This window comes from Acetobacterium fimetarium, assembly GCF_014284475.1.
Classification (GTDB): Bacteria; Bacillota; Clostridia; order Eubacteriales; family Eubacteriaceae; genus Acetobacterium; species Acetobacterium fimetarium.
In genome coordinates this window covers 1-57671 of the sequence record NZ_WJBC01000006.1, presented here as the reverse complement: position 1 = coordinate 57671, position 57671 = coordinate 1, and the positions used below count along the sequence as shown (strand labels likewise).

At 48.1% G+C, this 57671-nt stretch carries 56 protein-coding genes and 1 riboswitch (1 of these 57 running past the window's edge); of the genes, 45 read left to right on the top strand and 11 right to left on the bottom strand.

The genetic code is table 11. The features are described from left to right. Positions 1–63 carry the 5' end (the start) of an ArnT family glycosyltransferase gene (locus GH808_RS05920; RefSeq protein WP_186841860.1) on the bottom strand. The gene continues 1605 nt to the left of window position 1, outside the view, so the window shows 63 of its 1668 coding nt (coding positions 1–63); it begins with the start codon at positions 61–63; its stop codon lies off the left edge, out of view. A gap of 220 nt (positions 64–283) precedes the next feature. On the opposite strand from GH808_RS05920, the gene GH808_RS05915 reads away from it, so the two are divergent. From GH808_RS05915 to GH808_RS05825, 19 genes are all read left to right on the top strand, one after another. Next, on the top strand, positions 284–1213 hold the full coding sequence (locus GH808_RS05915; RefSeq protein WP_186841859.1) for a rhodanese-like domain-containing protein: 930 nt from the start codon (positions 284–286) through the stop codon (positions 1211–1213). 77 nt (positions 1214–1290) lie between these two features. Next, a complete protein-coding gene (locus GH808_RS05910; RefSeq protein WP_186841858.1) occupies positions 1291–2544 on the top strand; it encodes a YeeE/YedE family protein in 1254 nt (417 codons plus the stop codon). 80 nt (positions 2545–2624) lie between these two features. After that, the gene (locus GH808_RS05905) at positions 2625–4322 is read left to right on the top strand and encodes an FAD-dependent oxidoreductase (protein WP_186841857.1); all 1698 of its coding nucleotides are present in this window, start codon (positions 2625–2627) and stop codon (positions 4320–4322) included. An 82-nt stretch (positions 4323–4404) separates the two neighbouring features. Beyond that, positions 4405–5190 (top strand): ABC transporter permease, encoded by a 786-nt coding sequence (locus GH808_RS05900; protein ID WP_186841856.1) that lies wholly within the window; start codon positions 4405–4407, stop codon positions 5188–5190. A 187-nt stretch (positions 5191–5377) separates the two neighbouring features. Then, complete coding sequence (locus tag GH808_RS05895) at positions 5378–6421, top strand: taurine ABC transporter substrate-binding protein (protein WP_186841855.1); 1044 nt, start codon at positions 5378–5380, stop codon at positions 6419–6421. A 12-nt stretch (positions 6422–6433) separates the two neighbouring features. Further along, positions 6434–7207 carry an ABC transporter ATP-binding protein gene (locus tag GH808_RS05890; RefSeq protein WP_186841854.1) on the top strand — a complete coding sequence of 258 codons (774 nt, stop codon included), beginning with the start codon at positions 6434–6436 and terminating at the stop codon, positions 7205–7207. 51 nt (positions 7208–7258) lie between these two features. After that, complete coding sequence (rffA, locus tag GH808_RS05885) at positions 7259–8392, top strand: dTDP-4-amino-4,6-dideoxygalactose transaminase (RefSeq protein WP_186841853.1); 1134 nt, start codon at positions 7259–7261, stop codon at positions 8390–8392. Positions 8393–8558: 166 nt separating this feature from the next. Further along, on the top strand, positions 8559–9440 hold the full coding sequence (locus GH808_RS05880) for a hypothetical protein (protein WP_186841852.1): 882 nt from the start codon (positions 8559–8561) through the stop codon (positions 9438–9440). Positions 9441–9524: 84 nt separating this feature from the next. Continuing rightward, positions 9525–10541 (top strand): DUF2804 domain-containing protein, encoded by a 1017-nt coding sequence (locus GH808_RS05875; protein ID WP_186841851.1) that lies wholly within the window; start codon positions 9525–9527, stop codon positions 10539–10541. Positions 10542–10612: 71 nt separating this feature from the next. Next, positions 10613–11548, top strand: coding sequence for an alpha/beta fold hydrolase (locus tag GH808_RS05870; RefSeq protein ID WP_338000866.1), 936 nt, complete (start codon positions 10613–10615; stop codon positions 11546–11548). A 333-nt stretch (positions 11549–11881) separates the two neighbouring features. After that, positions 11882–12739 carry a proline iminopeptidase-family hydrolase gene (locus tag GH808_RS05865; protein WP_207722269.1) on the top strand — a complete coding sequence of 286 codons (858 nt, stop codon included), beginning with the start codon at positions 11882–11884 and terminating at the stop codon, positions 12737–12739. Positions 12740–12857: 118 nt separating this feature from the next. Further along, a complete protein-coding gene (locus GH808_RS15335; protein WP_243166128.1) occupies positions 12858–14183 on the top strand; it encodes a hypothetical protein in 1326 nt (441 codons plus the stop codon). 188 nt (positions 14184–14371) lie between these two features. Then, positions 14372–18445, top strand: coding sequence for a PEGA domain-containing protein (locus tag GH808_RS05855; RefSeq protein WP_186841849.1), 4074 nt, complete (start codon positions 14372–14374; stop codon positions 18443–18445). Between the two features lie 328 nt (positions 18446–18773). Further along, positions 18774–19691 carry a serine/threonine protein kinase gene (locus GH808_RS05850; RefSeq protein ID WP_186841848.1) on the top strand — a complete coding sequence of 306 codons (918 nt, stop codon included), beginning with the start codon at positions 18774–18776 and terminating at the stop codon, positions 19689–19691. Positions 19692–19719: 28 nt separating this feature from the next. Next, positions 19720–20733: an FHA domain-containing protein gene (locus GH808_RS05845; protein WP_186841847.1), complete on the top strand. Its 1014-nt coding sequence runs from the start codon at positions 19720–19722 to the stop codon at positions 20731–20733. Positions 20734–20762: 29 nt separating this feature from the next. Then, positions 20763–22244, top strand: a complete 1482-nt coding sequence (locus tag GH808_RS05840; protein WP_186841846.1) for a chitobiase/beta-hexosaminidase C-terminal domain-containing protein — start codon at positions 20763–20765, stop codon at positions 22242–22244. Positions 22245–22269: 25 nt separating this feature from the next. Further along, positions 22270–23079 (top strand): M15 family metallopeptidase, encoded by an 810-nt coding sequence (locus tag GH808_RS05835; protein ID WP_186841845.1) that lies wholly within the window; start codon positions 22270–22272, stop codon positions 23077–23079. 89 nt (positions 23080–23168) lie between these two features. Continuing rightward, on the top strand, positions 23169–24188 hold the full coding sequence (locus GH808_RS05830; RefSeq protein ID WP_186841844.1) for a GGDEF domain-containing protein: 1020 nt from the start codon (positions 23169–23171) through the stop codon (positions 24186–24188). Between the two features lie 109 nt (positions 24189–24297). Continuing rightward, entirely contained in the window at positions 24298–25257 is a 960-nt protein-coding gene (locus GH808_RS05825) for an NYN domain-containing protein (protein WP_186841843.1), read from the top strand. Here the strand turns inward: GH808_RS05825 and GH808_RS05820 are convergent. Beyond that, entirely contained in the window at positions 25228–25530 is a 303-nt protein-coding gene (locus tag GH808_RS05820) for a hypothetical protein (RefSeq protein WP_186841842.1), read from the bottom strand. The genes GH808_RS05825 and GH808_RS05820 overlap by 30 nt on opposite strands. A gap of 401 nt (positions 25531–25931) precedes the next feature. On the opposite strand from GH808_RS05820, the gene GH808_RS05815 reads away from it, so the two are divergent. From GH808_RS05815 to GH808_RS05760, 12 genes are all read left to right on the top strand, one after another. Next, a complete protein-coding gene (locus GH808_RS05815) occupies positions 25932–26174 on the top strand; it encodes a hypothetical protein (RefSeq protein WP_186841841.1) in 243 nt (80 codons plus the stop codon). A 29-nt stretch (positions 26175–26203) separates the two neighbouring features. Further along, on the top strand, positions 26204–26524 hold the full coding sequence (locus GH808_RS05810; protein ID WP_186841840.1) for a hypothetical protein: 321 nt from the start codon (positions 26204–26206) through the stop codon (positions 26522–26524). A gap of 17 nt (positions 26525–26541) precedes the next feature. After that, positions 26542–27162 (top strand): SEC-C metal-binding domain-containing protein, encoded by a 621-nt coding sequence (locus GH808_RS05805; RefSeq protein ID WP_186841839.1) that lies wholly within the window; start codon positions 26542–26544, stop codon positions 27160–27162. A 52-nt stretch (positions 27163–27214) separates the two neighbouring features. Further along, positions 27215–27517 carry a nitrous oxide-stimulated promoter family protein gene (locus GH808_RS05800; RefSeq protein ID WP_186841838.1) on the top strand — a complete coding sequence of 101 codons (303 nt, stop codon included), beginning with the start codon at positions 27215–27217 and terminating at the stop codon, positions 27515–27517. A gap of 212 nt (positions 27518–27729) precedes the next feature. After that, complete coding sequence (locus GH808_RS05795; protein ID WP_186841837.1) at positions 27730–29664, top strand: FUSC family protein; 1935 nt, start codon at positions 27730–27732, stop codon at positions 29662–29664. Between the two features lie 18 nt (positions 29665–29682). Further along, positions 29683–30510 (top strand): 4Fe-4S binding protein, encoded by an 828-nt coding sequence (locus tag GH808_RS05790; protein WP_186841836.1) that lies wholly within the window; start codon positions 29683–29685, stop codon positions 30508–30510. Between the two features lie 159 nt (positions 30511–30669). Beyond that, positions 30670–31230, top strand: coding sequence for a TetR/AcrR family transcriptional regulator (locus tag GH808_RS05785; protein ID WP_186841835.1), 561 nt, complete (start codon positions 30670–30672; stop codon positions 31228–31230). A gap of 193 nt (positions 31231–31423) precedes the next feature. After that, on the top strand, positions 31424–32587 hold the full coding sequence (locus GH808_RS05780) for an aldo/keto reductase (protein WP_186841834.1): 1164 nt from the start codon (positions 31424–31426) through the stop codon (positions 32585–32587). A 123-nt stretch (positions 32588–32710) separates the two neighbouring features. Further along, a complete protein-coding gene (locus tag GH808_RS05775) occupies positions 32711–33286 on the top strand; it encodes a flavin reductase family protein (protein WP_243166127.1) in 576 nt (191 codons plus the stop codon). A gap of 172 nt (positions 33287–33458) precedes the next feature. After that, positions 33459–34220: a flavodoxin family protein gene (locus GH808_RS05770; protein ID WP_186841833.1), complete on the top strand. Its 762-nt coding sequence runs from the start codon at positions 33459–33461 to the stop codon at positions 34218–34220. Positions 34221–34314: 94 nt separating this feature from the next. Further along, entirely contained in the window at positions 34315–34884 is a 570-nt protein-coding gene (locus GH808_RS05765; RefSeq protein ID WP_186841832.1) for a Crp/Fnr family transcriptional regulator, read from the top strand. 116 nt (positions 34885–35000) lie between these two features. Then, positions 35001–35801, top strand: a complete 801-nt coding sequence (locus GH808_RS05760) for an SDR family oxidoreductase (protein WP_186841831.1) — start codon at positions 35001–35003, stop codon at positions 35799–35801. Between the two features lie 5 nt (positions 35802–35806). Here the strand turns inward: GH808_RS05760 and GH808_RS05755 are convergent, their stop codons facing one another. The 3 genes from GH808_RS05755 to GH808_RS05745 form a co-directional block, all read right to left on the bottom strand. Further along, positions 35807–36004, bottom strand: a complete 198-nt coding sequence (locus GH808_RS05755; RefSeq protein WP_243166126.1) for a flavoprotein — start codon at positions 36002–36004, stop codon at positions 35807–35809. A 93-nt stretch (positions 36005–36097) separates the two neighbouring features. Further along, on the bottom strand, positions 36098–36355 hold the full coding sequence (locus GH808_RS05750; protein ID WP_186841830.1) for a hypothetical protein: 258 nt from the start codon (positions 36353–36355) through the stop codon (positions 36098–36100). 9 nt (positions 36356–36364) lie between these two features. Continuing rightward, positions 36365–37555, bottom strand: a complete 1191-nt coding sequence (locus GH808_RS05745) for a cysteine desulfurase family protein (protein ID WP_186841829.1) — start codon at positions 37553–37555, stop codon at positions 36365–36367. A 276-nt stretch (positions 37556–37831) separates the two neighbouring features. On the opposite strand from GH808_RS05745, the gene GH808_RS05740 reads away from it, so the two are divergent. The 5 genes from GH808_RS05740 to GH808_RS05720 all read left to right on the top strand — a co-directional run bounded on the left by GH808_RS05740 (position 37832) and on the right by GH808_RS05720 (position 43322). Further along, positions 37832–38224, top strand: coding sequence for a hypothetical protein (locus tag GH808_RS05740; RefSeq protein ID WP_186841828.1), 393 nt, complete (start codon positions 37832–37834; stop codon positions 38222–38224). Between the two features lie 151 nt (positions 38225–38375). Continuing rightward, positions 38376–38759, top strand: coding sequence for a hypothetical protein (locus GH808_RS05735; RefSeq protein ID WP_186841827.1), 384 nt, complete (start codon positions 38376–38378; stop codon positions 38757–38759). Positions 38760–38909: 150 nt separating this feature from the next. Continuing rightward, positions 38910–39986, top strand: a complete 1077-nt coding sequence (gene rsgA / locus GH808_RS05730; protein WP_186841826.1) for a ribosome small subunit-dependent GTPase A — start codon at positions 38910–38912, stop codon at positions 39984–39986. A gap of 430 nt (positions 39987–40416) precedes the next feature. Continuing rightward, a riboswitch (cyclic di-GMP riboswitch) is annotated at positions 40417–40499 on the top strand. An 89-nt stretch (positions 40500–40588) separates the two neighbouring features. Next, complete coding sequence (locus GH808_RS05725) at positions 40589–42388, top strand: hypothetical protein (protein ID WP_186841825.1); 1800 nt, start codon at positions 40589–40591, stop codon at positions 42386–42388. Positions 42389–42443: 55 nt separating this feature from the next. Further along, positions 42444–43322: an NADase-type glycan-binding domain-containing protein gene (locus GH808_RS05720; RefSeq protein ID WP_186841824.1), complete on the top strand. Its 879-nt coding sequence runs from the start codon at positions 42444–42446 to the stop codon at positions 43320–43322. Between the two features lie 266 nt (positions 43323–43588). Here the strand turns inward: GH808_RS05720 and GH808_RS05715 are convergent, their stop codons facing one another. The 5 genes from GH808_RS05715 to GH808_RS05695 form a co-directional block, all read right to left on the bottom strand. After that, positions 43589–43759: a hypothetical protein gene (locus GH808_RS05715; protein WP_186841823.1), complete on the bottom strand. Its 171-nt coding sequence runs from the start codon at positions 43757–43759 to the stop codon at positions 43589–43591. A gap of 19 nt (positions 43760–43778) precedes the next feature. Further along, a complete protein-coding gene (locus GH808_RS05710) occupies positions 43779–44987 on the bottom strand; it encodes an ATP-binding protein (RefSeq protein WP_186841822.1) in 1209 nt (402 codons plus the stop codon). A 339-nt stretch (positions 44988–45326) separates the two neighbouring features. Beyond that, positions 45327–46220: an EFR1 family ferrodoxin gene (locus GH808_RS05705; RefSeq protein ID WP_186841821.1), complete on the bottom strand. Its 894-nt coding sequence runs from the start codon at positions 46218–46220 to the stop codon at positions 45327–45329. 49 nt (positions 46221–46269) lie between these two features. After that, positions 46270–46860, bottom strand: a complete 591-nt coding sequence (locus GH808_RS05700; RefSeq protein ID WP_186841820.1) for a TetR/AcrR family transcriptional regulator — start codon at positions 46858–46860, stop codon at positions 46270–46272. A 100-nt stretch (positions 46861–46960) separates the two neighbouring features. Continuing rightward, positions 46961–47338 carry a hypothetical protein gene (locus GH808_RS05695; protein WP_186841819.1) on the bottom strand — a complete coding sequence of 126 codons (378 nt, stop codon included), beginning with the start codon at positions 47336–47338 and terminating at the stop codon, positions 46961–46963. Positions 47339–47815: 477 nt separating this feature from the next. Between GH808_RS05695 and GH808_RS05690 the strand changes: the two genes are divergently transcribed. From GH808_RS05690 to GH808_RS05660, 7 genes are all read left to right on the top strand, one after another. Then, positions 47816–48163, top strand: a complete 348-nt coding sequence (locus GH808_RS05690) for a helix-turn-helix transcriptional regulator (RefSeq protein ID WP_186841818.1) — start codon at positions 47816–47818, stop codon at positions 48161–48163. A gap of 16 nt (positions 48164–48179) precedes the next feature. Then, positions 48180–48896, top strand: coding sequence for a hypothetical protein (locus GH808_RS05685; protein WP_186841817.1), 717 nt, complete (start codon positions 48180–48182; stop codon positions 48894–48896). An 18-nt stretch (positions 48897–48914) separates the two neighbouring features. Further along, positions 48915–49229 carry a hypothetical protein gene (locus tag GH808_RS05680; protein ID WP_186841816.1) on the top strand — a complete coding sequence of 105 codons (315 nt, stop codon included), beginning with the start codon at positions 48915–48917 and terminating at the stop codon, positions 49227–49229. Positions 49230–49377: 148 nt separating this feature from the next. Then, the gene (locus tag GH808_RS05675) at positions 49378–49605 is read left to right on the top strand and encodes a DUF1659 domain-containing protein (RefSeq protein ID WP_186841815.1); all 228 of its coding nucleotides are present in this window, start codon (positions 49378–49380) and stop codon (positions 49603–49605) included. Between the two features lie 192 nt (positions 49606–49797). Further along, complete coding sequence (locus GH808_RS05670; RefSeq protein WP_186841814.1) at positions 49798–50022, top strand: DUF2922 domain-containing protein; 225 nt, start codon at positions 49798–49800, stop codon at positions 50020–50022. A gap of 39 nt (positions 50023–50061) precedes the next feature. After that, entirely contained in the window at positions 50062–50481 is a 420-nt protein-coding gene (locus tag GH808_RS05665) for a phage holin family protein (RefSeq protein WP_186841813.1), read from the top strand. A 2-nt stretch (positions 50482–50483) separates the two neighbouring features. Beyond that, entirely contained in the window at positions 50484–51053 is a 570-nt protein-coding gene (locus GH808_RS05660; protein WP_186841812.1) for a peptidoglycan-binding protein, read from the top strand. A 128-nt stretch (positions 51054–51181) separates the two neighbouring features. Here GH808_RS05660 and GH808_RS05655 read toward each other — a convergent pair whose 3' ends face one another. Further along, on the bottom strand, positions 51182–51556 hold the full coding sequence (locus tag GH808_RS05655; protein WP_186841811.1) for a hypothetical protein: 375 nt from the start codon (positions 51554–51556) through the stop codon (positions 51182–51184). A 715-nt stretch (positions 51557–52271) separates the two neighbouring features. Between GH808_RS05655 and GH808_RS05650 the strand changes: the two genes are divergently transcribed. Both GH808_RS05650 and GH808_RS05645 read left to right on the top strand, forming a co-directional pair. Then, the gene (locus GH808_RS05650; RefSeq protein WP_186841810.1) at positions 52272–55454 is read left to right on the top strand and encodes a helicase-related protein; all 3183 of its coding nucleotides are present in this window, start codon (positions 52272–52274) and stop codon (positions 55452–55454) included. Beyond that, positions 55454–57671, top strand: a 2218-nt coding sequence (locus GH808_RS05645) for an Eco57I restriction-modification methylase domain-containing protein (RefSeq protein WP_420797521.1), incomplete at its 3' end; no start/stop codon positions are given. The genes GH808_RS05650 and GH808_RS05645, both read left to right, overlap by 1 nt.

Genomic DNA, 57671 nt, shown 5'->3' with positions numbered 1-57671 from the left:
AACGGCGAGGCCTTTATTTGGCGCCGCTTTTTTGCGGCTTGAATTGGTTTTGTAATCATTCATGGATGCCACCTCAAATTAATTCCAAACGGATTGATTGATACCAGTCGGATTTGTTTTTTTATTGAGTATAACACAAAGCCGGACCGGGATCACGGAAATATCATTTTGGTAGGTGCCATTAATAACATTAATACAGCATTACAATGTCTGTGAACCAAATCGCTTGACGATCGGTTACAATGTTGTTAAATAAATAATTAACGAACTGGAGGAAAAGAAAATGTTAAAAAGAAGTCGCGTTTTAGTTTTATTGGTATTACTCAGCACAATGCTGCTTGTCAGTGCTTGCAGTAATGGAACCTCACAATCAGGTAGCAAGGCCGAGGCCGATCCGGTTGTTACCGCAGTCAATGAGTATTTTGCCAGCATGCCGGAAGACATCTACAAGATTGATCAGGTTGCTTTCGTGGACAAGGTAAAAGCCGGCGAAGCGATGACCATTATCGATATCCGCAGTGCTGATGCTTATGCCCAGGGACACATCAAAGGTGCCTTGAGTATGCCTTGGGGTCCCAACCTGGCCGATAACCTGAATAAGATTCCAGCTGACAAACCGGTGATGATTTACTGTGTTACCGGTCAAACCGCCGGACAGACGGTGGCGTTGCTGAATATGGCCGGATTTGACACAAAATCCGTCAATTTGGGCTGGAACCTGGGGATTTCCAAGGTTGAAGGCGTTGACGCCGTTATTGAAACGACACCAAATGCTTTTGATGATGCCGTCAAAACAGAAATTGATCCGGATATTCAAAAAGCAATCGTCGACTATTATGCCGGTCTGACAGATGTGAAAGATACTAAATTTGCCAGCTACAAAATTACCGAAGACGATGCCAAAGCGGCACTGGATGCGAAAGACACCACCATTACCTTCCTGGATGTCAGAAAAGCAGAAGATTTCAACAAAGGCCACATTGAAGGGGCCATCAATATTCCTTTCGGCAAGGGCATGGAAACACAGTTCAGCACCCTGCCAACCGACAAAACCATTATCGTTTACTGTTACACCGGACAAACCGCGGGACAGACTGTGGCCGGCTTACGATTACTGGGTTATGATGCGGTATCCCTCAACGCTGGAGCTGGAACGGCTGCCACCGGAACTGCCGGATGGATCAACAAAGGCTATCCACTGGTCACCAATTAATTTACTGTCTGAACATCTTACATGAAGTGGCATCTTGCCACTTCATGTTTATTTAAACCTGATCGGAGGGAGACACAATGGAATCAACACGAAAAAAAACAATTCAGCCGTATATCGGCCTGGCCTTATTATTAATTGTCGTCGGGTTCGGCGTCATCAAAGGAAATGTGGATCAGAAACTGCCCCTGTTTCTGATGACCGGTTTGGCCCTGGGATACATTTTAACCCGTTCCCGCTATGGCTTTGCCGGCGGCTTCAAACGGATCTATGTGACCGGTGAAGGCAGCCTCAGTACTGCACTGCTGGTAATGTTTGCGATTGCGATGGTCCTGGCCGCCGGGATTCAATGGTCCGCGACGTTGTCTGGGGCTGATGTGCCAGGGTTAAGCTCAGTCAAATTTTTAAACATCTCCATTTTACTGGGTGGTTTTATCTTTGGCATCGGGATGATGCTGGCCGGGGGCTGTGCTTCCGGAACCCTCAGTGATTTGGGTGAAGGAACCGGTCGGTCGCTGATTGCCTTGTCAACCTTTGTGCTGGGATCGTTGCCGGGCTTGATGGCTCAGGATGCCCTGAACAATTCCGCCATCGGACAGATTGGAATTAAGCTTTATCTGCCGGATGTCCTTGGTTATGTGGGCGCCGTGGTGGTCTCGATACTGATGCTGGGCGGTCTTTATCTGGTGGTTCGCAAATATGAAAACTTCCGTAAAAAGGAAGGGTACTATGAAGAAACTGTCTATGAAGACCAGGAATTGCCGATCCCCAATAAGGAGCCATTTAAACTTTTCAGCTATGCGACCTTCCATAAGGTTTTTGTCCAACGCTGGAGTTTTATGACCGGCGGGATTCTGCTGGCACTGATGTTTGCTTTTATTCTGGTATCCACCGGACACAGCTGGGGCGTAACCGGCCCATTTGTATACTGGGGCGTGGCCTTTCTGCAGCTGTTCGGCGTTCAGTTTACGGCGCCGGTTTTTGCTGACGCGGTAGCAACCGCCAATGGGGGCATTTTAAATGATCCCGGATCGCTGCGAAACATCGGTATAATTCTTGGAGCCGCAATCGCCTTTTTATTGGCTGGTCGGTTTGCCTTTGACTGGAAATTCAAATTAAAAGACGTTATTTACTATCTGATCGGCGGTTTTTTAATGGGCTTCGGAGCCAGACTGGCCGGCGGTTGTAATATCGGGGCGTTGTTCTCCGGGATTGCCAATTTCTCACTTTCCGGCTGGGGATTCTTCCTGACCCTGTGGTTAGGCGGTATATTGGCGCTGAAAGTTTTTGCCGGAAAGGTCAACATTATTCCACCTGACCGACATCAGAAATAACAATGGTTTCGTGAGAAACTGAGCACAAAGTTCACGGCATTTTAGCAAATATAAAAATTCTAAATATAAGGAGAAGACAAATGGGAAAAAAAGTAGTCATTATCGGCGGCGTTGCTGGAGGAGCTTCAGTGGCGGCACGAACAAGAAGACTGGATGAAGCGGCTGAAATTATCATGTTTGAAAAAGGGCCAAACGTATCCTTTTCAAATTGCTGTCTGCCCAATCACCTCAGCGGCATGATCAAAAACAGCGAGGATCTGGTGTTGATGACACCGGATGTCTTTAAAAAACAATATAACATTACCGCCCGGGTCAACCAGGAAGTGGTGGGGATTAATCCCGAACAACAAACCGTCCAGATCAAAGACCTGCAGACCGGAAAAGAATATGAAGAAAGTTATGATGCCCTGTTTATGGCACCGGGAGCCAATCCCATCGTACCTAAAATATCCGGTTATGACAAAGCCCATGTTTTTTCCGTCAAAAATGTGGTAGATATTGATAAGATCAATAAATTTGTCCAGAATGGCGTCAAAGACGTGGTTGTAGTTGGCGGCGGCTTTATCGGCGTCGAAGTGGCCGAAAATCTGAAACTGTCGACAGCCGGCTTTAATGTCACCTTGGTTGAAAAAGCTGACCAGATTATGGCGACACTGGATTATGACATGGTTCAACTTTTGCATAAAGAATTAATGGACAACGATATTCAGCTGATTGTCGGCGATGGTATTGCCACCATCAGCGATGAGGCAGTGCAACTGGAATCCGGAAAAACCATCAAAGCTCAGGCGGTGGTTATGGCCATCGGGGTCACGCCGGATACCAAACTGGCGCACCAGGCCGGTCTGGAAATTGGCGAAACTGGTGCCATTCTGGTTAATCATCATTATCAGACCAGCAATCCGCACATTTATGCCGTCGGGGATGCGGTGGAAGTATACCATCAGCTGAGCCACAAAAAAACCAAACTGGCGCTGGCCGGACCGGCGCAAAAACAGGCCCGGGCAGCAGCAGATCACCTGTATGGAATTCCCGCCCGCAATAACGGCGTGATTGGTTCATCCTGTATTAAAATTTTTAACATGAACGTCGCTTCCACCGGTTTGACCGAGGCCAATGCCACCCGTTGCGGAATACCCCATGATATGGTCTACATTATTCCCGGTGATATTGTCGGGATCATGCCGGACTCCCATCCTTTCTTTTTCAAACTGGTTTATGAAGTGCCTACCGGAAAAATTATCGGTGCCCAAGCTGTCAGTAAAGGAAATGCCACCAAGCGGGTGGATGTGATCGCCGCGATGATTTCGATGGGAGCCACCCTGGAAGACCTCAAGGAATTGGAACTCTGTTATGCACCGGCCTTCAGTACCGCCAAAGACCCAGTTAATTTCGCCGCCATGGTAGCCCTGAATATTCTTAATGGCGAATTCAAGCAGGTACCGGTGACCACCGTGCGTGGCCTGGTGGAAAGCAATGCTATGATCATTGACGCCCGGGAGCCTCACGAATATCAGAAAAGCCATCTGATCAATGCGATAAATATTCCCTTAAGTCAATTCCGTCAGCGACTGGATGAGATTCCCAAGGACCAACCGGTATACATCCACTGCCGCAGTGCTCAGCGCAGCTATAACATGACCAGAGCACTGGGACAATTGGGTTATGACAATATTTTCAATATATCTGGTTCTTTTCTGGGGATCTGCAGCTACGAATATTTCAACGACCAGACAAAGAACCGCAAACCTATTGTAACGGACTATAATTTTTGTTAAGATAGAAAGAATTAAACGATTTATGATCGGTTTGTGAATGATCATATAACAACAGGCTAAAGGCCCAGAATCAGGAGGAAGTATGCAGAACAAGAAGGATTTTAACAAAAACCATCGGATGCTGACGCTCTTGACCTGGGCCTTTATTTTCCTGGTCTGGTTTATCATTACCCGCTTCAATCTGGTTTCCCACCTGATTGTGCCATCCCCGGGAGAAGTGATCCAGACCTTTATTGCGATTGTCAAAGATGGTTATAATGGCATCAGCCTCTGGGAACACCTGGGCATCAGTATGCTGCGGCTGTTGATCGCTTCGGCGCTGGCCATTGTCACGGCGGTACCGCTGGGGTTATTCAGTGGTTATTTCAGTAAGGTCGGGGCGGTGGTGGATTCGATCGTCCAGTTTTACCGGCCGCTGCCGCCATTGGCTTATTATGTGGTATTGATTTTGTGGCTGGGGATTGGTGAATCGTCCAAGGTCACACTGCTGTACTTGGCGGCCTTTGCGCCCATTTACATTGCCTGTGTTGCGGCGGTGGCTAATATCCGGGTGGAGTATCTGCTCAGTGCCAAGTCGCTGGGAGCCAGCGGCAAGGACTTATTTTTTCAGATTGTTTTTCCGGCCTGTCTGCCGGATATTTTCACCAGCATCCGGACGGCGGTGGGGGTGGCTTATACCACCCTGGTATCGGCGGAGATGATTGCCGCCACATCGGGTCTGGGCTGGATGGTGATTGATGCTTCCCGGTACTTAAAAAGCAGTGTCATCTTTGTCGGGATCATCATCATGGGGATCACGGGGGTGCTGATTGACCAGGGCCTGAAAGCTCTGGAAAAGAAAATTGTTTTCTGGAAGGGCTACCAATAGGGGGGGCGTCAGACTACCGTACCGACCAATTGTTAATCTGTTGTTCGCCGCGGACTCGGACAGGCTTTGCCGTGTCCGCACCGATGCGTACAACATGATGTAACAATTGTCGGTACTGGGTTATCTATTGAATAATACTCTTGCTGTTTGAAATGAAGTAAAAGGGCTACCAATAGGAGGTTAGGAAATGAAAAGTGCAATAAAGAAAAAGGTATGGGTGCTGGCGGTGCTGGTGGCTGTGGTTGTGACTATGGGGCTGTTTAGCGGTTGCCAAAGTCAGAGCGAGCAGGGCAGTCTGCCGAAGAAGGTGAATATTGGTTATCTGCGGGTGCCCAATGATGAGATGGTCAGTAAAACCAAAGCGGTCTATGATGACTATTTCAACAAATTGGGCGTACCCTACGAGTTCATCGTCTTTGATTCCGGGGTGGATGCCAACAAGGCACTGGCTTCGGGCAGCATTGATTTTGCCACCATGGGCAATACCAATGGCATTATCGCCTTGTCCCGGGGGATTGATGTGGAACTGATCTGGATCCATGAGGTACTGGGGGAAATTGAGGGGCTGGCGGTGAAGAACGGCAGCAACATCACCAAGCCGCAAGACCTGGTGGGCCAGAAAATTGCCACGCCTTTTGCCAGTACCGCCCATTACAGTTTGCTTAATTATCTAAAAGAAGCCGGGATTGAAAACCAGGTCCAACTGCTGGATATGCAGACCGCGGAAATAGTGGCCGCCTGGGAGCGGGGCGATATCAATGCCGCTTATACCTGGCAGCCGACTCTGGGTGATCTGACCAAAAATGGGACGATTCTGGTCAGCAGTGCCGATATGGCTGAGAAAGGCTGTGTCACCGCCAATGTCTGTCTGGTCCGCAAAGAATTTTCGGCCCAGTATCCCGAGCTGGTGGCCGGCTTTGTGAAATGCCTCAGTGACGGCGGCGATCTCTATCGCAGCAATCCCCAGGAAGCCGCAGCCGCGGTGGCAGCCGAACTGGGGATCACCACCGACAATGCGCTGATGCAGATGACCGGATCAATCTGGCTGACGCCGGAAGAACAGCTCGGCGCCGATTATATGGGGACTACCGGGAAGCCCGGGAATTTTTCCAAAATCATGAAGGATACTGCTGATTTTCTGCAAAGTCAAAAAGCCATTGATAAAGCCCCCAGTCAGGAAGAATTTGACGCCTTCATCAATTCCACCTATATCGAAATGTCACAAAAATAAGGATGGTGCCGGATGAACAACGAGCTGATAATCGAAATTGACAATTTAACCGTGGATTACCCCACTGATAATGAACCGGTCCGGGCCCTGGATAGAGTTGATCTGAAGATCTGTCAGCATGATTTCATCTGTGTGCTGGGGCCTTCGGGCTGCGGTAAAAGTACCCTGCTTAACGTGATTGCCGGGTTTACTCAACCCAGTGACGGCACCTTTTTAATGCACGGCCAGCCGGTTGCCGGTCCCGACCGGCAACGGGGCGTGGTTTTTCAGTCCGCATCCCTGTATCCCTGGATGAGTGTCCGCAAAAATGTTGAATTTGGCCCTAAAATAAAAGGTCTGCCGGCCACTGAAATCACCCGGATCGCCAGCCATTATCTGGAACAGGTCCATCTGCTGGAAGTCGCCGATCAGCCGCCTTTTCAGCTGTCCGGGGGAATGAAACAACGGGTCGCACTGGCCCGGGCGCTGGCCAATGAACCGGCGATCCTGTTGCTGGATGAACCCTTCGGTGCCCTGGATGCGCTGACCCGGATTCATATGCAGCAGCTGGTCCGAAAAATCTGGCAACAGGACCAGAACACCATTTTTATGATCACCCATGATGTCGACGAGGCCCTGTCCCTGGGCACCCGGCTGCTGGTGATGTCCAAATGTCCGGGCACCATTATTCAGGAATTCAGCGTCGATTTTTGTGACCGGGCCATCGATGAGCACACCGGTCGGGTTCATGTGGATGCCGACTATCTGGCCCTGCGGGAAGAAATTCTGGATCTGATTGATGTTTAAAGATTGCTACAAACATTTACGCACCAGCTTAAGATAAACGAGGAAATGACGATGATACCATTTAATATACCCCTGTGTTTGGGAACCGAAATCAAATACATTGAAGCGGCCATCACCAAAAATCATCAGATTAGTGGGGATGGTCCCTTTACCAAAGCCTGCTCGGACTGGTTATGTCAAAAAGCCCAGGTCCCCGGGGCTTTTTTGACGAGCTCCGGCACCGCGGCCCTGGAAATGACCGCACTGCTGGCTGGCATCACACCCGGGGATGAGGTGATCATGCCGGCCTTTACCTTTGTGACCACTGCCAATGCTTTTGCCCTGCGCGGCGCCACCATCGTTTTTGTCGATATCCGGCCGGATACTTTGAACATTAATGAAACCCTGATTGAAGCGGCAATCACCCCCCGAACGAAGGTGATTGTGCCAGTTCATTATGGCGGTATCGGCTGTGAGATGGAGGCGATTATGGCCATTGCCAAGCGTCACAATCTGCTGGTGGTAGAGGATGCCGCCCAGGGAATGATGGCCAGCTACAAAAACAAAGCCCTGGGCAGCATCGGTGATCTGGGCTGTTACAGCTTCCATGAAACCAAAAACTACACCATGGGCGAAGGCGGCGCGCTGCTGATTAATCGTGAAAACCTGCTGGAACGGGCCACGATTATTCGGGATATGGGCACTAACCGTCATGATTTTCTGGCGGGCCGGGTGGACAAGTATTCCTGGGTTGATCTGGGTTCTTCCTATCTGCCCAGTGAACTTAACGCCGCCCATCTTTATGCCCAGCTGGAAGCCGCCGAAATGGTCAACACCCGGCGACTGAGCATATGGCAGCGTTATTTTGAGCAATTAACCCCGCTGGCCGAAGCCGGCAGGATTGATCTGCCAGTGGTGCCGGAACACTGCACCCATAACGGCCATCTGTTTTATATCAAAACCGCCAGTCAGTCGGAGCGGGATGACCTGGTCGCCTGGCTCAAGCAGGATCAGATCAATACCGTTTTTCACTATACCCCCCTCCACGAGACCCCCGGCGGCCAGAAATTCGGGCGCTTTCATGGCGCCGACCGGTATACCACCAGCGAAAGCCTGCGGTTGCTGCGGCTGCCCTTGTTCTACAGCCTGACCGAAGACGAGCTGGCGACGGTGGTGGAACGAATCACAGCCTTTTTCAAAAAATAGGCCAACCATTATTAAACCCTGCCGGTAGCTAAGGCCGGCCGTTCATGTGAGCGGCGATGAAGCGGTGAACTAGATGGATCGAGCTAGGATTAAAGCAAATTCATGAAATGCAATTCACCGAGTATCGCGGCTCAGTCCGCTCTTATTCAGAAAGGTGGTGAATTCATTGTCAAAACTAACTAAAACAGTAAAAAACCGCAAGCATGACAGTAAACGGATCGGGACGGTTGTTTTCATGTTGCTGTTTTTTTCCCTGATCATGACCGGCTGCGCCCAAAACAGGCGCACTGCGATTTCAGGAAACTGGGAAAAGACCGTCGCGCCCAATCAAACATCGAATCTGACCGGATATGCCTTCGCTGACGACGGCATCATGACTCTTTACACGGGTTATGATCAGAATCTGACAATTACGGATTACGATTGGCACATCGATAAAAATAATCCGACACTGCTGGATATCGACAGCCGTACCAATCCGGCGGAGCATCAGCAGGCCCGTTTTTTTATCGCTGGTGACAGTCTCTATCTCTGCTTTGATCTCAAAGTGTCAAAGGCCGATGTCATGTCAGCAGAAAACCAGTATCTCAAAACGGACCGGTTCTCTTTTTCCGAGTGGATACCGGCGGCTGAGTTGGCTAAAGACAAAGCGGCCAAAGATGCCGCAATCAATTGCACTCTGACGCCAGAAACAATCATTTTGAAACTCAAAGACCGCGGTTTGCCGATCGGAACAGTGCTGGTTTATTCCGGTGATACAGGGGAGGAGCACCTGCTCAGCCGTCCCAACATGCACCTTGCCAAAGCCGCCCGTTTTGAGGATACGAATGTGCCGCAGAATCCCGATGCCAGCGAACCCGTCGGAGGATCGGTGGAAGTGTATACCAATTATACGCTCGCCAAACAGCGCTATGATTATCTGAGCGTTTTTGATGAAGAAGCCGGATACACTTATCAATCGGGAAATGTGCTGGTGCGCGTGGATCATGCCGTCACCCCGGATCAGGCGGCGCAATACGAGCAGGCACTTTATGAAATCGTCCAATGAATGAGTATCGGTTGTATTCAGGCCGATTTTCTTGATTGTTTATAATTAATTATTGTTATATAATGGTCAACAGGGAGGCGGCAAATGGAAAATAAAATCGAAAAAAGAATCGATCTGTTGAATGGGCAAGGTCAGATCGTCAACCCCGGTTATGCTACGAAAATGCTGTATAACTATAACAAAGAAAATATCAAAGCCCATCCCTTTGCGCTGAAGGAATGGGACTTTTATCAAATCTATTGCGGTGATTATATTCTTAAGCTGACCATTGGCAACATTTCATATATTGCTAATTTTTCGGCCGAACTTTTCAATGTGACAACCAGGGAAAGTTACTCATTTTCAAGAATAAAACCCTTGCCGCTAAAAAGCATTGTGCTGCCAAATGACCCGGAGCAGCCGAGTCTGATTCGGGTTGCGGGCAAAGATTATACCATCAGCTTTGAAGTGAGGGAGACGCATCGTTACCTAAAGCTGACGGCCAGGGACGATAAAATTGGCGTCATCAATATCGATATTGAGCTTAACAACGATATCACTAATGAAAAAATGGTGATTGCAACTCCCTTTACGAAGAAGGCTCAGTTTTATTTAAACTGTAAGGAAAACTTTTTTGGCGGAAAAGGGATCATTCAATTTGGCCAGCGACGGGTTGAACTTGATCAGAATAGCACCGCAGTCCTTGATTGGGGCAGAGGGGTATGGCCTTTTTCGCAGGAGTGGTTTTGGGGCAACGGTTCGGCCATTATAGAAGGCGGCCACTTTGGATTCAACATTGGCTGGGGATTCGGTGATTTAAAAAACGCCTCGGAGAATATGTTTTTCTGGAACGGGAAAGCTTACAAATTAGGCCGACTTCGTTCTGTAATCGATACCACTGATTATATGAAACCCTGGAAGTTTTGTGATGAGGAGGGGAATTTTCAGTTTGTGATGACCCCGATTTACGATCAGGTGACGGATACAAAAGTTGCCTTTATTCAAATGTACTGTCATCAGTTATTCGGTCATTATGACGGCTTTGTGATACTGCCAGACGGTAAAAAAATCATCGTTAAGAATATGTTGGCATTCTGTGAACATGCAAAAAACAGATGGTAAATAAGCGGGCATAACTGTTTTTAAGATCATCCGGCTGTTTGACAGCCTGATAATAAATTTACAGGAGGTTTATGATGGCATTTGAAGAAAAAAGTTTCAGATCATTTAACGAAAAGGACACAATCCAGGCTTGGATTTACAAGCCGATTCGCAAACCCCGGGGAATTGTTCAGATTGTTCACGGCTTTGGAGAACATTCACGACGATATCTGCATATGATTCTCAAACTGAATGAGGCCGGGTTTGTGGTGGCGGCAGATGATCATGTCGGACATGGAAAAACCGCCGCTGAATCCGGAAACTGGAGTGACTGGGGAAATAAAGGCTACATGACGATGGCCGAAGATGAACACACGCTTCGCAAAATGGTCCAGGAAGAATATCCGGAACTGCCTTATTTTATGTATGGTCACAGTATGGGTTCGATGATTGCCCGATCCTATGCCGCAGCCCACGGGGAAGGCATGGACGGTTTGCTGATCTGCGGCACCTCGTCGGTTTTTCCCAAGTCACGGGAGTTGGCAACGGCACTGAAAAAGTGCATTGATGAGGGCCGCGGCGAAGAAATCGATCCCAGTTATTTAGGGGTTCTCTTTGAATGGATGACCGACCGCATCAGTAATCCCCTGACCCCCAATGACTGGATCTCTGGTGATCCGGATGTGGTTGCCGATCATGCCAATGATCCCTTCAACAATTTTACCAGCCCGCCGAATATCCGTTCAACCTACGATTTTATCATGATGATTGAAACCATTATCGGAACCCAGTGGGCCGAGAAAGTACCGGCTTCGATTCCGGTTTATAATATTGCCGGCGATCAAGATCCGGTGGGACTCTACGGTGAAGGGGTCTATGCGGTTTCAAGCTGGCTGGCGGAAACCGGAAATCAGGTCAAAACAAAGATTTATTCCGGCTATCGCCACGAAATCCACAACTATCGGGATATTCGCGACGAGGTTGAAGACGGCATGATCGACTTCATCAATGGGGTCATTGCGCCTTAGCGGAAGCTGATTCAAACGGAAGAATCGCTGATGGTGCCGGCACAACTTAGCTGAGGAAAAAATAGCGACGTTTTGTCTATCATATGACCTGTTACGACCGACGGGTCATGTTAATTTGATGATAAATTCTCGCGGGAATCGTGTATCGGCACCGCTGCCTGAAAAGGTTGTCAGAAACGATCTGTTTAATTATCGCCGATCCGGGTAAACAATTCTATGGCCGGAAGCATCCGCGACCGGACCACTGCGAAACGCGCAATTGTGATTGAAATTACTTCGATGCCGGTTTCGCCAATGATCCCAAAATTATATTTTATTAAAGGAGGCAATGACATGCAGGAAGATTTTATCACTTATCAGGGAAAAAAGATCTGGTATGCAGTTTTTGGCAAGGAGATGAAAAAGACCCCGCTTCTGGTCGTTCACGGCGGGCCGGGATTCCACACCATGACCGATGTTTTCTCCGACTTCAGCGACACGCGACCGGTATATTTCTACGATCAGCTTGGTTGCGGCCATTCCGACCGGGCGGACGACCCGAAGGATTACACGTTGGCATACTATATCGCGGAGCTGGATGCGGTGATTCAGGCGCTGGCTCTCGACGAAGTGATTCTCCTCGGTGATTCCTGGGGCGGTGGCCTCGTGCCGGCCTATGTGATTGACAAAAAGCCCCCGCAGGTCAAAGCACTGGTGCTGTCGTCACCGGTACTCGGCATCCCGATGCTTGCGGCAAGCATCCGCGACAATTTCAAGCAGCTGCCCGACTGGGTGGAACAGACTCTGCGCGCGGGTGATGAAAGCCTTGTCTTTGATCAGAACTATCAGATGGCGACGATCACCTACTACAAAAAATTCTACTGCAATATCGATCCCGTGCCTGAGTATGTGCGGCAGCTGATGACAGAGACCAATCCCGACGTCTATCAGACGCTCTGGGGGCCCAGTGAATTCACGATCAACGGCACGCTGAAAGATTTCGATCTGGAGCCACAGCTACACGAGATCACGATGCCAGTGCTGATCACGGTTGGCGACAGCGATGCCATTGGTGTCAAGCCGCTCAAGGACTGCCAACTGAAATTCCCGGATGCCGATCTCGCGGTGATCCCGCACTCCACGCATCTGCATTTTCTGGAGAAACCGGAATTGTACAAGCTCACGATCCGGGATTTCCTGAAGAACCTCTGATCCATAATTTCAGTGATGGTGCTGAACCTAACCTGACTATTTCATGCTTTTTACCAAATCATTCAGCTACGCAGCGCTTTTTCTAGCATCTATCTTTGCGTACAGATAGAAAGCAACGGTGTGCAATATCAGTGCAAGAATCATCATGCCGGGAATCCAGGGGGCCGAGCAAGTGCCAGCGTCGATTGCGATTTATAGTGCTTTAAGGAAATTTGATTCAGCACAGGACACCAGTCGTGTAAACGACTGGTGTAATTTCAGAAAGGAGGGGATCATCATCGACATTATTTCAGCAAAAGAAGCGGCCGAAAAGTGGGGCATTCATATCCGGATTGTCCAGCGCTATTGCATCGATGGGCGCATCCCCGGAGCCCATAAATATGGCAACAACTGGCTGATTCCGGAGGGCGCAGAAAAGCCTGTCGATGGGCGCCGGGCCAGGCCGCAGCCCGTTGATTCGTTGGCGGTGCAGCTGACCAATCTGATCACTGTCACCGCCATGCCAATGCCGGCCGATAATCCCGATGCCATTTTAGCAACCATCAGTGAGCCCCGAATCCGGCTGCAATACGAGGCCGAGCTGGCCTATCTGCGGGGTAATTTCAAGCGGGCGATGGGCTGCTTTACCGAAGCCGGGCGCGACGATGCCGCTAAAATCTGCGCCGCGCCGATGGCGATCAGCACCGGGGACTATCCGTTCTACACCGCGGTCGACAGCTATCTCAAACAATCGGCCAAAACGAATCCGGAGACCTTGATCGCCTCGTATGCGGAGATGGCGTTAGCCACCGTCGCGGTCAGTTCAATTGCCCCGAATCTGGCGCCCGACTGGTTGAAAAATGGCGATTTGAGCGTTTTTCCGGCACCGTTAAAGCCCTACGCTCTGTATTTGCGGGCCAAGTATTTTCAGTGCCTGGGCCAGTATGAGCCGATGCTGGCCGTGGCCCAGACCGTCCTGACGCTGCACTCCGGGCAACCGGGGATCACCAAGATTGACATTTATCTGCGGCTGATGTGCGCCACTGCCTGCTATGGTCTGGAGCGACGCGAGGAGGCTAAAAGCTATCTGCTGGAGGCGCTGACGATGGCGTTGCCGCATGGCTTTATCACTCCCTTTGCAGAGTCGGTGACGGCCCTCGGCGGACTGCTGGAACGATGTCTGGAGGAGGCCTTTCCCGACTCTTACCAGGCGGTAATCGGGCAATGGCAGGACACCTGGAAGAACTGGATTTCCTTTCACAATCAGTTCACCCGGAATAACATCACCCACATCCTGACGCTGCGGGAATACCATATCGCGGTGCTGGTCGCCCGGCGCATTCCTTATGCAAAAATCGCCGGTCAGTACAATATTTCGGTGGGCCGGCTGAAAAACATCATCATGGATATTTACGGCAAACTGCTGGTTTCCAGCCGTGATGAACTAGCACAATACGTCTTTTAGGTTCCGAAAAACGTGACTTTTTGAGGTCGAAAAGTCACTTCCCAGAATAATCATTTACCCCTATAATAGCGGTGAAATGCTATAATAGGGGTTTTTCTATCCCAATAGCAGGAAAGTGAACGTAACTAATGGTTGTTTGCCGCGGACAAAGCGGCAAGCTGGAATAAATAACGACGAAAGGGGCCGAAATGAAAAGAAAGATGATGGGATTGCTGGTGATGTTGGTGTTTGTGGGGATAATGGGGGCGATGCCGGTGATGGCGGAGGATCCGAACACTTTCGAGAAAGATGCCGACGGCACTATTTTAATTGACACGGTTGAAGAGCTGACCGATTTTGCAGCGGGGATAAATGATGGCACCCTTGATGTGACGACTAATGCCAGATTAACAGAAGATATTAAGCTGAATGAGGCGCTAAATAATAACCCAGCGACGAATTGGACAACTTGGGAAACGGCGCCAGAAGGAATAGTATCATGGACGCCGATAGGAAACTATAGTACCGATGAATATCATTATTATGCCGGCACCTTTGATGGCAATAACAAGACCATCAGCGGCGTCTATATCAATGCGCCGGGATCGGATTATACGGGGCTATTTGGCTTTTGTACAAGTCCCGCTGTCATCAAGGATCTGAAGGTGACGGCATCCTATCTTAATGGTAAGGTTTATACGGGCGGGATTGCCGGTATTTTGGAGGGCACCATTACGAACTGCCAGGTCGAGGCCAATCTGGTTGGAACTGACAATGTTGGAGGCGTGGCTGGAACCGTTTGTGGTACCATCAGCGACTGTTCCCATCACGGCAGCGTTACCGGTATATCTTGTGTTGGTGGTATTAGCGGTGATTTGTTTCAATTTAAACAAATCAGCAACTGCTGTAATACCGGCAGCGTAACCGGTGATCATGGTGTGGGGGGCATCACCGGTTACGGAAACAATCAATTATTTATAAAAAACAGCTATAATAGCGGTGATATCCGAGGAAATTCATATGTGGGTGGCATCTTAGGTTATAATCCCGGGAACAGTATCTTCGTCAATTGCTATTACCGAACCGGTTCGGCAATTGACGTCACCACCGGCACCCCAGCCTATGGCATTGGCAATGCCGCAGATGAAACTGGTAAAACCGAGGCCAAAACCGCTGCGGCCTTTGCCTCTGGGGAGGTAGCCTATCGGCTCAATCAGTATGACAGTCCGAACTACCCGGCTGAGTGGCTGCGCTGGACACAGAACCCGGGTGCGGCAACACCGTCATTGACCAGTGTCAACGCCGAGGTATTCGATAAACTAATCACCTTTGATTATGAAGAAGACGGGGTTGTCGATACTTATGCCAGCGGTTATACCGGTAGCTATATGCTGGCGCTACCAATTGCTCCCCCCGGGTATTGCTATAGCTATACGGTGGGTGGTACCACCTACAGTCAGGCTAAAATGGCCAGCTATCAATTTACAGCGGAGGATGGATTGGTCTTTACCGTTAAAAAATACCAGCTCAATTTCAATAATGAGGGTATTGTTGAAATTGATACCCTGGAAGAGCTGACGGAATTTGCCAAATATGTCAATGCCGGCAATACCAGTGCCAATGGCAAGCTGACGGCAGATATTGCGCTACGGGATACCAGCAACTGGACTGCCTGGAATGCTACAATAACACCAACAGACATTGACACTATGCCAGCCTGGACGCCGATAGGGAATTCAGTAAACCACTACGTCGGCACCTTTGACGGCGATGACCATACCATCAGCGGTATTTATATCAATACATCTGGTGCGAATTATCAAGGTTTGTTTGGGGTTTGTGGAGGCAGCTCTAACATCAATAATCTGAAGATAACCGCATCCTATATTAAAGGTTCAGGAAATGCTGGTGGGTTTGGCGCGATTGCCGGTAGAACAGATGGCAGCATTACGAACTGTCAGGTCGAGGCTAATTTGGATGGGGCATTATCTACTGGTGGCGTAGTTGGATCGCTTAAGGGTACTATCAGCGGTAGTTCCTATTGCGGTAGTGTTTCTGGAACAGATGATGTTGGTGGTATTGCCGGTTGCATATCAGGAAATACTAGCATCATTAACTGTTATAATACCGCTAATGTGGCCGGGATTCGTTATGTTGGTGGCATCGTGGGGCAGTTAAATAACGGTCGGGTGGAAAACAGTGCCAATATTGGTGATATCGTGGGAGATTCAAGTGTGGGAGGGGTTGTCGGCATCAGCGATGCCGGCAGCATTGTTAATTGCTATCAGACCGGGGCGGTTACCGGAGCGGGTCCATCTACCGGGGGGATCTTAGGTGGAGATATTGCCTCTAACTGCAGCAACTGCTATTATCTGAACGGCTCGGCGGTGAACGCCGGTGCCAGCACACTAGCCTTTGGCATTAGCGATACGACACAAGACGAAGCGGGTCAAACCGCGGTCAAAACGGCGGACGCCTTTGCCTCCGGCGAAATCACCTGGCTGCTGCAAGCCGGACAGACGGATCCGACGATGCCGGTCTGGAGCCAGCAGCTCGATGTGGATGAATTACCGTTACTGAAAACAACCGATAAAATTTACCAGGTCACTTTTCAGGTCGGGAATGGTATTACGGCTGAGACCAAAGCCTATGCCAATCTGGACGGCAACGTGACACTGCCGTCGCCAACAACGGGTTATGTCTGGAAGGATGCAAACCAGACTGTTTTTGGAGCCGCTACAGCCGTCACCGAGGACATCGCTGTCAAATGCGGTATTTCGGCCCCGCCGACGGCCGCAGCGGCCTATGGTACCAGGCTCGGTGATATTGCCTTCAGCAATGGCAGTGTCCCTACGGAAAATTGGAGCTGGGCCAATGCAGACAAAGATACGGTGCTGGCAGTGGGCAACACTACCGCCTATTCAGCGACTTACACTCCCTCTGACCCTGCTTTTGCAACTGAGACTTTTTCGATCACGCCCGTCATCACTCGCCGCAGCCTGAACGCTGCCGGGGTTGCCATCAGCCTGCCGGCCAACAGCTATGCCTATACCGGGGCTGCGATTGAACCAACGGTCACGGTCACCGACAGCGGCGCCACGATCAGCAAGAGCGATTACACCGTGGCCTATACCAGCAACACCAGCCCCGGCACAGCCACAGTGACCATCACCGGCCAGGGCAATTATCAGGACGAAGTGACCCGGAACTTTACCATCTATTCATCCGGTGGCGGCGGCTATACGCCCCCGAGCATGTGGGGCATCACCGTCACGCCCCAGACCATCAGCTTTGACCCGACCGGCCAGCTGGCGGTGGACATCACCGGGGCTCCGGCGGGCGCGATGGTCTATTACAGTCTCGACGGCAGCAGTTATAGCACCACGCCGCCGGCCATCACCAATGCCGGGGAACACCAGGTCTTTATCAGAATCACCTGCCCGGGATATCAGGATTACCGCACTCAGACCACGGTGACAGTGGCCAAACAGGTAGCGCCGGCAATTCCCAATGTCAGCAGCGCCATCAGCGGGGGCCAGCCAACCGGATCAACCGATCTGGCGGCATTGCTGCCGGCCGATCGGGGCCAGACTCGCTACCAGCTGGGCTCAGTGGATGATCCCGGCGGTCTGTTAAACGGCGCACCGACCATTGATCCAAACGGGCTGATTTCCTATGATTTCCGCCGTCCTTTGGCCAATCAAGTGGTGACAACTGCCGCAGACACTGTCGCTTCGGCAGCCACCATCACCGTCCTGGTGAGTATGGAAAACTATGAAGATACCACCATCACGCTGATGGTTACTGGGACCGAACCGGAACCGCCGGCGCCGGTGATCGACATCCGCTACCTGACCCATATCCAGGACTTGGGCTGGGAAACGGACTGGAAAACCGACGGGGCGCTGTCCGGCACCTATGGCCAGTCCAAACGGCTGGAAGCGCTGAAGGTGGAGCTGACCGGCGAGCTGCCGGCAGGCGCCAGCATTGAAACCACCGTCCACGTGCAGAATCAGGGTGATCTGGGGCCCTTTGCCATGGGCAGTGCGGCCGGGACCACGGGCCGGAGCCTGCGGCTGGAAAATATCTGTCTGACCTTGAACAATCTGCCGGGCTACACCCTGCTTTACAATGTCCATGTGCAGGACCGGGGCTGGCTGCGGGACGAGAACGACAGAAGCAGCTGGTTCAGATCCGGGGAAGTGGCCGGGACATCGGCGCTGAGCCTGCGGCTGGAAGGGATTAAAATTAAACTGGTGAAGACCGAAGCGGGCGGGCTTTAAACTAGAGCGTTGTAAAAAAACGTGGCACATGACTTGTCACACATTGAGCAGGCTGCTTTTCTGTGTTAAAATGAAGGAAATTGTTGACTGAGTCTTCGGCGTTTGTTCGTTTAGTTTCAAAACAAACAAAATTGCATTCGTAAACAATTGACAAATTATGCGGAGCAAGCTATCATTAATTTAGAATTGTTGAATGAAAAGATCAAATAAATGGAGCAATTGAAAATAGCAATAATTGTAAGCGTTATTAGTGGCGCTTGATAGGATTATTTGCCGATGTAAACGGGTGACGATGAGGCAAGGGGATGATAACAGTTTGGCAGCGGAAATGAAAAGAGAAAAAATTGCTGAAATCGAAGAAAAGGTCAAAAGCGAATTCGAAAATAAATATCAGGTCCTGAAACGCCTGGGTTGTGGGGGAATGGGCTGTGTTTTTCATGTCCAAAGTACTGATGAGTCCGGGGGAGATTATGCCCTTAAAGTGCTTGATAAGGAAGCCTATCGTAAAAATCGGCTTTTATACAAACAGGAAGCCAATGTAATGCTGAACCTTGATCATCCGGGAATCCCCAAAATGATTGATGTAACAGAGGATGACGACTACCTCTATATGGTTCAGGAATTTATCACCGGGAAGCCGCTGAGCCAAATCATCCGCGAAAAAGGTCGACTTGAAGCCGGAAAGATATCTGATTTCATGAAAAGCGTAGCCAGTACCCTTTCCTATCTCCATCATCAGGGCCTGATTCATCGGGATATCAAGCCCGACAACATGATTCTGACTGCCGATGGCGGCATTACGATCATTGATTTTGGCCTCGCCCGAAAAAAAGAACAGATTGATGAAGCCGACAAACGGGTTTATGGAACGCTGTCCTATACTGCACCGGAGCGATTTAATCGAAAGCCCGGTACCGTCCAGACCGATATCTATGGCTATGGTGCGGCCATGTATCAACTGTGTACCGGAAAAAAACCGGAGAACATGAAAACCGAGCCCTGGCACAGTTATCAGGTTATGTCTGAGCATCTCAGCGAAACGATGCCAAGTGTAGCTGGCGAAATCATCAAAAAAGCCCTGGCGGTCAATCCCCGCCATCGTTATCTGAGCTTTGATGCGATTTTATGGGATTTGTCCCATGAAAACAAAATGCGTACGATCAAAGATGAAGAACTCATTCGTCAGGCTATTGAGGTGTTTTTAATTTTTTCAACCCTGTTATTTATCGGGTTAATCAGTCTATAAGATCATAAAGTTTTTGGAGGAAGGCAACATGAATGACAATAATAAAGAAAGCATAAAAAGTGATTTGGTTATGATGTATCAGGGGGCTCTCTATGAGCTTGCCGTGACCCCCTTTGTGTTGGGACGGGATCAGCTGAGCAGTGATTTCTGGATTCAGAACAAAACAGTCAGCCGCAATCACGCCCGGCTGACCCAGAGTGAGGGCCGCTGGTATGTCGAGGATCTGCAGTCGAGTTCGGGTACCCTGTTAAATGGTGTGAAAATTGACAGCGGTCGCAAATATGAAATCGTTGCCGGCGATTGTCTCGAAGTGGCCGATGTGTTGGTCGATTTTCTGCAGGTCAATGCCCCGGATCAGGAGGATGAAACGACCGGCCGGCTGGCAGCAACCAAAGAAGCCGAAAAAACGTTAAAACCGGTGGCGGCAAACAGACAAGCACCTGAATCGCCGAGTTCTAAAAAGACTGAACGGGATTTAGACCATCTAAAATCAACGCTGCGCCAGTTTCTTTCTGAAAACGCACTGGATCAGCGGGGACTCAACCGCCTGAATAAAGTCATCAAGCTGGTGCGAACCTATCCCGGAGCGGGTGAGCAACTTGATCAATCCGTTCAGGAACTGATTCAGGAATCGGCCCGAAAAAGGAACATTCCGATTAAAAAAACGGTTGAGCCCGCTCCCGAAAAACCGGCCAGCCCCAAAAGTATGGCGGATCCGCCGTATCCGGTTACGAAAGATAAGCTGCCGATTTTTCATCCGGTCAAGGTTGAAGGCGACTGGGTCCTAATCCCGGTAACCAAGATTCCCTTTACGATTGGCCGGGGACCGGAAAATGTCGATTTTGTGCTGCGGGCGGCAGGAATCAGCCGTTCCCATTGTCTGGTGAGCTGTCACAACGGCACCTATCATATCACTGATCTGGGTTCGACCAATGGCATGTTTCTGAATAAAAAGCCACTTAAACCCAATGACAATTATCCATTAAAAAACGGTGACAGTGTGAGCTTTGGTGTCAATCAGTTTTATGTGGAAATTCCATAAGATGCAAACAGCTGAAAAGAAAGAGGGATATGATGAAATCAAACCGTAAAAACAGACGCAACAATCCGACCAAAGCGGCCAATCCGACAAGCAAGCCGGATGATTCCCAGGTTCTGACGCAAACCGGTGAAAACGAAACGACCAGTCCGGCAGATGCCAGTCCTGAAGAAGTGACCACCCAGACAGCAGAGCAAAAAAGCAATCCAACTGAGAACGTTTCGACGGCCATTGAGGACTACGATGTCGATCAGACCGAAATGCTCCTCGAAACTCCGGAAGAAGATCAAAATAAAAATTCGCAATCGGCCGACGAGCCGGAAGAGAAAACCGAAGCCTTGGTAGAGGAAGCCACGGAAGCCTTGATTGATGAGGAAAAAACCGAAGCGCTGATGATGGAAGCCACCGAGGCCCTGTTGGATGAGAAAACCGAGGCGCTGGTCCATGTGATGACCGAACCCGAGGTGATTGAAACCACCGAATCACTGATGTTTAAACAATACAAGCCATTTAAATACAAAAAACAGGCGATCATTATTGGCTCGATTGTTCTGGGCTGTTTGCTGATTGGCGGTAGCGTCGTCGGCTATTCAGCCTATGAACGCAATGAACAGATCAGTACCGGTCTGGAAAATGGCGAATTGCTGCTAACCCAGGGGAATTATAGTGAAGCCTTGAAGGCCTTTGAGAATGTCACTGTCGTTGATACCGATAATCCTGAAGCTATTTTCGGAAAGGCCAAAGCCCTTTCGGGAAGCGGTGATTTCAACAACGCCCGCACCTATTATGAAGACGCCCTCAAGCGGATCACTGATCTCGATAAAATAAAGCAGGTTTACAATGCCTACATCGATTCCGAAGTCAGTGCCAAGGTGGGCGAGGATGCCCTTTTTGCCCTGATGGACCGGGCCGCCAAGGAAACCGGGGATGAAACCTTCATTAAACGAAAAGGTGAATTCATGGTCAAATCCCCTTCTTTCAACCTGAATCCCGGCGCGTATCAGGGGGGCCAGGTGGTCGAAATTATTAAGGGGGATCCGGCTGATCGTATTTTCTATACAACTGACGGCTCTCAGCCAAGTACCGGCTCACCCGAATTTTCCGGCGCGATTCAGCTGAATCCAGGTCAGACCACGATCAAGACCATTGAAGTTGGTGCCAATGGCTACCCCAGCAAGACCCTCGAAGGGACTTATGTGATTGCTGAAACGCCGGAAGTCAAATTTGAAAATAATATTTCCGGTTCCTGGTCGTCCCGTTCCGGAACATCAGTGACCCGGTATTATTTCAGCGGCGGTTCGGTCAACTATTCCTATACCTCCTCGACCGGCAGCACCTATTCATCCAGCGGTAATTACCAGATTATTGGGGTTAACCAGAGCGGTACAATTGCCACCTTGTCGATCTTCAATATTACCGGGACATCAATGAGCAGCAGTCTCAATATCAACTGCGAACCGCTGGGCGACAACATGATTTCCATCAATTCACGGGGCTACAGTTATAACCAATGATTAATTGGTATGAAATGGAGAAAATATGCACATCCAAAATAAAAAACGTTTTATTCTGATGACCGGGGCTCTCGGAGTCCTGATCATCATCATCTTGGTCGTCACGGTGCTTTTTCTGGGCCGGTTCTTTTCGAAGCAGGAACCGGTTCAGACAACTCCCAAGGCCACTGAGACCACCAGTTCACAAACCGCCCAATCGTCGCCGGCAGCGACAACAACAACCGCCGCTGCCGACAACCAGACGGCCGATACCAGCACCACAACCGCCCCGTCAACAGCTGATCCCAGCGATGTTCTGGTCCTGGTCAATAAAACCACCAACCTCGATCAAAACTATGTGCCGGCGGATCTGGTTTGGGTTGACCTTGCCGGCGTGCGCGACACGCAGATGCGTTCGGTTGCGGCAACGGCGCTGGGAGAGCTTTTTAGTGCGGCTACGAAACAGGGCCTGACGCTTTATTGCTGCTCCGGCTACCGCTCCTATGCAACCCAAAAGGAACTCTATGCTCAAAACGTCAGTGCTCTTGGTCAGTCTGAAGCCGATCTGGTCAGCGCCAAACCCGGGCAAAGCGAGCATCAAACCGGCCTGGCCATGGATGTCACCGCTGAATCCGTGGGCTTTGATCTGCTGGAGAGCTTCGGTGACACCAAAGAAGGTCAGTTTGTTAAAAACAATGCCTATCTTTACGGTTTCATCATCCGTTATCCCAATGATAAAACCAGCATTACCGGCTATTCCTACGAACCATGGCATCTGCGCTATGTCGGGAAAGATGTAGCCAAAGTGATCCATGATAAGGATATCACCTTTGAAGAATACCTTCAAAGCAACTAAAAAAACCAGGCTGCGCCTTACCAGGTTAAAATCAAAGTGAACAACCGATCTGAATACCAAATCTTATTAACTGTTAAGAGGGGATTTGCATGGATACGAATCGAAGTAACACCGAATTGATTGAGCGTTTTGGTACTAAAAAAATAAATTTCGACAAAAAGAAGCAGTTGCCTTGGATAAAAATTGGCATCTGTCTTCTTTTATATGGTATAACTATCTTAGCACAAGTTCGTTTTCTGTTTTTATTTGGCATCAATATCGGTGGCGTGGCGGCCCAGTTCCAGGTGATGATTTCGACCTATCTGGTTATCTCGGTCAAAAAGCAGGGATATCCGGTCGCCGTTGCGATGAATCTGGTGGAATCGGTCATGGTGGCACTTCTGATTATCAGAAACGGTAACCTGAATGCCATCCCGGGTGTGATCGTCCCAATCTGTACCATCATTACCATCAGCATTATTTCATTTTACGGGAAAGGTCTCGCTGCGAAACTGGCAGAAGTTTCACAACAAAAGGCAGAACTGGCTGACCTGTATGAGGAACTGACAACGACGGAAAAAGAAGTTATCAAACAGAATATCCGGATGGCGAAATACAATAACGAAATGACGAAAAGAGAAATCAGGCAGAATTATTTTGTCTACTTCGATATTTTAACCGAGCTGCCCAATCGTAAAATGATGATTGAAAAGCTGGATCATTTTGTGGAAATTGCGGGTAGTAAAAAAATAAGTTTTGCGGTTGTTTATATGGATGTCGATGATTTCAAAAGCATCAATACGTCGATGGGTTATCATCATGGCGATTTATTACTGAAAGAGATTGCTGCCCGAATCAAAAATGAGATCCACGAAGATGATATCGTGGGTCGCCTGGGCAGCGATGAATTTGCGTTAATCATTCGCCGCGATCTGAAAGCAGCCGAAATCGACGACTATGTGGGACGAATAAAAGCCGCCTTGGCGGAGACCTTTATGATCGAAAAGGCGGAAATAAATATCAGTGCCAGTTTGGGCATTGCTGTTTTCCCCCGCGATGGCATGAACGCGGAAGAACTGCTGAACGATGCTAATAGCGCAATGTGCAAAGCGTATCAAAACAGACACTAAGCCGGGCGGGCGCTGCCACGGGGATAACGGTGCCGGCCGCTTCCCGCGCTGACGGTGCCAGGTTACACTTGAATGACTAAATAAAAAACAAGAAGCGGAGGATTTTTTTTTGAGCGAGAATAATATCGCGTTATTGATAGATGTCGACAATGTCAGCGCCAAATATGTGAAAAGCATCTTTGATGAGCTGAATGCTTTCGGAACCGTGTCGATCAGAAGAATTTACGGGAACTGGAAAAGAACCTATGGTTGGAATGAGGATATGTTACTGGAATACTCGATCCAGCCGATTCAGCAATTTGATTATACAAAAGGAAAAAATGCGACCGATATGGCCATGGTGATTGATGCCATGGACATGCTGTATACGCATAATATCGACGTTTTCTGCATCGTCACCAGCGACAGTGATTTTACGAAACTGGCGATGCGTTTACGAGAATCGCAGGCGTATGTGATCGGGATGGGGGAATCGAAAACACCGCTCGCGCTGACCAAAGCCTGCAACAAATTTGTCCATCTTGATCTGATTGCCTCGGATGAGCCGAAGATCGAAAATATTGCGGAGACGGTGCCGAATGGGAAAAATGCCGAACCGCCGGAGACATTGGAATCAAATGTCACCCCGATCAGTCAAATCCAGGAATCAATCCTCAATATGATTGCGGAATCTGATTATTTGACGCTGGGTGAAGTGGGTTCTTCGTTGGGCAAACTCTTCACTGATTTTGATGTCAGAAATTATGGTTATACGAAACTGAACGTTTTTATTCGTGAGGAATTCCCGAAAATTCACATCGAAGAAAAGGACGGCTCCTTTTTTGTCAAGATGAAAAATGATGTCGATATCACGACCGTGACCCGGGAAATAATCGAATTCATCACCAAAAACGGCGGGGTTGTCGAAAACCTGTCGAAAATCCATGAAGCTTTGAAAACAAACCATAAGCACTTCAATATCCATGATTATGGCTTCAGTCGCTTTTCAAGTTTTTTGCGAAGCATTGACGAAATATCGGTAGACGGCAACAAAGTCAAATTAAAAAGGAAAACCAGAAAGAGAACTTAAACGGGGCCAGGCCGTTTTATTGATTGTGTCTTCGAGACAGTACAGCGTCGCTGTTATTTTCGATGGGCAGATGATCCAGAAAATCATATCCGTTGGATCGCTTTCAAGCACGCCGGTGATCGAAATTGTATTTTGCAGGGTCGCCGGCGAAAGGGACGACGTCTTCCCGGCAGCCGCCGGCATTTTCTGAAAATTGGCATCAACACCGGCACTCCCGCCAATCAATAGGGCTGCCCCAATCACAACACATAACAGCATTCTTTTTGTCTTCATCACTTCTCCTTGAACCTTAATTAATCTGATTGTTTAAGCATAAGCGATAATTATGAAGATCGGGTCATTCAAATTCTTAAGAATTCTTTACAAAACAAAAAAAGCCCCGGCACAGAAACTTGCGACGAGAACAAAAATGCCGGAACCGAAAGCAGTAATGGTTTGCATAAATTAACGCTTATACAATCAATATTTTCTGTGCTATACTATTCGCAAAACCGATGCCACAGCGATCATGTTGTGGTTTTTCTGTCCCCAAACCAGACCGCAAACGCACCCTTCTTTTGCAAATCTTATGGTCAGCCAACGGTGGGCGGGTTTTATAATATAAAAAAACAATGGGGAAACGGTTTCTGACGTGAAAACCGCACGACCCGATCTGATCTGAGGAGGACTGCTTCGTGGTTGAAAAGGATGATAAAAGAACGGAAACATTAAGATTAAATTTACTGAACAACTCCGCCGCTTATCTGGAGGAATTAAAGGAAAAGCGGGAAGCGCGGCTGTGGAAAGCGGATGAGCTTCCCGGCAGCCTTTATGATGCCATTTACGGATTATCGAAGTCTGAAATGGACAAAATTCGCAAAAATTATGATTTCAAAAATCTGAGTGCCCTTAACAACAAGAACTGGCCAAAGCCCTGACTCGGCTGATTCCTGCGAATTTCAAGCAGATGCTCGATCGCATCGATCAGAACCGGTATCATCTGCTTGAAACGATCATTGAACATTCCGGGACACTCCCGGATATTGGAATGAAAGCTGCCAACCTCGAACCGCTCCGGGACTTTGGTCTTGTTTTTCCGGTCATCCATCACAAGCAAAAGATATTATGCATGCCCGCTGAGCTGCGTGCCGTGTTTTCCCAATGCGATGGACCTGAGCTGAAACGGTTGATGAAGCGCAACACTCAGTGGATCTGTTTAACCCATGGCATGCTCCATTATTATGGGGTGATGGGGATTCGGCCCCTGATGGAAAAAGTCGAACCCTGACCGGTCAGAAAATTGATATGCTTGAATTCATCCATGTGATGTCGTTTGCCTGCGATTTTTATGGGCAACTGCGTTTCACCACAATCGGATTTCATGATCGGAAGGTTTTTGACCCGGAACATGTTCTTCAGGAACAAAAAATGAGATCCGGCCTTGACTATCATGCCTTCAGCCCCAAACAGTTGATGGACGCCAGTGATCCGGATTTTACTGATAAAACACCGCAGCTGAATCGGTTCATCCGCTTTGTGCGGGAATCCTATGATATTTCTGCCGCAGATTTAAATGGAATCGTCCTGAAGCTGACCCGCATGATTAATGAGGGGGCCAAGCTGACGCAGATGATGGAATATCTCCAAAGCCGGCTGGCATTTCCATCCTTTGAATTTGCCCAGGAAGTGACTGAAATCGTAACCGCTGTTCATAACAGCACCCGTCAGTGGGTGCTGAAAGGGCATACGCCGGACGAGCTTTTTCAGGAAGAAAAAAAGCTCCTCAAGCCATTACCCAAAGCGCCTTTTGTAATCCCACCAGATGGTCCCAAGATCAGCAATCCGACAGTGAAAAACAAAGTGGGACGGAATGAACCCTGTCCCTGCGGCAGCGGTAAAAAATTCAAAAAATGCTGTGGCAAGTAAGGTGAAAACCAGATGAAATTTTTTATTGATTCCGCAGAATCAGGAGCAGCGTATGCAAAAAATTGAAAGCGAAAAGCAAACCCTCACCCGCATGATAAAAATCTACTGTCGCAAAAAGCACCGGTCAAAAGTGCTCTGTGACGACTGTCAAGCGCTTCTGGACTATTCCTTAAACCGGCTGGACCATTGCCGCTACGGTGAGAGCAAGGGCTTTTGCAATCACTGCACCACCCACTGCTACAGTAAAGTCAAACGCGAAGAGATTCAAAAGATCATGCGTTTTTGCGGACCCCGAATGATCTGCTACGATCCCATCATGGCCATCAAGCATCTGTTCAGATTGAAAAGCAATTAGTTGATGGCGCGCCGGCCCTGGGGCCTGATTATCAAACGCTCCTTGTGGCAAACATGAGGGGCTTTTTTTGTGATTTCCGCGATGTCGATTAAAACCGTTCCGGCACCATTAAAATAAGTTGAAAAGAAACGGGTAAAAGGATAAAATAAGAAAATATAATAACCATAAAAGAAAGACGCCCAAAATATTCGGGGATTGACGAGGTGCTGCAAATGCTTAAAAAATTAGTGAAACCGATGGCGCTGCTATTTGCCATCCTCCTGTTTGTCGGATTCTTTGGCTTTCTGTTCGGCAGCGACAATGCAACTATCGGCGTCAGCACGGTGCTGGCGGTGCTGATGTATCTGTCCCGGGATCTGACCGCGAATCCGGTCAAAAATACGCTCAAGCTGGTTTTGTTCAATGTCATCATGGGACTGGTTGCCTACGCCTCATCACTCAATCTTTTTCTGGCGATCCCGATCAATTTCATCAGCCTGTTCACGATCGCGGCGGCCCTGAGCTATACCATCAGCTCGCCGATCTCGACGCCGTTCAGCATGCAGTACATCTTTCTGATAGTCGCGCCCGTCAGCCTTGAGGCCCTGCCGCTGCGGCTGGCGGCGCTGGCCACCGGGGCGGTCTTGATCATGGCCATTCAGTGGCGGGTCAACGGGAATCGGGTCGGGGTGCAAAGCCGCAAGATCCTGCCGGCCATCTGCCGCAACCTCGGCCTGAAAATCACCGGCATCAGAAACGGGGAAGACGTGAAATCCGCCGATGGAGCCATCCGGGCGGCGGTCGATCAGCTCAAGCACATCCTTTACGACGCGCGCATCGATCATTATTATTTCACCCGGGCCAGTGAAATCTACCTGGATCTGACCGTCGCTCTGGAACGTATCAATGATCTGCTGCCGCAGCTGGCGGCGGTTGCAAACCGGGATGCGCTACTCACTGATCTGGGCCGGTTAATGGCGCAGATCGGCGAAACGTTGGCCGAAAAAAATCCGGTCGCTGCGGCCGCGATCGATTTTGAGGCGTTTTTCGAGCAATACGGGGACGAGACGACGGCGGATCTGGCGGTTCTTGGCGTGATCAGCCAGCTGGAGTTTCTGCAGGATGGGCTGACGGCCTTTGTTTCGCCGGATCCCGAAACAAATCACCGGGTCTCTCAAACCGCCGCTCCCGCCAGTCATGCCAGGGCCATGAAGCGGTACCGGGTTAAGCTTTCAATCGACGCGCTGAGCCTGTCCTATGCCTTCCGGCTGGCTTTTGCCATCACGATCTGCGCCTTTCTGGTCGGCTATTTTCAGCTGCAACACGGCAGCTGGCTGCTGTTCACGATCTCGTCGCTGACCTTTCCGTTTTATGAAATGTCGCGGCAGAAAACCGGCTCGCGGATTGTCGGCACCATCATCGGCGGCATCCTCGTGATTGTGATCTTTTCGATCCTGCATCTGCAGAATGCCGTCGCGCTGGTGATGATTGTCTCGCTGTTTCTGACGATCGTCTTTATGAATCAGTACGTTTATTCGATGATCTTCACCACCGTCACGGCGATCAGTTCGCTGGTGTTGATCGACAGTGCCGCCAATTTAAGCCTTGACCGCATCGCCTATGTGATCATCGGGGGCATCGTGGTGATGCTGCTGAGCAAATTTGTGCTGCCCTACACTGAGCAGGATGCCCGCAAAGATCTGCTGGCGATGTACGACGAGATCATCGTCAATTTTTTCAAAGACATCAAAAACTCGGCCAGTTACACCGCCAACTTCAAGCACCGGATCATGAATCTGATTCTGACCACCACCCTGATCGAAGACAAACTGACGGCTTCGGTTGCTCCTGACAGCGACGATGACACGGACGCCTTTATCGGCACCCGGCGCGGACTGATCATCAATATCGATCAGGTTTACCGCTGGCTACTCAAAAACAGCGACGGTCTCGATGATTTTAAAGCCGTCTCGCTGTATCTTTATCAAAATGATACCGCGGTCCTGGCAGCGAACGATGACGGACTGATCGCTGCCATCAAACAGGATCACCCCCGCATCAGCCGGGTCGTGATTGGGGAATGCCTTGCCATTTACCGGGCGCTGCATCAGTTAAAGCTGATCCCGGCTGAGGCGGCAGCGGGGAACATCAATTCAAAAAAAGAATGACAATAAAATGGAGGCAGCATGCGGTTTATTTTAATCTATCTTTCACCCAACGGCACCACTGAAAAAACAACGATGGTGCTTAAAAACAACATCGAAGAAGACGGTCATACCGTCGAACTAATCAATCTGGGCAGGGGCGAGCACCGGGAGAATTTTGGCCCAATCCTTGCAACCATCGACGCAGCGGATCTGGTGGGATTCGGGGCGCCGGCTTATCATATGGAGATGCTGGACCCGATGAAACGCTTTTTTCTGGCCCTGCAGTCGGCCAAGCGAAATTATCAGTTTAAAGCATTTCTTTATCTCAATTATGGCGGCATCACCTCCGGTAAGGCTTTTTCTAACGCGGCTTTATTGCTTGAATCGATCGGCATTCCCGTGATCGGTGCGATGAAGGTGACGGCCCCTCATTTTCATCACCCCGATCCGTTTCCGACGCAAACCGCTGAAGCTTTTATCGGGTCGTTTTATGAAGCGCTGCGGGCGAAGGACTTCGCGACGATTTCAGCTGATCGCCAGAAAGAACTTTTCGCGCTCCGGAAGAAACGGGTCAAGGTGCTTTATCCGCTGGTTCACGTGATTGGGAAAAAGCGTGAGCTGCCCATCACCATCAACCCGGATACCTGCAGGAGCTGCAAAAAATGTGTGCAGGAATGCCCGGTGGGCGCCATCAGTCTGAACGATGCCGCCACGATTGATCCGGACCGGTGCATTCACTGCTATCACTGCACGGTGGCCTGCCGGCTGGGCGCAGTGACGGCACCGGTTCAACAGCTTGACGCGATGATCCGACTGAACAAGCACATCGTCGGGATGGAAAATCTGGCCGACGAAATTTATTGTTAAACGATCAAATCATTTTTCATTACGGATCGCAGTGGCTTTTTAAACCCGGCATGAATGATCTAAAAAAGGCAGCGTGCCGTCAGGATGTCATCAAAAATAATATTGACCGTTTAGTCATTTTGCATTATACTCAGTGTCAGTAAGATCTGGAGGAAACGATTGGATAAGAGAGAACTCATTTTAAAAGCAGCATTAATACTTTTTAATACTTACGGTTTTGAAAGCACGCCAACCGCTCGCATTACCAAAGAGGCCGGTGTCGCCACTGGAACATTGTTCAACTATTTTAAAAGCAAGGAAGAACTGATCAATGTTCTTTATTTAACCTGCAAAGAATCCCTGACCCGGCATCTGTCCTTAGGGCTTGAACAGGAGACCACATTCAGAAGCAAGCTGAAAAAAATTTATATCAACTATATCGGCTGGAGTCTTGATCATACGGATGAATTTTTGTTTTTTCAACAGTTCTGCAATGCTTCCTGCATCGGTGAAACAACCCGGAAAGAAGGATTAAGCAAGTTCAATAATATCATTGAGTTAATTGCCGAAGGGATTGAGCAGGAAATTATCAAAAATGTCAATCTGGATTATATGAGCAATCTGCTGATGAGTATCTTGAATGCAAACACCTATTATTTTATCGATAACCCCAGTTTGGCTGCCAACGATGCGTTTTTGGAAACATCGTTCAGTTTTCTATGGGACAGTATTAAAAAATAATTTTTTTTGCCGGCGACTGACTAATCAGTCACTTCCTTGTTATTAAAAAATTGATGCATCATACCAAACGCTTAACCATTGAACACTTGCTACTTTACAAGCAATTTCGTCAACCAATTGGTTTCTGCGATACTGATCGGAAAGCATACGACATTTCGCAGTTACCTAATAAACTAAAAGGAGTACCATTAAAATGAATTATCGGATCAATCCTAAGAACGGCGACAAACTCTCAGCCCTTGGATTTGGCTGTATGCGCTTTGCCAAAGATGAAAAAGAGGTTGAACAGCAGATTATCTATGCCATCGAGAACGGGGTCAACTATTTTGACACCGCCTACATTTATCCCAAGAGCGAAGCCATTCTGGGCCGGGTGCTGGCCAACGGTTACCGCGACCGGGTGAAAATTGCCACCAAGATGCCCCCCTATCTGGTGAAGAAATACGAAGACCTGGACAAGATTTTCAATACCGAACTGGAACGGCTGCAGACCGATCATATCGACTATTATTTTCTGCACATGCTCACGGATGTGAACATCTGGACGCGGCTGGTGGATCTGGGGATTCTGAACTGGATCAAGGCGAAGAAACAGGCCGGCCAGATTATCAATATCGGCTTTTCATACCACGGCGGCCGGGACGAATTTAAAAAGCTGGTGGATATCTATGACTGGGAATTCTGCATGATCCAGTTTAATTTTCTCGACGAAAACAAGCAGGCCGGAACCGAAGGTTTAAAATACGCCGCGGCCAAAGGGCTGCCGGTTATGATCATGGAACCGTTAAGAGGCGGAAAACTGGTCACCAATCTGCCGAAGGAAGTCTATCAGGTCTGGGAGAATGCCGCTGTGAAACGTTCGCCGGCTGAATGGGCCTTCCGCTGGATCTGGAATCACCCGGAAGTCACGGTTGTTTTATCGGGCATGAATTCTCAGACGATGGTTGAAGAAAACATAAAAGCGGCATCCCAGGCAGAGGCCAATGCGTTTACCGACGCCGACTTTGAGCTGTTCAATCAGGTCACAAAAATTTTAAGCGACAAGATTAAAATCCCCTGTACCGGCTGCAATTACTGCCTGCCGTGTCCCAAGGGCGTTGACATTCCAACCTGCTTTTCGACGTATAATGATCGTGAGATCGAAGGCAAAAGGGCGGCGCTGAGCAAATATATCATGCAAACCAGTGTCAAAAGCCAGACCAGCAATGCCTCCCTCTGTGTGAAATGCGGCAAATGTGAAAGCCATTGCCCTCAGAATATCAAAATCCGGGATGAACTGGACACGGTTGTCAAAGCCATGGAAGGTTTTTATTACAAACCGACCCGATTTCTGATCAAGCGGTTTATGAAATTATAAACCATGAAAGCAGCCTGAGATGAGTGCTTATCGCTAAGCGTTTCTGGGTTGAATTGGTTGACAAATAGCCGCAAGTATATAATAATCATTTGAAACAGATATTTATTAATACGGAGGAAATCAATGATGAAAAAATCAATCGGGGCAAAAACTTTTGCACTGCCGAGTCCGGTATGGGTGGTAGGAACTTATGGTGAAGACGATGATCCGAATATAATGACGGCGGCGTGGGGCGGCATCTGTTGTTCTGGCCCACCGTGCGTGACAGTATCCTTACAGAAACCACGGGCGACCTATGAAAATATCATGAAAAGAAAAGCATTTACCATCAGCATCCCCTCCAGCCATCAAGTTGCTGAGGCAGATTATGCGGGGCTTGTCAGCGGCAAAGATACAAATAAATTTGCGATGGCTGGTTTAACCGCGGTTAAAAGTGAAATGGTCGATGCCCCTTTTGTTGGCGAATTTCCGCTCATTCTGGAGTGTCGACTCGTTCAAACCGTTGATCTTGGCGTGCACACCCAATTCATTGGTGAAATCATCGATGTCAAGGCTGATTATGATGTCCTTGACGAAAAGGGCGTTCCATCGTTGGAGAAAGTATCACCGTTTGTCTTCAGTGCATCAGATCGGGAGTATTATGCGATCGGGGAGCAAATTGGCCAGGCCTTCTCAATCGGCATGAAGTTTAAAAATTAACCGGATGGCGGCCGGATATCATTGAACACTTGCCGGATTTTCTCAATGAAAAACCGGATGTGATCGCGTAATGGAGCATGAAACTGATAGAAACGATCGCAATGACGGGTACATGACGGGCGAAACGTCCCCACGTCATCCCGTCATCGTTTTAAATCAAGGAGGTCAAACAGTGAAAGTTATCGCAATTATGGGGAGTCCGCATCTGGGCAAAGGGTACGCGATCGTCCAGCAGATTGAAACCGAATTGAAGCGCCGCGGCGCGATTGATTTTGAGTATATCTTTCTGAAAGATGTCAATCTGCAGCCCTGTCGCGGCTGTTTTGCCTGTATCGCAAAAGGGGAGAGCTGCTGCCCGCTGCAGGATGACCGGGAACGCATCGAGCAGAAAATACTGGCCGCGGATGGCATCATCCTCAACACGCCGGGCTATACCCAGAATGTCAGCGGCCTGATGAAGAATTTCATGGACCGGTTTGCCTATAGTCTGCATCGTCCCAAATTTTTCAAGCAGTCCCTGATGCTGGTTGCCAATGGCGGTTCTGGTTTGAGCAAGGTGAACAAGGCGCTTGCCATGACCCTTGGCGGCAGCAATAAAGTCTGCGAATTGAAAATCACCACCGCCCCCTGGGAGCCCACAGCAAAGTATGCGAATCAGACCAAGCGGGCCATTGAAAAAAACGCCACCTGTTTTTATGCCGCGATGGCCAATTCCAACGATGCCCCGCCGCCATTGGGAAACCTGATCTGGTTTCGGCTCTTCAAGAAAATGGCGGCGTTGTCGGCGCAGAATCTGCCGGCCGACCACCAGTTCTACCGGGATAAACAGCATTATTTCTATGAAACCCGGGTGAATCCCGTCAAAAGCACGCTGGCCAAAATCATCGCGGTTGCGGCTGTCCGGAGTTTAAAAAAACAGGTGGTTTTTAAGTAGGACCGGGGCATGACGGACGAAACGTCGCCATGCCGGATTACGAAGCGCCGCTGCGCACGGATTTCATCGAGTAGCGCCTTAGGGAGTATAAAAAATGGTAAAAACAATCAGTCTGCATGACTATCTGAACCAGGAAGGGTTTGACACTGATCTGATTCAGGCCCTGATACCGCTGTTTCACTTGCGGCACTATCAGAAAGGCGAAATCCTGCTGCCGCAAGGCGAAAACACAAAAGTTGTCAGTCTGATTCTGCAGGGGACGGTTCGGGGCTTTTATCTGGATGCGACTGGCGCGGACATCACCAAATGCTTTTCCCAGGCGGGCGACTGGTGCTGCATCTACAACCTGCTCGACGATGGGCCCTCCGAATACGGGATTGAAGCACTGGCAGACTGTCAGGTGGCGCAGATTGGCGTCGCGACCCTGCGCCAGGCGCTCGATGACGCGCCGGTGCTGCGGGATTTGTATGAAAAACTGTTCCGCCATGCCTTTGTTCTCAGTGATGAAAAGGGCCTGGCCTTCCAGCGGTTGCCAGCCAAAGAACGCTATCTTGAGTTTGTCGCCAGCTATCCCGATTTGGCCACACGGGTCCGGCAGGAATACATCGCCTCCTACATTGGCGTCACCCCGAGTTCTTTAAGCCGCATCAAACGGGAGCTGTAATTGTCATTTGGCAATGACAGCTCTATTTGTTTTTGCTATGCTATTGTAAAACAAATTGGACGATTGCAAAACGCACCAACATTTCGCCATCGCCAATAGAACAGGAAGTGAAAACAATGGCAGAAAAAGTCGTTTTAATAACCGGGTGTTCGTCCGGGGTCGGCCGGGAGCTGTGCCGGACCCTGACCGAAAAAGGCGATCGGGTGGTCGCAACCGCCAGAGCGCTTGAGCGTCTGGAGGGGGTACCGGCGGCGCTGAAAGTCGCGCTGGATGTCACCGATCAGAATTCCATCAATCGGGCGGTGACCACCGTCATGAACGCCTTCGGCCGGATCGATGTGCTGATCAATAATGCCGGGTATTCGGTCAGAGCCGCCGTCGAGGAGATTGACCTGACAGAAATGGCGCGTCTGTTTGACGTCAATGTCTACGGCATCGTGCGGATGATCCAGGCCGTGGCGCCCATTATGAGAGAGCAGGGGGACGGCCGGATCATCAACATCGGTTCGGTTTCCGGCCGGCTGACGGGACTGGTCAATGGCGGTTACTGCGCCTCGAAGCACGCCGTGGAAGCCATCAGCGACGCCGCGCGGCTGGAACTGCAGGGCTTTGGCATCCAGGTGGCGGTGCTTAAACCCGGCGCCATGGACACCGATTTTTTCCGGACGCTGTCGCAAAAATCGGATCAGCACATGCACAACAGCCAGTCTCCGTACCATCCTTTTTACCAACGCGATCTGGCTTTTCAAAAAAAACAGAAACGCGCCGATCTCCACCAGGCGACGGGGGAGATCGGCACGATTCTGGACAGTAAAAAGCTCAAAGGCCGCTATCCGGTAGCCTTGCCATTTGTTTATTCACTACTGCTGGCCCTCCCGGAGGGGCTTCGGGAATGGCTGCTGCTGCGGGTTTCATAGCCGCTTCAGCAAGCCAGCGTAGCTACCGGGGTTCCGGCTTCTCTTTGAACCAGCAGGGGGCTGACAAAGTTCACGGAATTGGGTGTCATTATCACATGAACGTTGGCGCCGGAATGTTTCAATTCGCGAATTAAGTCCAGTGCTTTGATTGCCGGGCTGCACGCGGTAATCCCGAGGGTTATTGTTTTATTATGCAACATCATTTCTACCTCCAAAAGGTGTTTTAAAATTTTGATACTTTTCATGGATCGATCGCATTTTCAATGCATGTTGAGCGATTCATTTTTTTCGATGCTTTATTCGGTCAAAAAACGGAAGACCGCATCGATGCCGGCCTGTAAAATGCGCTCGTCATCAATCTCATTGTCGCAGAAGACGATCTGATCGACAATCGAGTTGATCAGGTTGAAAACGATAATGGCGGAGGCGTAAATGTCGGTCACTCGGATATCTTCCTTGAAGAACTGAAACAGACTCAGCACCGACTGCCATGACCTTTGCTGCTGCTTTTCCATAATGGCGGGGGTGGGGCACGACGAACGAATCGTCCCCATATCTGCCTGCTAAAACAGCGGGGACGGTTTGCGGATGTGCAGCTCGCGGATGACAAGGGGCAACTCACGGAGGATCGCATCGACGTCCGCCGCGGTGTTGCACTCATTCAGCGAGAGCCGCAGCGCCCCGTATTTCGGATTTCCGACTTTCTCCGTTGGTGCGTTCGCATCAATTTTTGCGATCCCGCTGAGGGCCCGCGTCAGCTCCGTTGAACCCGAGCTGCATGCGCTGCCGGAACTCGCGCAGATGCCGGCCTGGCTGAGGGCTGCGACCATGGCCTTGCTTTCCAGACCGGAAAACAGAAACGAGGCGATGCCAGGCAGCCGATCGAGCGGATCGCCGGTCAGCGAGGCGCCGTCGATCTGCATGACCGCGGCGATAATGCGATCGCGCATGGCGGTGATTTTCGGGGTATTGTCGGCCATGTTTGTCACCGCTTCGGTCAGCGCCGTCGCCATCCCCACGATCCCGGGAACATTTTCGGTGCCGGAGCGCTTGTTCTTTTCCTGGCCGCCGCCAATGATCAGCGGCGGCAGGGCAAATCCGGTCCGCACATAAAGCGCGCCGACGCCCTTCGGCCCGCGGAATTTATGGGCCGACAGCGACAGCATGTCGACACCCAGGTCCCGCACATCGACCGGAATGTGTCCGACCGTCTGCACGGCGTCGGTATGAAACGGCACCCGCCGTTCGCGGGCGATCTGACAGAGCTCCTTGATCGGCTGGATGGTGCCGATCTCATTGTTCGCCATCATGATGGAAATCAGCGCCGTGTCGTCGCGGATCGCATTTTTCAGCTGTTGCGGCGACACCTTGCCGAATTCATCAACCGGCAGGCAGGTCACCTCGTAACCCCGGGTTTTGAGGGTTTCGGCGGTGCGAAAGACCGCGCTGTGCTCGATCGCGGAGATGATCAGATGCTTGCCTTTGGCGCCGCGCATCAGCAGACTGCTGCACAGCGCCCAGTTGTCGGATTCGCTGCCGCCGGAAGTAAAATATATTTCGTTGACACGGGCATTGATCGCGGCCGCGACTTTCTTGCGGGATTCCTCAACCGCTTTCTTGGATTCGTAGCCGAGGCTGTGGATTGATGAGGCGTTGCCGTACAGTGTTTTGAAGTACGGCATCATCGCATCGAACGCCGCATCGGAAAGCGCGGTCGTCGCGGTATTATCGGCATAAACAAATTTCTTTTCCATTCTTATCTCCTTTATAGGTCAATCCGTCAAGTGCAAAACTACCGTAAACCGGCATCAAAGCAATTTCTGTTCGGACATTAATAATTTCACAATTGTCGAATGATCAGTTATTTACTCACATTTAATAATATTGTATCGTTTTAATCGATAAACTGTCAATTAAAACATCGGGCTGATCGTTCAAATGCGGATTGTCAGGCGGCCGATGCTGTGGTAGAATAGACGCATAATTTCGGAACAGCACGTTACCGATTTGAATGGATAACGGGTGATAAAATGAAAAGAAAAATATTACTGGCGGCACTGCTTGCCATTGTGATGATCGGATTATGCGGCTGCGAAACGGCCAGCCCGATCGTCGGCAAATGGGAAACGGGCGATTCGGACCATATCGTCAATTATGAGTTTACCGCGGATCACCGCGTGATCCTCGACCAGCGCCTTGATGACGGCACCTGGCAGCGGCTGGAGTGCAGCTATGAACTCAAAGAGGGGCGCTTGCTCCGGAGCGGCTACGAAAGTGATGCCGATGGCTGTACCGAAGATCAGGTGCCCGTCATCTTCCACATCAATGGCGATGAGCTGACCCTGGAGGCGCTTTCCCACCTCGGCCAGTCGCAGTATCACCGGGTCGACGCCTTCACCTGCAGCAATCCGGCGTTCCCTTAACCGCAAGGCCGGCACAAAATAAGCGGTCCACGCCGGCTTTTTAATTCCTTAATAGAATCTTTATCTGTTTGACAAAAATCATAATGCCATATTTATTGGATATTCATTATAATGAAGACTGAGAACAATCACTTTATTGAGGAGAAGGAAAATGGCTGATACGCAACGAAATTTTGAGGACTATATCGAGCTGGCAAAAACTGCAATTAAGGCGGGTGATTTCCCGCAGGCGGAAGCAAACATCAAACAGGCGATGGCTGAAAATCCCCATTCACCAATCGTTCACAACCTGTACGGGATTCTGGAAGAACTGCTGAAAGAGGATAATCTGGCCCACCGGCATTATCGGGCCGCCTACGCGCTGGATCCCACCTACCAACCGGCCATCAAAAATCTGGAGCGGATCTCGACTTCCGAAGAACGTGCCAGAAAGCAGCCGATCGATTTTGGTGATGAGACGGCTGATGATGATGAGGAATCATTGTATGTTGTGGAATACGATAGTCATCACGTCGGTCATTTGCGCCGGAAATAACGGATTGAAACGATCTTGGCGCAACTAAAACAACAGAAAAGGAGATTTTATGAAAAACTGTAAAATGGATAGTGTAGCAACGCCGGAGGGTGAAGCGATACACTAACCTTTGACCCTCCAATAGGATTAATAAAAAATCTGGAGGATAAAATGATACAATATAATTTGGAAGATTACGGACTAACAGAGGCGCTCAAACAGGAAGCCGGCCTTTACGGCGTGCTGTTTATTGCCAGGGTTTTTGAGCAGCACCGGGACTTATACAAGGTCATCAGCGCAAACGGGGAACTGCTGGCTGAAGTTTCGGGAAAATTTTTTTACGAGGCGTATGACAGTACCAGTTTTCCCGTCGTGGGGGACTGGGTGATGATTGACCGGCAGGACGGCAGCTCGGGCCATGCGGTGATTCACCAGGTGCTGACCCGCAAAAGCCGCTTCGAGCGCAAAGCCGCCGGCACCAGCCACGGGAACCAGATCGTTGCCGCCAACTTCGATCTCGTCTTTATCTGCATGTCGCTGAATGCCGATTTCAATCTGCGCCGGCTGGAACGCTACCTGTCGATTGCCTGGAACAGCCAGGCCACGCCGGTGATTGTGCTGACCAAAGCCGATCTGTGCGATGACCTGCCGAAGTACCTGCAGGAAATTGCCGACGTCCGGGTGGGCACCGATGTGGTGGTCTGTTCCAGCACCAACAAGACCGGCTACGATGCGATTGCCGCCTATCTGGCGCCGGGAAAAACGATCGCCCTGATCGGATCATCCGGGGTCGGCAAATCGACGATCATCAACCAGCTGATGGGGGCCGACGTGCTTGAAACCAACGGCCTGCGCAATGACGACCGGGGCCGGCACACCACTACCCATCGCGAGCTCCTGCTGCTGCCCGGCGGCGGCCTGGTCATCGATACTCCGGGCATGCGGGAACTTCATCTCGATACCGCCAATCTGGACCGCTCCTTTGAGGACATCGCGGCGCTGGCAGAGAACTGCCGCTTCGGCGACTGCAGCCACTCGGGCGAGCCCGGCTGCGCGGTGCAACAGGCCATCGCGGACGGCCGCCTGTCGCAGCAGCGCTTTGACAACTACCGCAAACTGCAGCGGGAGACAGCCTACGAAGGGCTGAACGCCCGCCAGGTGGAAGCCCAGAAAATCAAAACGATGTTCGGCAGCAAAGGCGAAATGAAACAGGCCAAACGGCAGCTCAAAGACCGCAAGAAACGGTAATGGCAACAGGCGGCCGCAGATGCCGCGCCGGAAACCATCACCATGACCGGGACTGACCCGGCCAAATATAAATGAAAAACCGCTGCAACGTCTGACGTTGCAGCGGTTTTTTGATGACTTTTCCCGAAAACAAGCGCAGCGTACGCGAAATGATGCAGTTTTCAGACCTGTAGGGGCGGGTATTACCCGCCCGAAACGCCGATCACACGCCGCTCCCGTGTTATTGTTGCTAATAAATAAAAACGTGGCACACTAATTGTCACACCTTGTTTTTAGCCGCCGTTCACTATATAATGAAAATGTTGAAAAAAAATCGAATCATTGGGATTGATTTGCACGTCATACCAAGTGGAAAGAAAAAACGTATCCAGATTTTCAAAAAATCAGAAACTGAAACTGCAGACATCGTAAAAAAGCACCGGATAAAAAAATAAAATAACGGCAAAATTACTGAAAGGTAATGACGCAAAGCTATAGGGACTTATCCAGAAGGAAAGCCAGCCAGTTGCAAAAAAAGTAACAGCTATGGTTGGCATAGCTGTTTTTTTATCATTCAGAAAGAGATCGCTTCACCCCCCATACGAGTAGAACAGGAGAAGAGAATGAAAAGAGTATTGAGTTTGTTGCTTGTGATGATAATGCTTTCCGGCACCAATGCATTTTGTGTTGAGGCGCAGGGCAGCCTTGGAGAAACTCCGCAAATACAGATTAATAATTACGCCTTCATCGAGGGGGCGAGTTCTGACACAACTGCAACCCACAGCAAAGAGGATATCATAAAAAAATATAATGATCTGATTAAGCCAAATGGCTTTTTAGGGCATGATACAAGCTACGATATTAAACCCGTCTATGCCAATGGGACTTATATTGCTGGACAGCTCAGTAATCAGAACATCCAGGAAAGTTTGAATTCGGTCAATATGATTCGTTATCTTGCCGGACTTGATGCGGTTGCGAGTGATGATTCATTGAATCATATTGCCCAGGCCGGTACCGTCGGTCTGGCTGCCTGCAATATCTTAGCGCATCAGATTCCGCAACCTTCGGACATGCCGAATGATTTTTATGCCCTTGCCAGCAAAGGGGTGGGGAGTTCTAATATTGCGTGTGGTTTTTCAAATATTCCCAGTTCCATCGTAAGTGGCTATATGATGGATGATGATCGAAGCAATATCGATCGCGTGGGACATCGCCGTTGGATCTTAAATCCCAAAATGGGAAAGATTGGCTTTGGTCAAACCGACAGCTTCACCGCAACCTATGTTTTTGATCAGAGTCATACTCAAGCCGCCTATCATGCCGTCACCTGGCCGGCAAAAGGCGATTTCCCGATCGAATACTTTTCTGATTATTCCGGGCCGGACGATGCCTTCTACAAAAAACATTTGTGCACGAATCCGTGGTCGATTTCGTTGGGGTCTGATTACGATAGAATTGCAGTAGATACCGTTGCCGTCACCATTACCCGGGCCAGTGACGGAAAAGTCATGACCTTTAATCGGGATACGAATGATGATGTCAGTGATTTATCGCAAGCCTATTTTAATGTAAATAGTGCGAATTATGGCGGAATGCCCTGTATTATTTTCAAACCCGCCGAAAGTGATTTGGGTACTTACGGCGATATGATCGGTGAAACGTATGCCGTTATGGTAACGGGCCTTACCAAAAATAACGTCGCCGCCGAATTAAGCTATCCGGTCAACTTCTTTGAATTAACGGCTGCGCTGGTCGATACGGACAAGGCGGATGCGGTGACGGCGCAGATTGATGACCTGCCGGCTGCGGACGCACTGACGCTGAATGACCAACCGGCCGTGCAAGCCGCAAGGGACGCCTATGAAGCACTCACCCAGGCAGAAAAAGACTTGATTGGTGCCGATCATTTGAAAAAATTGACGGCGGCGGAATTACAGCTGGTCGAACTGCAAAAGAATAAGATCAGCTGCCGTTATCAGACCCACGTTCAGGATTTTGGCTGGCAGGATTGGCAAGTCGATGGGGCAGTCGGCGGTACATTCAGCCAATCCAAGCGCCTGGAAGGGATTTGCATCTATATAGATAACAGTGATGGCAATATCGGGGTGGAATACAGCACCCATGTTCAGGATCTTGGCTGGCAGGAAATGAAAAAGAACGGTGACATCAGCGGCACATCGGCAAAGTCACTGCGTCTGGAAGCCATCAACATCAAGCTGACCGGTAAAAATGCCGATCAATATGATATTTATTACCGTGTCCATGCACAAAACATCGGCTGGATGGGCTGGGCCAAGAATGGAGCCAATGCCGGAACCGCCGGATTTGCTTATCGCCTGGAAGCCATCCAGATCCAAGTGGTTCCCCACGGCGAAGCGGCCCCGGGCACAACAGACCGGCCTTTTGTCAGTAATAACTAAAGCAGCAGGAACTGGCTGTAGCTTTTAACTAAAAATCAATGGAGGAAGATGAAAAATGAATCAAACGGGGAAAGAAAAGAACAAAAATACTTTTAAAATTGGCGCGCTGTTGATTGTGCTGCTTAGTCTGATCGTTGCGACCACCGGTTGTTCCAATGTTTTCAGTATGATTGCGGGCAAAAACGGTGAATTGCAACCGCCGGGGATTACTTCCGTTGTTAATGCGGATGGATCATCGCAGGTTACGATTACTAATCTTAATCAAAAGGGCGACATCTACTATACGCTTGACGGAGCCGAACCGCTTACGAATTCACTGCTTTATAAAAATTCTTTTACTGTCAGTCAGACCGCGACCGTTAATGCGCGAGTGATCGATGGGAAAGCATTATCATTGGTTACAACCCAACAGTTCAACATTACACAAGTGCCAGCAACAACCGGACAGACACCAACAGCTTCAGTTCCATCAATCAAGGGATTGGGGGTGGAAGTCAATGGTTTATTTGACGTCTGGGCCTCGTCTACCTTAAGTCCCATCAATGGTATTGATTACAATATATCCAATCTGACGGATTATGACAGCGCCACAGCCTGGGTGGAAGGCGCGAGCGGAAACGGTTATGGCGAAACCGTTAGTTTTTCCTACAAAGGCGCTCAGACCGCGCAAATTCAGGGGGTGGAAATTGTCAACGGGTATGCCAAATCGAGCACCTCATTTTATGACAATGGTTGTGTCACGCAACTGGGGGTTAAAATCAATGGCAAGAATGTCAAGAGTCTGAATCTGTCAGCAACAACATCGCCGCAGTATTTGGATTTGAATTGTACGGTTTCACGCGGAGATGTGATTGTTTTTGAAATTAACGGCGTCCAGGAAGGTCCGAATGATGGCGAACATGATACGGCGATGTCAGAAATATCGTTCTATTAGAATGCAATTTTAATTTGTACTAAATCATGACATAGGTCCAGTATCGGTATTAAACTACTCTACCTTAATAACTGGCGCTGGCAGAGAACGGCCACGCTGGCGACTGCAGTCACTCGGGTGAGCTCGGCTGCGCGGTGCAACGGGTTGTCGCGAATGCCGCGCAAAAAACGGCGCATGATACGGGCCCGGCCAAATAAAAACAAAAAACCGCTGAAACGTCAGACGTTGCAGCGGTTTTTTGATTCGTTAACTGATCAGGATGCCCTTCACTTGATTGATGAATCTTCCCGGAAATAGTTGATCAGCTGTTTGTAATAGCGCTTTGAGCTAGCGGTCACGAAGTTTTCATCAATCTGCGGGGCGTTCAGGATGGCGTCGATATTGAAGCCGCCGGTGTAGGGGTGAAGGACACAGCCGGCCGAGCTAGGTCGTATCATAATCTTAGGATTCCCCGTGTCATTTGCTGTCCAGCAAAAAATCAAGGATGTTGACAATTTTTATGCCATCAAAATCTGAATACAGGGAGCGGTCCATGGTAAGGATAATCCTGGCGTAGTAATCGTTGATGGATTGAAGCGGCTTTAATTCGCGTTCTCTTGTTTCTTCATCCATAATGCTTGCAGAAACCTGGTAATATATTTTAGTATCGAATTTCGTTGCGATGAAATCTACCTCAAGGGATCCGACTTTCCCAATTGCAACATCATATCCGCGACGCAGCAATTCTAAATAAATGATATTTTCGAGCACATGTCCGTAATCGGTATTTCTGAGCCCAGTCAATTGATTGCGGATGCCAATGTCAACAACATAGTATTTCTCAAGGGTTTTAAGGAATAGTTTGCCTTTCAGATCATAACGGTTTGCACGGTAAATAATAAAAGCTTGTTCTAACATTTTCAGATAGTTGTCAATGGTATCACTGGTTGTCTTTCTGCCGCTGCTGGTCAGGTAGTCACTGATTTTTTTAGTGGATACAATACTTCCAATATTGGCAGCAATAAATTTCAGAACACTTTCAAGTAAAGCGGCATCCCTCACATGATTTCGTTGTACAACATCCTTCATGATCACCGTGTTGTAAATACCATTTAAAAATGGCGCAATGGTATCCGGATGACCTTTAAGTTCAACGACTGTTGGCAGGCCGCCAAATTCCAGGTAGTCATTAAAAACAATATCGATGTTATCACCCTTCGCGAAATTTGTAAAATCAAGATACTCTTTAAAGGATAAGGGCAGCATTTTTATCTCTGCATATCGTCCGGAGAGTAATGTCGATAGCTCCGATGATAATAGATAAGCGTTCGAACCGGTGATATAAATATCGACATTTGAATCCACAAGAAATGAGTTGATAACTTTTTCCCAGGACTCAACTTGTTGTACTTCATCCAAGAGGATGTAGTATTTTTCATCGAGGCAAGTCATTTTGCCTTTTATATAGGCATATAAATGCGTATATTTTCTAATTTCATCGAATTCAAATGATTCAAAATTCATTCGGATAACATGGTCTTCAGGCACACCGCAACTTTGTAAGTACATCTCAAACAATGAAAGCAAAGTTGATTTACCACAACGACGTATCCCTGTAATTACTTTTACAAGCGGCTTATCTTTAAATTGAATCAGTTGATTTAAATATAGATCCCGTTTTTTCATAATAAATCACCTCACAATATCGATTATACCCGAATTACAGAGATAATCAACAACTATTTCGAGTATAGCTGAAATAATATCCAATTACCGAAGACACGGGGACGTTTGCTTTGTCATTAAATCCATGCGGGATCAACCGGATGACATGACGATCGAAACGTCCCCACGTCATTTAGAATAAAGTTCAGCCCAAGAAAGCTGTTTTATGACAAGCTTGTCATGTCATTGTTGGTGCCTGCCACTTAACGTGTTCTGGTCCGGCCAAATAAGAATGAAAAACCGCAGAAACGTTCAGACGTTTCAGCGGTTTTTTGATTCGTTAACTGATCAGGATGCCCTTCACTTGATGGATGAATCTTCCCGGAAATAATTGATCAGATGTTTGTAGTAGCCCTTTGAGCTGGCGGTTACGAAGTTTTCGTCGATCTGCGGGTCGTTCAGGATGGCCTCGATATTAAAGCCGCCGGTGTAGGGGTGAAGGACACAGCCAGCCAGGTTTTTGGCCTGAATAGCCTGATTGGGGCAGGCGTAGACGCAACGCATGCACCAGATGCAGTCGGAACCAAAACAGATTTGCCCGGCGGATTCTGAAATGTTGCGGGTGGGGCAGTCGCGCACGCATTTTTTACAGTGATTGCATGCTGCGGTGGTGTGCAGGCCCTGGGCGAAAAACCGGGCGCCGAAATGTTCTTCACCGTAGTAGACCAGGCGCAGGAAACCGCGCAGCAGCGGGTTGAATTTCAGTTTGTTTGCCTGCCCGGCGGCGGTCTGGGCCGCGATGACTTCGACTTTTTTCACCGCCGCCTGATACAATTGCTTGTTCAGCCGGTCATCGTATTTCACGAAAAAATTGCAGGGCATCGCAATGATCGAATTATGAAACACCTGGTAGCCCTTTTTCGCCATCGCGCGGATGATGACATCGGAGGCACCATGATTGACGTAATGGGGCGAGGAGGCCGTTTTGAAAACAAAGGCCGTTTTGCCGGAACCGGCCGGCAGCATCTTGACAAAGCGCTCGGCGATCCCGGAAGCGCCGAAGCCCAGCACCGGATGCCCAACCCCGATCAGGTCAAAATCATCCAGCACCAGCGGCGTCTGCTGATTGACAACCGCCTCCATCCGGATGCATGCGACTTCAATCTGCCGGCGGCGGTACGCTTTTGTCAATAACCGCGCGACTATTTCAGTATTGCCGGTGCCTGAAAAATAAAATATGCCAATTTTTTTCATCCGTTTCCTCCCTTTTTTAAATGAATATCGCGGCAACTCAGGCGCAAATCTAGCGCATCAGAATTGAGTCGATAAACTGATCTTCAAAATCACCGATAACTTCCGCTTCGCTCAGCTTTTCATTCATCACCAGATCGGCCAGGATGCCGTCCAGGGCGGCAACGAGTGTCGTTGCCCTGGCCCGTGTGCGGTGGCTTGAAAGCTGTCTGTTGGCGACCCCTTTTTCATAGAGACCGGCGATGGTACCGATCAGGTTGTCGTAGTAATCCCGATAATTCGGCCATGTTTCAGGACAGGAAATGGCCTTAGTCAGCGTCAGAAAGAAAAATGACAGTTCGCGCTGGTGGGCCATCCAGTGTCCGATATAATGACGGATATAAAAACGCAGCCCGTCCACCGGGTTGTCTTGCTCAGCAGCCTGCCGGAGAAAGTTGTCGACCGGTTCGCTGAGCTTCGCATTGGCATAGTACAGAATTTCATCCTTGCTGGAAAAATGGTGATACAAACCGCCCTTGCTGATCTGCGCCTTGCTGGCAATGGCCTCCATCGAGGTGCCCTCATAGCCCTTTTCCAGAAAGATCTCAAATGCTGCCGTGACAATGTCTTCCATCCGTTTTTCTTTTGCTTCCCATTTTGACATAAAATCCTCCGTTCGGTCGTCGATTAAAAACCGACCGTCGGATTTATTATAGAGCAGTCCGATGCTTCTGTCAACAGCATTAGAAATATTTTATTTTAGTTTACTCTCTGACCAGAAAACTAGCAGACACCCGCCTGGGGCTTTTCCCGTCTGCCGGCGCTAACCGCGACTGCTCCCTGAGCGACGCAGCCGATTTCAGCTGATAGAAGGTGACGCCTTCGTGGAAAAACGAAAGCTCCAGGGGATAGTCGCAGCAGTCGCGCGGCATCGCCGTAACGGGCGCGCCGGCGGCCGCTGCCAGTTGCTCGATACCACGGAAAACGTGGACGGACAGGTCATTGCCGCAGAGGGCAATGGCTTGGTAATCCTGCAGCGCATGCAGCTCCCGCTGCAGATGCATCAGGCGCTTCAGATAGGCCGCGTCAGTCAGCTCACCACGCGGTCCCTTACCGGATCGCTGCTTTTTTTTCTTTTTCATTTTCTTCACCTTCCTTGTCTTTTTCTCATCTTCATTACAGATCTGCCGATGTGTTCAAGCTTTGAGATGATTATAGCATCCCACGTTTTCACAAGTAAATACTTTCAGCGCAAAAAACGCATTTCAGCACGACCTGTACGCATGCCAGGCAATACCGTGTCGCGATCCATTCCTTCTTTCCAGGCAATTTGTCCCAACTTTCACCAACCTGTGGATAAAACCGAACGTTGCGTTCTGAAATGGATAAGTTGCCTGAAATCGCTTGCATTATGATCGATTCAGGATATAATTGATTTTAAGTCAGGCGATTGCAAAACGCATCCGCGTTCAACCATACTTGCTTCACTATCAACACGATCGCATTGCCTGACATCCCCAATCGCGAAAGGAGGAGCCCGACTGCATCCCGGTCATGGCCGAATTCATTCAGGAAAAAGCGTCTCACACCGTAAATATTTGAACTTTGAAAGAGAGAAATTGATGAACAAACATTTCATTCATGTTGAACCCGATCCCGCCAATCCCGGTTATTATCTCTGTACAATGTTTGACCAGACCGCCATCGCCGAGCTGCTCTCGAAAATGCGGGGCTTCCGCACCCAGGAAGAAGTGGGCAGAGCCGTGTACCTGACTGACGGCGCCATCCGCCACTACGAGGCCGCCCGGGAAATGCCCAGCGACCTGCTCAAGCCACGCATCGCCAGACTCTATAACATGACGGTCCAGGAGCTGTTTTACGATCAGGTGATCACCGTTACCAAGTCGGCGCAGGAGCTGATGAGCGAAGTCCAGCGGTGGCCTTCATGTTTTCCTTACTTACACTGAGCAGTTGCCCCCGTTTATGCCGCAATGGCAGAAAGGGGGCGCCCTGATGCCGGTTAATTTTATTTCGGAAATCACCGGATTCTACCGCTATGTGCGCAGCAATCATCTGAGCAACAACGCCCAGGTGCTCTGGTTTCACATGTTCTGTCTGTGGAACGAGGCCGGTTTTCCGGACTGGCTCCAGGTCGATGGCGTCCGGATGATGGGGATGATCGGGGTGAACTCGCGGTCGTCGCTGGACCGGACCCGGAATGAGCTGATCGCATCCGGTCTGCTGGTTCAAAAAAGCGGCGGCCACCGCAAGCCCTGCAAATATCAGATGGCCCGGCTCGGCAACAGCCTGAAAGCGTCCGACCCGCCGAAACCTGAGCCAAAAACCACAGCCGATTGTGCGACGACGCATCAAACGAGTCGCCAAACGGGGCATCAAACGAGTCATCAAACAGGGCCCGAAACGGGGCACTTATATAAACTAAACGATACGAAACCATCAACATCAAAAAAAACCGCCTACGGCGAATTCGGCAATGTCACGCTGACGGATGCTGAGCTGGCAAAACTCAAGAGCGACTGTCCCGATGCCTGGGACGCATGGATCAAACGGCTGTCGATCGGCAAACAGATGAAAGGCTATGTCTACACCAGCGACTACGCGGCGATCCTCAGCTGGATTCAAAACCAGGACAACGAGGACCGCGACAAAGCCTATCAGGAACTGCTCGACGAGCTTTAAAAAATAACGGAGGAAATAATGACACAGGAAATATTTGTAGCAGACAATGGTGAACTGATTCAGAGCACGCTGGTGAAAAGCGAGCTGGTAAAGACAGAGCAGGAACTGCTTAAAAACCTGAAGGAGCAACTCCGGACCAATATGACGAAGGCCGGGCTGGACCGGATCGTCAATGAGCGATACAAAATTATGATTGTGGGGGAAACCCAGAACACCAGCATCAACGTGAAAGCCATCGAGAAGGCCGATCCGGAGCTTTATGTCCGGCTGCTCAACGACTACCTCAAAATCACCCCCCGCAAGAGTTACGTCAAAATTGAATACCTGTCCTAGGCTTTCCGGACCGACGAACCGCTGCCGGTTTCCGCAACCCGTTATTGAGCGCGCCGACGCCCCGTCCAAACGGCTTTGCATAAACCGGAACGAACGGTTTTTTCGCCACCCCGAAGAAACCGCATTTTAACCGAAAGGAGGAACCCCCATGGCAGTAGTAAGCGATTTTCTATCAAACAAACTGGTAACCCGATTGAACTACGGCATGGTCAACGGCAAGGAAGTCATCAAGAGCAAGTCCTATGGAAGTCTCAAACAGGACGCCACCATCGCCGCCATCATGACCGTCAGCACCGCCATCACCAGTCTGCAGGTCCCGACGCTGGAAGAAACCCATCGCGTAGTTGAAGACCTGATTCTCAACGACGGACTGTAGGATTGCGCAGCATTTCATCGCGAAATGCTTAACACACAAAAGTAAGTTGCTTTGATGTCGGTTTTCGCAATCAATTTGGTAACGTGTAGGCGAACAGTCCTGAGACTGTCCGCCGTACAGTGTACAAATTGATTCGCGTAAACCGGCAGCGAAGCTCACCAACGCTTATCAAAACAACGAAAGGAGAAATCAATGACTAGCTACAAAATCACAATGGTTTTCAAAACTTCCGACAACAAAAACCACACCATGACCATTAACGATGTCCGACCGGCCGTAACTCAGGCCGAGGCCAACGCCGCGATGGATGCGATTCTGGCGGCCGATATTTTCCGGCCCAACGGTCAGACTCTGGTGTCGAAAGTCGACTGTAAAAAACAGGATACCACCGAGACCGACTTCTACGATGCGCCTTAACCCCCAAGCCCTGGCCGGGCTCGTCCGGTCTGATTTAGGATGACCGCTCTGAAACTGGCCGCGCTGTCGGCCGTCAGCGTGATCGGTGCCACCATCGCCAGCCTGCTCGGGGGCTGGGATGCCGGCATCCAGTCGCTGCTGCTGTTCATGGCCATCGATTACAGCACCGGGCTGATCGTCGCCGGCGTTTTCAAAGCCAGCCACAAAACCGAACAGGGCGCGCTGGAAAGCCGGGCCGCGTTCAAAGGCCTGCTGCGCAAGGGCGCCTCCCTGGGGGTGATCCTGATCGCCTGCCGGCTTGATCTGCTGCTTGGCACGACGATGATCCGCGACGCCGCGGTGATTGCCTACTGCGCCAGCGAACTGCTGTCGATCACCGAAAACATCGGCCTGATGGGCGTGCCGCTGCCCCAAGCCGTCACCAACGCCATTGAAATACTGAAAAGAAAGGAAGAATAAGCATGAACGACTATGTCAAATGGCTGCAGGAAACCCTGCAGGCCCTGGGTTACGATCCCGGCCCGCGCGACGGCATCGCCGGGGAGCAAACCGCCGCGGCCGTCTGCGCTTTCCAGCGCGATCACGATCTGGAAGTGGACGGCATCGTCGGCGAAGTCACCAATGCCGCGCTGCTTGAACAACTGAGAGCACACATCGCCGTGTCGCCGGTGACCGCCACCGCCACGCCGGACTTTGCGCCCGATGAATTCGCCTGCAGCTGCGGCTGCGGTCTCGATGTGGTGGCCCCGCTCAAAAGCTTTGCCCAGAGCCTTCGCAGCGCCTTCGGCTGGCCTCTGACCATCTCTTCCGGCGCCCGCTGTCCCACTGTGAACCGCGAAGCCGGCGGCGTCCCGGACTCCTGTCATCTGAGCGGCGAGGCCTTTGACGGCTATTTCGCCGGCCACATGAATGAAGCGGTCATCAATCAGATGGCCGATTACGCCATCGACTACGGCTTCGGCGTGATCCGCTATCCCAACCAGCTGTTCTGTCATTTCCAGGTTTATCCGCGCAACGACACCATTAACTGAAACCGGAATAACCGCTTTATTATCAACCTTCTCATGAAGGGCGTTTGCATCATGGCTTAACCGCTGTGACGCAGACGCCTTTTTTATTGATCGTCCGAGGGCGATAAATTGAAGACCAGCTATAAACGTTATAACATGTGTTCTGATATAATATCAGCCCATAGTTGATAATTGTTAACAGCAAATTTATATGTTGATCCATCTTTAGTTTCAATTATTAGCGCTTTTCTTCTCCCGTATCGACCTTCTGAAATATTTTCTATGCGTTCATATGGTATTGCCACTTCAAATCCCCCTTTAGCAAAATGTTTAAATATTTTCGCAACGGCCTTGGAAATACTTACAGCTACACTCGGCATTGTAAAGATGAACCGCTTATTCGTTAATATTCCATATCCTTTCAAACAGGACCAATCACTTTTACAGAAACTTGCAAGCCCTTGGTGAAGTGTTATTTCATCAGCAGAATTCATTATTTTTCTTTCAACACCCGGTATCTTCATAATAAACCCACCCTTCTTAAATAAGGTTACTCAACTTTACCAGCAGTAAAAATCAGACCGGAAAGGTGCGTACCACAAGGTTTCTTTTTTTCTATTTTATAACAGAAAGCTTGTGTTTAGTTGGTGTAATATAAGCAATGGTAAAATTGCTGACAGATGTCATTGATCAGAATTCTGGTTGAGCAAGACGAAAAACCAGATACTCATCCATTGAAAGCTACGATGCCTGACACACTTTAACTTAAAACAGGCGATGCGCAGAAGCCCCTTTTTATAAAATGAACACCGGGAATAAGCGTGGCGCCATCGAAATTATGCAGTTTTCAAACTTGTAGGGGCGGGTATTACCCGCCCGAAACGCCGATCACACGCCGTACACCAGCTATAAAATCCACGCCAGCCAGTCGTAAGCTGTTTGCCTCTTGTAGATCCGTTATTATTGTTGCCAACAAATAAAAACCGTGGCGTAAAAAGTATATTTGCGATAGTTTTTTTTGCGGGTAAAGCGTATAATGATAGAGATAGTGTTAGCGACGAAACGGAATCAAACGACGGCCAAGCACCGACAAGCGCATTTTGCCAATTTAGACACATAATCGTATTTGTTTAAACAGTATTGTATAAAAATCTTGCTAAAGTGGGTTTTTATTTGAAATAGTATTGCTAATGAAAAAAATCAGATTGAGAAAATCGAAAGAACAAAGGTGGATTACGAATGATTGATAATGATTTAAAATTCTTTACAAATGAGCCGGATCGCAACTTGTATGAACGGTTTAATAATATTTTAAACAGCAGCACACAGTATTTTGATATCTTAGTTGGTTACTTCAGAACAAGTGGATTTTACAGACTTTATCCAGCAATGGAAAAAGTAGATAAAATAAGAGTGTTAGTCGGTTTAAATGTTGACCATAAAACAATCGAAATCATAAATCAATCTAAGAAAGAATTAGAATTTGAAACCTTATCCCATAAAGAAGCAAAAGATGAATTTTCGAAAGTGGTTGAAAAAGAATTCGCTAATTCAGAAGATTCACTTGAAGTGGAAAAAAGTGTTCGTACATTCATTGATTGGCTCAAAACGTCAAAGATGGAAATGAGAATGTATACAGAATCCCCTATTCATGCAAAAGTTTATATCATGCGTAAAAACATGGAATTCGTACCAGACACTTACGGAAGTGTTATAACTGGCTCCAGTAATTTTTCGGATGCCGGCTTAAAGAACAACCTGGAGTTCAATGTGGAACTAAAGGATAAGAGTGATGTAGTGTTTGCTCTTGAAAAGTTCGAGAAGTTATGGGAAAAAAGTGTGGCGATCACAGATGCGTATGTGGAGACTATTGAAGACAAAACATGGTTAAAGAGCGATATCACCCCATATGAAATCTATTTAAAAACGATTTATGAATTTTTTGAGGAAGAAATTAATGAGGATAGTAATACCAGCCTTGAAGCTCTTTTGCCTGAAGGTTATATGCAACTGCAATACCAACAGGACGCAGTGACACAAGCCCAAAAAATCTTAAAAGCATATGGCGGTGTTTTTATTTCAGATGTTGTTGGACTTGGCAAAACCTATATTTGTGCTATGCTTGCAAAAAGTTTGAAAAATAAACGGAAGTTGATAATTTGTCCGCCAGTGTTGATTGATTATTGGAAGAGGGTATTGGAAGAATTTGATGTGGCAGCGCGAGTTGAATCGTTAGGCAAGCTTGACAGATTGCTTGAAGATGAAAAGGAACTTGCCAAATACGAATATGTCTTTATCGACGAAGCACATCGTTTTAGAAATCAGGATACGGAAAGCTTCAATCTTTTACACCAAATATGTTATAACAAAAAAGTGATCTTGATATCCGCGACACCGATCAATAATTATTCAAGCGATATTGAAAATCAGATTTATCTTTTCCAGAGCAAACATAATAGTACCATTATACCGAATATAAAAAATATCGAAGGTTTTTTTGCCAAACTAAACGGTTCACTTAAAAGATTAGAAAAGGGTACCCCGGAATACTATGCGCAATCAAGAAGAAACTCCGAAATAATTAGAGACAGTATATTGCGACACATCATGATTAGACGTACCCGAAAAGAAATTATGACGTTCTACAAAAACGATTTAGCTAAACAAGGTTTAAGCTTCCCGGAACTTGGCACACCGGAAAAAGTGATTTATACATTCGATGATAAAATTGAAGAAGTTTTCAAAGAAACCATGAACACCATAAAAAGTCTAGATTATAGCCGTTATACCCCGCTATTATATCTGAATGAAAATAAAAAATATTCGCAGATGATGGTTGCCCAAAGTAATATGGGTGGTTTTATGAAATCCATTTTGGTAAAACGTCTGGAAAGCAGCTTTTATGCGTTTAAACAGACTCTAAGTCGTTTCATTGATTCATATAAAAAATTCATTGAAATGTGTGAAAACGGGGATGTATATATCAGTAAAAAAGTGAATGTATACGATCTGCTGGATAGTGGTGATGATAAGAAACTCTTGGAATTTATTGATGAGGAGCGTATCAAGCATTTTAAATTTAGCGAATTTAATCAGAAGTTTATGCCATGTCTGAATCGCGATCTCAGTTTACTTGAAGAATTAAAAGCCCATTGGGAAGAGATTACCGATGATCCCAAACTGGAGCAATTTAAAAAGGAACTGAAATCAAATAAAATTCTTAAAGGCACTAAGATTATAGTCTTTACAGAATCAAAAGAAACGGCAGAATATTTGGGATCCAACCTCAAAGATATGTATCAAGACAAGGTTGTGGTATTCAGTGGTGCAAGCAACAGACAATTGAAAAAAGAAATTGAATATAGTTTTAACCCACTTTATCAAAATGAAGGCAAAGATAAATATCAAATTTTGATTACAACAGACGTCCTTGCCGAAGGGATTAATTTACACCGTTCCAATGTCGTGATCAACTATGATCTGCCCTGGAATCCAACAAGAATTATGCAGCGAGTAGGGCGAATTAATCGGGTGGGAACAGCGTTTGATAAAATATATGTTTTTAATTTCTTTCCAACATCTCAGTCCAATCAGCATTTATCATTAAAAGACCGGATCATTGAAAAAATACAGGTCTTTCACGATACCTTGGGTGAGGATTTCAAATATTTATCCGAAGATGAGGATGTTTCAAGTCACAATCTATATGAGCGCTTAACAGGTAATCTAGAGGATGATGACAGTGATGGTACAAATCACGAACTAGCATACCTGGCATTAATCAGAGAAATTAGAGAAAATGATATTGATCTTTTTGAAAAAATCAAGCGTTTGCCCCTTAAAGGCAAAGCCGGGAAAAACAGTCAACTCGTCAATGGTAATGCAACCATTACTTTTATGCGCAAAGGCGCGTTGAAGGTCTTTGTTAAAACCGAGCAAACAAACACCGAACAACTGACATTTATCAACGCCATTAAATATATTGAATCGGATAAAGATGAAAAAGCCATTGGTGTAAGTGCTGATTATTATGAGGATCTCAATAAAAACAAACAGCTCTTTGATGAAATACTGAATGAAGAGAAAATAGCAACGATGGAGAAGACCGTGATCACGGGTAATGATGGCAAAATAATTAAAATAATCAAATCACTTTTAAACTGCAAAAAATTCACAGTCACACAAGAAAAACAATTGAAACATTTAATAGCGTTATGGGAAGATGGAATCATACCACAACCGATAACAAAATCAATCATAAAGGACCTAAAAGATATCCAGGACGAATTGCAAGCATTTTATATTATTCAAGAAAAAATACCAGAACGATACTTTACTGATAAAAATATGAATCAAGCAAATTCGAATGGCAAACAACAAGTGATTCTATCAAGCTTTATGAGAAATGGAGTTGTAAATTAATGGAAGCAAAAAAGCAATTACTGAAACAAACATTTGAGACTGCTTTTGATATGAAATGCTATGAACGTTTTATTATAGAGTTTTTTAATACGGTAGAGATCGTTGCACCATATAATAAAATTACAAACTACCTTTCGGAATTTTCTTTCAATATTATCTCACATAGTCATGTTGCCAACTATACAGACCATGAACGTAATCGTATTGCTATTTTAGCGGTAGAATTAAAAACAGGTAAAAATGTGGAAAGAGCACGTTCAGCCCAACGTAATTTTGTATCCAAGCTGATTTCGGCAAATAATTATGATGCTGCAATTGTTGCATTTTACACTGAAAAGGACACGAAATGGCGTTTATCGTTTGTAAAACTTGACCAGGAATGGCTGGGTGAGGGTAAGGTAAAAACTACAATTACACCCGCAAAAAGATATTCTTACCTGGTTGGGGTAAAAGAACCTTGTCATACAGCAAAGGAACAGCTGTTTCCGATATTTAAAGAGGAAAACTTTAAGCCAACACTGGCGAAAATTGAAGAGGCTTTCAGCGTAGAAGCAGTTACCGACGAATTTTTCAAAGAATATAAAGAAAAGTATCATGAGCTCCGGGAACACCTTGAAAAAAGTGAGGAATTTCTGGAAGCAGCGGAAAAACATGAATTTACCAGTGAACAGTTTGCTAAAAAGCTGATGGGTCAACTGGCGTTTTTGTATTTTATTCAAAAAAAAGGTTGGCTTGGTGTAAAGGTTGTAAAGAAGAGTTTAACAGTAAAAGAATACAAAAACGCCTATTATCAAACACAAGCTTCCAAAACTGTTATACCGAAAGCGTATGAACAAAAAGAACTGGATTTATACAAATTAAAAGCAAGCGCATTAACCGGTGATTATTTAACTGACGATGAAGCAGATATATTAGCCTCTTGCTTTAAATCAGAACCGTGGGGTAGTGGTACGAAGTCATTTATCAGAGATTTATTCAAAAGTTGTGTAAAATCCGGCAAGAATTTTTTTGAAGACTTTCTGGAACCACTGTTTTATGAAGCGCTAAGTATAAAACGCGGAGAACATCATTACTATAAGCGTTTCAATTGCAAAATACCTTTTCTTAATGGTGGGTTGTTTGACCCGATTGAAAACTATGATTGGAAATATTCGAAGTTTGATATACCTAATGGTATGTTTTCGACTAGAACAGAAAATGATGATAGAAATGGTTCCGGTATTTTAGACGTCTTTGAACGTTACAATTTTACAATGAATGAGGATGAACCGCTAGAACGTGAAGTAGCTGTCGATCCTGAAATGTTAGGTAAAATATTTGAAAACTTGCTTGATTCTGATGATCGAAAATCAAAAGGAGCTTTCTACACTCCACGCGAAATTGTACATTATATGTGCCAGGAAAGTCTAATTAATTATCTGTTGAATGAAACGGCAATACCATATGAAGATCTAAAGCAGTTCATTTTGTATGGTGAGATAATGAAGGATGAAGATTGCGCTAACACGATGAATTTAAAAAACGAGGATATTCGTCGTTTACCAAAAACAGTATTTGATAACCTACGTGAAATTGATATAGCACTTGAAAATGTAAAAATAGCTGATCCCGCAGTCGGGTCAGGTGCATTTCCACTGGGGATGCTGTCAGAGATTGTCAAAGCCAGGGAAAATATCACGGCATATGTTGCAGCACAGATTATTAACCAGAATAAAAATACGCAGAAAAGTCAACGGGCCGCATATTATGAAAGTCGTGCTCCGTATAAAATTAAATGGAAAACAATTAAGAATAGTATTTATGGTGTTGATATTGAAGCGTCAGCCGTTGATATTGCCAAGTTACGGTTGTGGCTCTCTCTTATTGTGGATGAAGATTTAACACCATCGTACAATGATATATGTTGTGGGATTACAACCCAAATTGACCCAAAACCTTTGCCGAATCTCGATTTCAATATTATGTGTGGGAATAGCTTAATTGATGAGTTCGACGGGATCAAGCTCTTTGATGATTCGCTATTTGACAAGGATGAATCTGGTAATAAAAAGCAGTCGAAAAATATGCAAATCACATTGTTTCAGGATCAGATGGAATTGCAGATTGAAAAATTGTTTAATGAGCAGGATCGTTTATTTGGTGAGAATAATACCGACAACAAGAAATATTTAAAAAAAGAAATTGATAAAACCATTGATCATATCATAAGGTCAAAAT

Coding starts and splice junctions, on each gene's coding strand:
- GH808_RS05755 (WP_243166126.1), bottom strand. CDS start 36,004: ATGATGTTGCATAATAAAACAATAACCCTCGGGATTACCGCGTGCAGC.
- GH808_RS05840 (WP_186841846.1), top strand. CDS start 20,763: ATGATGAAATCAAACCGTAAAAACAGACGCAACAATCCGACCAAAGCG.
- GH808_RS05855 (WP_186841849.1), top strand. CDS start 14,372: ATGAAAAGAAAGATGATGGGATTGCTGGTGATGTTGGTGTTTGTGGGG.
- GH808_RS05850 (WP_186841848.1), top strand. CDS start 18,774: ATGAAAAGAGAAAAAATTGCTGAAATCGAAGAAAAGGTCAAAAGCGAA.
- GH808_RS05900 (WP_186841856.1), top strand. CDS start 4,405: ATGCAGAACAAGAAGGATTTTAACAAAAACCATCGGATGCTGACGCTC.
- GH808_RS05680 (WP_186841816.1), top strand. CDS start 48,915: ATGACACAGGAAATATTTGTAGCAGACAATGGTGAACTGATTCAGAGC.
- GH808_RS05765 (WP_186841832.1), top strand. CDS start 34,315: ATGGTAAAAACAATCAGTCTGCATGACTATCTGAACCAGGAAGGGTTT.
- GH808_RS05775 (WP_243166127.1), top strand. CDS start 32,711: ATGATGAAAAAATCAATCGGGGCAAAAACTTTTGCACTGCCGAGTCCG.
- GH808_RS05830 (WP_186841844.1), top strand. CDS start 23,169: ATGGATACGAATCGAAGTAACACCGAATTGATTGAGCGTTTTGGTACT.
- GH808_RS05720 (WP_186841824.1), top strand. CDS start 42,444: ATGAATCAAACGGGGAAAGAAAAGAACAAAAATACTTTTAAAATTGGC.
- rffA (WP_186841853.1), top strand. CDS start 7,259: ATGATACCATTTAATATACCCCTGTGTTTGGGAACCGAAATCAAATAC.
- GH808_RS05745 (WP_186841829.1), bottom strand. CDS start 37,555: ATGGAAAAGAAATTTGTTTATGCCGATAATACCGCGACGACCGCGCTT.
- GH808_RS05665 (WP_186841813.1), top strand. CDS start 50,062: ATGACCGCTCTGAAACTGGCCGCGCTGTCGGCCGTCAGCGTGATCGGT.
- GH808_RS05870 (WP_338000866.1), top strand. CDS start 10,613: ATGATGGCATTTGAAGAAAAAAGTTTCAGATCATTTAACGAAAAGGAC.
- GH808_RS05805 (WP_186841839.1), top strand. CDS start 26,542: ATGCTTGAATTCATCCATGTGATGTCGTTTGCCTGCGATTTTTATGGG.
- GH808_RS05715 (WP_186841823.1), bottom strand. CDS start 43,759: ATGATACGACCTAGCTCGGCCGGCTGTGTCCTTCACCCCTACACCGGC.
- GH808_RS05685 (WP_186841817.1), top strand. CDS start 48,180: ATGCCGCAATGGCAGAAAGGGGGCGCCCTGATGCCGGTTAATTTTATT.
- GH808_RS05650 (WP_186841810.1), top strand. CDS start 52,272: ATGATTGATAATGATTTAAAATTCTTTACAAATGAGCCGGATCGCAAC.
- GH808_RS05810 (WP_186841840.1), top strand. CDS start 26,204: ATGCTCGATCGCATCGATCAGAACCGGTATCATCTGCTTGAAACGATC.
- GH808_RS05660 (WP_186841812.1), top strand. CDS start 50,484: ATGAACGACTATGTCAAATGGCTGCAGGAAACCCTGCAGGCCCTGGGT.
- GH808_RS05800 (WP_186841838.1), top strand. CDS start 27,215: ATGCAAAAAATTGAAAGCGAAAAGCAAACCCTCACCCGCATGATAAAA.
- GH808_RS05890 (WP_186841854.1), top strand. CDS start 6,434: ATGAACAACGAGCTGATAATCGAAATTGACAATTTAACCGTGGATTAC.
- GH808_RS05845 (WP_186841847.1), top strand. CDS start 19,720: ATGAATGACAATAATAAAGAAAGCATAAAAAGTGATTTGGTTATGATG.
- GH808_RS05710 (WP_186841822.1), bottom strand. CDS start 44,987: ATGAAAAAACGGGATCTATATTTAAATCAACTGATTCAATTTAAAGAT.
- GH808_RS05905 (WP_186841857.1), top strand. CDS start 2,625: ATGGGAAAAAAAGTAGTCATTATCGGCGGCGTTGCTGGAGGAGCTTCA.
- GH808_RS05820 (WP_186841842.1), bottom strand. CDS start 25,530: ATGAAGACAAAAAGAATGCTGTTATGTGTTGTGATTGGGGCAGCCCTA.
- GH808_RS05740 (WP_186841828.1), top strand. CDS start 37,832: ATGAAAAGAAAAATATTACTGGCGGCACTGCTTGCCATTGTGATGATC.
- GH808_RS05705 (WP_186841821.1), bottom strand. CDS start 46,220: ATGAAAAAAATTGGCATATTTTATTTTTCAGGCACCGGCAATACTGAA.
- GH808_RS05875 (WP_186841851.1), top strand. CDS start 9,525: ATGGAAAATAAAATCGAAAAAAGAATCGATCTGTTGAATGGGCAAGGT.
- GH808_RS05835 (WP_186841845.1), top strand. CDS start 22,270: ATGCACATCCAAAATAAAAAACGTTTTATTCTGATGACCGGGGCTCTC.
- GH808_RS05655 (WP_186841811.1), bottom strand. CDS start 51,556: ATGAAGATACCGGGTGTTGAAAGAAAAATAATGAATTCTGCTGATGAA.
- GH808_RS05910 (WP_186841858.1), top strand. CDS start 1,291: ATGGAATCAACACGAAAAAAAACAATTCAGCCGTATATCGGCCTGGCC.
- GH808_RS05760 (WP_186841831.1), top strand. CDS start 35,001: ATGGCAGAAAAAGTCGTTTTAATAACCGGGTGTTCGTCCGGGGTCGGC.
- GH808_RS05780 (WP_186841834.1), top strand. CDS start 31,424: ATGAATTATCGGATCAATCCTAAGAACGGCGACAAACTCTCAGCCCTT.
- rsgA (WP_186841826.1), top strand. CDS start 38,910: ATGATACAATATAATTTGGAAGATTACGGACTAACAGAGGCGCTCAAA.
- GH808_RS05750 (WP_186841830.1), bottom strand. CDS start 36,355: ATGGGGACGATTCGTTCGTCGTGCCCCACCCCCGCCATTATGGAAAAG.
- GH808_RS05675 (WP_186841815.1), top strand. CDS start 49,378: ATGGCAGTAGTAAGCGATTTTCTATCAAACAAACTGGTAACCCGATTG.
- GH808_RS05735 (WP_186841827.1), top strand. CDS start 38,376: ATGGCTGATACGCAACGAAATTTTGAGGACTATATCGAGCTGGCAAAA.
- GH808_RS05895 (WP_186841855.1), top strand. CDS start 5,378: ATGAAAAGTGCAATAAAGAAAAAGGTATGGGTGCTGGCGGTGCTGGTG.
- GH808_RS05865 (WP_207722269.1), top strand. CDS start 11,882: ATGCAGGAAGATTTTATCACTTATCAGGGAAAAAAGATCTGGTATGCA.
- GH808_RS05790 (WP_186841836.1), top strand. CDS start 29,683: ATGCGGTTTATTTTAATCTATCTTTCACCCAACGGCACCACTGAAAAA.
- GH808_RS05670 (WP_186841814.1), top strand. CDS start 49,798: ATGACTAGCTACAAAATCACAATGGTTTTCAAAACTTCCGACAACAAA.
- GH808_RS05725 (WP_186841825.1), top strand. CDS start 40,589: ATGAAAAGAGTATTGAGTTTGTTGCTTGTGATGATAATGCTTTCCGGC.
- GH808_RS05695 (WP_186841819.1), bottom strand. CDS start 47,338: ATGAAAAAGAAAAAAAAGCAGCGATCCGGTAAGGGACCGCGTGGTGAG.
- GH808_RS05795 (WP_186841837.1), top strand. CDS start 27,730: ATGCTTAAAAAATTAGTGAAACCGATGGCGCTGCTATTTGCCATCCTC.
- GH808_RS05915 (WP_186841859.1), top strand. CDS start 284: ATGTTAAAAAGAAGTCGCGTTTTAGTTTTATTGGTATTACTCAGCACA.
- GH808_RS05700 (WP_186841820.1), bottom strand. CDS start 46,860: ATGTCAAAATGGGAAGCAAAAGAAAAACGGATGGAAGACATTGTCACG.